This window comes from Oceaniradius stylonematis (assembly GCF_003149475.2).
In the GTDB taxonomy this organism is placed as follows: domain Bacteria; phylum Pseudomonadota; class Alphaproteobacteria; order Rhizobiales; family Rhizobiaceae; genus Roseitalea; species Roseitalea stylonematis.
In genome coordinates, this window is sequence record NZ_QFWV02000008.1 from 113,676 (window position 1) to 170,430 (window position 56,755).

Annotated in this window: 55 protein-coding genes, 2 pseudogenes and 1 riboswitch (2 of these 58 only partly in view); of the genes and pseudogenes, 25 read left to right on the forward strand and 32 right to left on the reverse strand. The window is 65.6% G+C overall.

Features of this window, described 5'->3' with window-relative positions:
• Together DEM25_RS13745 and cobA are read right to left on the reverse strand one after the other, a co-directional pair.
• Positions 1 to 1,086, reverse strand: the 5' portion of a protein-coding gene (locus tag DEM25_RS13745; RefSeq protein ID WP_109766301.1) for a cobyrinic acid a,c-diamide synthase CobB. The gene continues 204 nt to the left of window position 1, outside the view; only the first 1,086 of its 1,290 coding nucleotides appear in the window; it begins with the start codon at positions 1,084 to 1,086; its stop codon lies off the left edge, out of view.
• The gene (cobA, locus tag DEM25_RS13750) at positions 1,083 to 1,946 is read right to left on the reverse strand and encodes a uroporphyrinogen-III C-methyltransferase (protein WP_109766466.1); all 864 of its coding nucleotides are present in this window, start codon (positions 1,944 to 1,946) and stop codon (positions 1,083 to 1,085) included. Before cobA ends, DEM25_RS13745 begins: the two co-directional genes overlap by 4 nt.
• Before the next feature lie 58 nt (positions 1,947 to 2,004).
• On the opposite strand from cobA, the gene DEM25_RS13755 reads away from it, so the two are divergent.
• From DEM25_RS13755 to DEM25_RS13785, 7 genes are all read left to right on the forward strand, one after another.
• Positions 2,005 to 3,135, forward strand: a complete 1,131-nt coding sequence (locus tag DEM25_RS13755) for a cobalt-precorrin-5B (C(1))-methyltransferase (RefSeq protein WP_375565637.1) — start codon at positions 2,005 to 2,007, stop codon at positions 3,133 to 3,135.
• Positions 3,132 to 3,809: a cobalt-precorrin-6A reductase gene (locus DEM25_RS13760; protein ID WP_109766303.1), complete on the forward strand. Its 678-nt coding sequence runs from the start codon at positions 3,132 to 3,134 to the stop codon at positions 3,807 to 3,809. The genes DEM25_RS13755 and DEM25_RS13760 overlap by 4 nt, the downstream gene beginning before the upstream one ends.
• A 118-nt stretch (positions 3,810 to 3,927) precedes the next feature.
• The gene (locus DEM25_RS13765) at positions 3,928 to 4,287 is read left to right on the forward strand and encodes an ArsR/SmtB family transcription factor (RefSeq protein ID WP_245412918.1); all 360 of its coding nucleotides are present in this window, start codon (positions 3,928 to 3,930) and stop codon (positions 4,285 to 4,287) included.
• On the forward strand, positions 4,271 to 4,774 hold the full coding sequence (locus DEM25_RS13770; RefSeq protein WP_158585272.1) for an SRPBCC family protein: 504 nt from the start codon (positions 4,271 to 4,273) through the stop codon (positions 4,772 to 4,774). The genes DEM25_RS13765 and DEM25_RS13770 overlap by 17 nt, the downstream gene beginning before the upstream one ends.
• Complete coding sequence (locus tag DEM25_RS13775; RefSeq protein WP_109766305.1) at positions 4,771 to 5,250, forward strand: SRPBCC domain-containing protein; 480 nt, start codon at positions 4,771 to 4,773, stop codon at positions 5,248 to 5,250. The genes DEM25_RS13770 and DEM25_RS13775 overlap by 4 nt, the downstream gene beginning before the upstream one ends.
• A complete protein-coding gene (locus DEM25_RS13780; protein ID WP_109766306.1) occupies positions 5,240 to 5,782 on the forward strand; it encodes an SRPBCC family protein in 543 nt (180 codons plus the stop codon). Before DEM25_RS13775 ends, DEM25_RS13780 begins: the two co-directional genes overlap by 11 nt.
• Positions 5,783 to 5,808: 26 nt before the next feature.
• Entirely contained in the window at positions 5,809 to 6,306 is a 498-nt protein-coding gene (locus DEM25_RS13785; RefSeq protein ID WP_109766468.1) for a VOC family protein, read from the forward strand.
• 5 nt (positions 6,307 to 6,311) lie between these two features.
• On the opposite strand, the gene cobM is transcribed toward DEM25_RS13785, so the two are convergent.
• From cobM to DEM25_RS13870, 17 genes and pseudogenes are all read right to left on the reverse strand, one after another.
• Complete coding sequence (gene cobM, locus DEM25_RS13790; RefSeq protein ID WP_109766307.1) at positions 6,312 to 7,088, reverse strand: precorrin-4 C(11)-methyltransferase; 777 nt, start codon at positions 7,086 to 7,088, stop codon at positions 6,312 to 6,314.
• On the reverse strand, positions 7,085 to 8,920 hold the full coding sequence (gene cobJ, locus DEM25_RS13795) for a precorrin-3B C(17)-methyltransferase (RefSeq protein WP_109766308.1): 1,836 nt from the start codon (positions 8,918 to 8,920) through the stop codon (positions 7,085 to 7,087). Before cobJ ends, cobM begins: the two co-directional genes overlap by 4 nt.
• Positions 8,917 to 9,648, reverse strand: coding sequence for a precorrin-2 C(20)-methyltransferase (gene cobI / locus DEM25_RS13800; RefSeq protein ID WP_109766469.1), 732 nt, complete (start codon positions 9,646 to 9,648; stop codon positions 8,917 to 8,919). Before cobI ends, cobJ begins: the two co-directional genes overlap by 4 nt.
• Positions 9,645 to 10,862 carry a precorrin-6y C5,15-methyltransferase (decarboxylating) subunit CbiE gene (cbiE, locus tag DEM25_RS13805; protein WP_109766309.1) on the reverse strand — a complete coding sequence of 406 codons (1,218 nt, stop codon included), beginning with the start codon at positions 10,860 to 10,862 and terminating at the stop codon, positions 9,645 to 9,647. The genes cobI and cbiE overlap by 4 nt, the downstream gene beginning before the upstream one ends.
• On the reverse strand, positions 10,859 to 11,491 hold the full coding sequence (locus DEM25_RS13810; RefSeq protein WP_109766310.1) for a precorrin-8X methylmutase: 633 nt from the start codon (positions 11,489 to 11,491) through the stop codon (positions 10,859 to 10,861). Before DEM25_RS13810 ends, cbiE begins: the two co-directional genes overlap by 4 nt.
• Entirely contained in the window at positions 11,488 to 12,630 is a 1,143-nt protein-coding gene (locus tag DEM25_RS13815) for a sirohydrochlorin chelatase (RefSeq protein WP_109766311.1), read from the reverse strand. Before DEM25_RS13815 ends, DEM25_RS13810 begins: the two co-directional genes overlap by 4 nt.
• Positions 12,630 to 12,824: a DUF6732 family protein gene (locus tag DEM25_RS13820; RefSeq protein WP_109766312.1), complete on the reverse strand. Its 195-nt coding sequence runs from the start codon at positions 12,822 to 12,824 to the stop codon at positions 12,630 to 12,632. Before DEM25_RS13820 ends, DEM25_RS13815 begins: the two co-directional genes overlap by 1 nt.
• A gap of 227 nt (positions 12,825 to 13,051) precedes the next feature.
• Complete coding sequence (locus DEM25_RS13825; protein ID WP_109766313.1) at positions 13,052 to 13,480, reverse strand: TerB family tellurite resistance protein; 429 nt, start codon at positions 13,478 to 13,480, stop codon at positions 13,052 to 13,054.
• A gap of 62 nt (positions 13,481 to 13,542) precedes the next feature.
• On the reverse strand, positions 13,543 to 14,787 hold the full coding sequence (locus DEM25_RS13830) for an NAD(P)/FAD-dependent oxidoreductase (RefSeq protein WP_245412919.1): 1,245 nt from the start codon (positions 14,785 to 14,787) through the stop codon (positions 13,543 to 13,545).
• 30 nt (positions 14,788 to 14,817) lie between these two features.
• Positions 14,818 to 15,024 carry a hypothetical protein gene (locus tag DEM25_RS13835; protein ID WP_147393328.1) on the reverse strand — a complete coding sequence of 69 codons (207 nt, stop codon included), beginning with the start codon at positions 15,022 to 15,024 and terminating at the stop codon, positions 14,818 to 14,820.
• 11 nt (positions 15,025 to 15,035) lie between these two features.
• Complete coding sequence (locus tag DEM25_RS13840) at positions 15,036 to 15,548, reverse strand: hypothetical protein (RefSeq protein ID WP_109766315.1); 513 nt, start codon at positions 15,546 to 15,548, stop codon at positions 15,036 to 15,038.
• Positions 15,549 to 15,550: 2 nt separating this feature from the next.
• The gene (gene cobO, locus DEM25_RS13845; RefSeq protein ID WP_109766316.1) at positions 15,551 to 16,177 is read right to left on the reverse strand and encodes a cob(I)yrinic acid a,c-diamide adenosyltransferase; all 627 of its coding nucleotides are present in this window, start codon (positions 16,175 to 16,177) and stop codon (positions 15,551 to 15,553) included.
• A 2-nt stretch (positions 16,178 to 16,179) separates the two neighbouring features.
• Positions 16,180 to 16,572 (reverse strand): GFA family protein, encoded by a 393-nt coding sequence (locus tag DEM25_RS13850; protein WP_109766317.1) that lies wholly within the window; start codon positions 16,570 to 16,572, stop codon positions 16,180 to 16,182.
• Positions 16,569 to 20,615 carry a cobaltochelatase subunit CobN gene (gene cobN, locus DEM25_RS13855; protein ID WP_109766318.1) on the reverse strand — a complete coding sequence of 1,349 codons (4,047 nt, stop codon included), beginning with the start codon at positions 20,613 to 20,615 and terminating at the stop codon, positions 16,569 to 16,571. Before cobN ends, DEM25_RS13850 begins: the two co-directional genes overlap by 4 nt.
• 167 nt (positions 20,616 to 20,782) lie before the next feature.
• Positions 20,783 to 21,862: a cobalamin biosynthesis protein CobW gene (cobW, locus tag DEM25_RS13860; protein ID WP_109766319.1), complete on the reverse strand. Its 1,080-nt coding sequence runs from the start codon at positions 21,860 to 21,862 to the stop codon at positions 20,783 to 20,785.
• 3 nt (positions 21,863 to 21,865) lie between these two features.
• On the reverse strand, positions 21,866 to 22,399 hold the full coding sequence (gene cobU, locus DEM25_RS13865; protein WP_109766320.1) for a bifunctional adenosylcobinamide kinase/adenosylcobinamide-phosphate guanylyltransferase: 534 nt from the start codon (positions 22,397 to 22,399) through the stop codon (positions 21,866 to 21,868).
• A 123-nt stretch (positions 22,400 to 22,522) separates the two neighbouring features.
• A riboswitch (cobalamin riboswitch) is annotated at positions 22,523 to 22,761 on the reverse strand.
• Positions 22,762 to 22,782: 21 nt separating this feature from the next.
• A pseudogene (locus tag DEM25_RS13870) lies at positions 22,783 to 24,196 on the reverse strand (cobyric acid synthase).
• 450 nt (positions 24,197 to 24,646) lie between these two features.
• On the opposite strand from DEM25_RS13870, the gene DEM25_RS13875 reads away from it, so the two are divergent.
• Positions 24,647 to 25,228: a DUF922 domain-containing protein gene (locus DEM25_RS13875; RefSeq protein ID WP_109766322.1), complete on the forward strand. Its 582-nt coding sequence runs from the start codon at positions 24,647 to 24,649 to the stop codon at positions 25,226 to 25,228.
• Here DEM25_RS13875 and DEM25_RS13880 read toward each other — a convergent pair whose 3' ends face one another.
• The 5 genes from DEM25_RS13880 to DEM25_RS13900 all read right to left on the reverse strand — a co-directional run bounded on the left by DEM25_RS13880 (position 25,229) and on the right by DEM25_RS13900 (position 29,367).
• Positions 25,229 to 25,672, reverse strand: coding sequence for a hypothetical protein (locus tag DEM25_RS13880; protein WP_109766323.1), 444 nt, complete (start codon positions 25,670 to 25,672; stop codon positions 25,229 to 25,231).
• 78 nt (positions 25,673 to 25,750) lie between these two features.
• Entirely contained in the window at positions 25,751 to 27,124 is a 1,374-nt protein-coding gene (locus tag DEM25_RS13885; protein ID WP_109766324.1) for an aspartate aminotransferase family protein, read from the reverse strand.
• A gap of 49 nt (positions 27,125 to 27,173) precedes the next feature.
• Positions 27,174 to 27,263 carry a capsid protein gene (locus tag DEM25_RS13890; protein WP_109766325.1) on the reverse strand — a complete coding sequence of 30 codons (90 nt, stop codon included), beginning with the start codon at positions 27,261 to 27,263 and terminating at the stop codon, positions 27,174 to 27,176.
• 74 nt (positions 27,264 to 27,337) lie between these two features.
• On the reverse strand, positions 27,338 to 28,441 hold the full coding sequence (locus tag DEM25_RS13895) for an alpha/beta hydrolase (protein ID WP_158585273.1): 1,104 nt from the start codon (positions 28,439 to 28,441) through the stop codon (positions 27,338 to 27,340).
• 563 nt (positions 28,442 to 29,004) lie between these two features.
• Positions 29,005 to 29,367, reverse strand: a complete 363-nt coding sequence (locus DEM25_RS13900) for an MAPEG family protein (RefSeq protein ID WP_109766327.1) — start codon at positions 29,365 to 29,367, stop codon at positions 29,005 to 29,007.
• A 106-nt stretch (positions 29,368 to 29,473) separates the two neighbouring features.
• Here DEM25_RS13900 and DEM25_RS13905 point away from each other — a divergent pair, with 106 nt between their 5' ends.
• Positions 29,474 to 30,274 (forward strand): helix-turn-helix transcriptional regulator, encoded by an 801-nt coding sequence (locus DEM25_RS13905; protein ID WP_109766328.1) that lies wholly within the window; start codon positions 29,474 to 29,476, stop codon positions 30,272 to 30,274.
• A 189-nt stretch (positions 30,275 to 30,463) separates the two neighbouring features.
• Here the strand turns inward: DEM25_RS13905 and DEM25_RS13910 are convergent, their stop codons facing one another.
• On the reverse strand, positions 30,464 to 32,038 hold the full coding sequence (locus tag DEM25_RS13910) for a trimethylamine methyltransferase family protein (protein WP_109766471.1): 1,575 nt from the start codon (positions 32,036 to 32,038) through the stop codon (positions 30,464 to 30,466).
• A gap of 342 nt (positions 32,039 to 32,380) precedes the next feature.
• Between DEM25_RS13910 and DEM25_RS13915 the strand changes: the two genes are divergently transcribed.
• The gene (locus tag DEM25_RS13915; protein WP_109766329.1) at positions 32,381 to 33,082 is read left to right on the forward strand and encodes a corrinoid protein; all 702 of its coding nucleotides are present in this window, start codon (positions 32,381 to 32,383) and stop codon (positions 33,080 to 33,082) included.
• Positions 33,083 to 33,103: 21 nt separating this feature from the next.
• On the forward strand, positions 33,104 to 33,565 hold the full coding sequence (gene alaE, locus DEM25_RS13920; RefSeq protein ID WP_109766330.1) for an L-alanine exporter AlaE: 462 nt from the start codon (positions 33,104 to 33,106) through the stop codon (positions 33,563 to 33,565).
• Between the two features lie 2 nt (positions 33,566 to 33,567).
• Here the strand turns inward: alaE and DEM25_RS13925 are convergent, their stop codons facing one another.
• The gene (locus DEM25_RS13925; protein ID WP_245412920.1) at positions 33,568 to 34,707 is read right to left on the reverse strand and encodes a glycosyltransferase; all 1,140 of its coding nucleotides are present in this window, start codon (positions 34,705 to 34,707) and stop codon (positions 33,568 to 33,570) included.
• 103 nt (positions 34,708 to 34,810) lie between these two features.
• On the opposite strand from DEM25_RS13925, the gene DEM25_RS13930 reads away from it, so the two are divergent.
• From DEM25_RS13930 to DEM25_RS13960, 7 genes and pseudogenes are all read left to right on the forward strand, one after another.
• Complete coding sequence (locus DEM25_RS13930) at positions 34,811 to 35,449, forward strand: DUF1638 domain-containing protein (protein WP_109766331.1); 639 nt, start codon at positions 34,811 to 34,813, stop codon at positions 35,447 to 35,449.
• 77 nt (positions 35,450 to 35,526) lie between these two features.
• Positions 35,527 to 36,183 (forward strand): exopolysaccharide biosynthesis protein, encoded by a 657-nt coding sequence (locus DEM25_RS13935; protein ID WP_109766472.1) that lies wholly within the window; start codon positions 35,527 to 35,529, stop codon positions 36,181 to 36,183.
• The gene (locus tag DEM25_RS13940; RefSeq protein ID WP_109766332.1) at positions 36,184 to 36,948 is read left to right on the forward strand and encodes a formyl transferase; all 765 of its coding nucleotides are present in this window, start codon (positions 36,184 to 36,186) and stop codon (positions 36,946 to 36,948) included.
• A 96-nt stretch (positions 36,949 to 37,044) separates the two neighbouring features.
• The gene (locus DEM25_RS13945) at positions 37,045 to 37,356 is read left to right on the forward strand and encodes a virulence factor (protein ID WP_109766333.1); all 312 of its coding nucleotides are present in this window, start codon (positions 37,045 to 37,047) and stop codon (positions 37,354 to 37,356) included.
• A gap of 21 nt (positions 37,357 to 37,377) precedes the next feature.
• Positions 37,378 to 38,256 carry a methylenetetrahydrofolate reductase gene (locus tag DEM25_RS13950; protein WP_109766334.1) on the forward strand — a complete coding sequence of 293 codons (879 nt, stop codon included), beginning with the start codon at positions 37,378 to 37,380 and terminating at the stop codon, positions 38,254 to 38,256.
• A 30-nt stretch (positions 38,257 to 38,286) separates the two neighbouring features.
• On the forward strand, positions 38,287 to 39,378 hold the full coding sequence (locus DEM25_RS13955; RefSeq protein WP_109766335.1) for a methyltetrahydrofolate cobalamin methyltransferase: 1,092 nt from the start codon (positions 38,287 to 38,289) through the stop codon (positions 39,376 to 39,378).
• Between the two features lie 171 nt (positions 39,379 to 39,549).
• Positions 39,550 to 41,491, forward strand: a pseudogene (locus DEM25_RS13960) (ASKHA domain-containing protein).
• Between the two features lie 6 nt (positions 41,492 to 41,497).
• Here the strand turns inward: DEM25_RS13960 and DEM25_RS13965 are convergent.
• On the reverse strand, positions 41,498 to 42,619 hold the full coding sequence (locus DEM25_RS13965) for a carboxylate-amine ligase (RefSeq protein ID WP_109766336.1): 1,122 nt from the start codon (positions 42,617 to 42,619) through the stop codon (positions 41,498 to 41,500).
• A gap of 165 nt (positions 42,620 to 42,784) precedes the next feature.
• Between DEM25_RS13965 and DEM25_RS13970 the strand changes: the two genes are divergently transcribed.
• The 5 genes from DEM25_RS13970 (at position 42,785) to DEM25_RS13985 (ending at position 47,164) form a co-directional block, all read left to right on the forward strand.
• Positions 42,785 to 43,972, forward strand: coding sequence for an MFS transporter (locus DEM25_RS13970; protein WP_109766337.1), 1,188 nt, complete (start codon positions 42,785 to 42,787; stop codon positions 43,970 to 43,972).
• Positions 43,973 to 44,249: 277 nt separating this feature from the next.
• Positions 44,250 to 44,411, forward strand: a complete 162-nt coding sequence (locus tag DEM25_RS17820; RefSeq protein WP_158585274.1) for a hypothetical protein — start codon at positions 44,250 to 44,252, stop codon at positions 44,409 to 44,411.
• Between the two features lie 74 nt (positions 44,412 to 44,485).
• On the forward strand, positions 44,486 to 45,202 hold the full coding sequence (locus tag DEM25_RS13975) for a haloacid dehalogenase type II (protein WP_109766338.1): 717 nt from the start codon (positions 44,486 to 44,488) through the stop codon (positions 45,200 to 45,202).
• A gap of 96 nt (positions 45,203 to 45,298) precedes the next feature.
• Positions 45,299 to 46,309: a GlxA family transcriptional regulator gene (locus DEM25_RS13980; RefSeq protein ID WP_109766339.1), complete on the forward strand. Its 1,011-nt coding sequence runs from the start codon at positions 45,299 to 45,301 to the stop codon at positions 46,307 to 46,309.
• Between the two features lie 27 nt (positions 46,310 to 46,336).
• Positions 46,337 to 47,164 (forward strand): ABC transporter substrate-binding protein, encoded by an 828-nt coding sequence (locus tag DEM25_RS13985; protein WP_109766340.1) that lies wholly within the window; start codon positions 46,337 to 46,339, stop codon positions 47,162 to 47,164.
• A gap of 15 nt (positions 47,165 to 47,179) precedes the next feature.
• Here DEM25_RS13985 and DEM25_RS13990 read toward each other — a convergent pair whose 3' ends face one another.
• Together DEM25_RS13990 and DEM25_RS13995 are read right to left on the reverse strand one after the other, a co-directional pair.
• Positions 47,180 to 47,845 carry an ABC transporter permease gene (locus DEM25_RS13990; protein ID WP_109766341.1) on the reverse strand — a complete coding sequence of 222 codons (666 nt, stop codon included), beginning with the start codon at positions 47,843 to 47,845 and terminating at the stop codon, positions 47,180 to 47,182.
• 59 nt (positions 47,846 to 47,904) lie between these two features.
• Positions 47,905 to 48,726: a DUF1194 domain-containing protein gene (locus DEM25_RS13995; protein ID WP_109766342.1), complete on the reverse strand. Its 822-nt coding sequence runs from the start codon at positions 48,724 to 48,726 to the stop codon at positions 47,905 to 47,907.
• A gap of 218 nt (positions 48,727 to 48,944) precedes the next feature.
• On the opposite strand from DEM25_RS13995, the gene DEM25_RS14000 reads away from it, so the two are divergent.
• Complete coding sequence (locus DEM25_RS14000; RefSeq protein ID WP_109766343.1) at positions 48,945 to 51,506, forward strand: GcvT family protein; 2,562 nt, start codon at positions 48,945 to 48,947, stop codon at positions 51,504 to 51,506.
• Between the two features lie 129 nt (positions 51,507 to 51,635).
• Entirely contained in the window at positions 51,636 to 53,348 is a 1,713-nt protein-coding gene (locus tag DEM25_RS14005; RefSeq protein ID WP_147393329.1) for a hypothetical protein, read from the forward strand.
• On the opposite strand, the gene DEM25_RS14010 is transcribed toward DEM25_RS14005, so the two are convergent.
• The 3 genes from DEM25_RS14010 to DEM25_RS14020 form a co-directional block, all read right to left on the reverse strand.
• A complete protein-coding gene (locus DEM25_RS14010) occupies positions 53,314 to 54,516 on the reverse strand; it encodes a hypothetical protein (protein ID WP_109766345.1) in 1,203 nt (400 codons plus the stop codon). The two genes, DEM25_RS14005 and DEM25_RS14010, sit on opposite strands and share 35 nt — an antisense overlap.
• A 102-nt stretch (positions 54,517 to 54,618) precedes the next feature.
• A complete protein-coding gene (locus tag DEM25_RS14015; protein ID WP_109766474.1) occupies positions 54,619 to 56,055 on the reverse strand; it encodes an aspartate aminotransferase family protein in 1,437 nt (478 codons plus the stop codon).
• 59 nt (positions 56,056 to 56,114) lie between these two features.
• Positions 56,115 to 56,755, reverse strand: partial view of an NAD-dependent epimerase/dehydratase family protein gene (locus DEM25_RS14020; RefSeq protein WP_109766346.1) — the 3' portion only. The gene runs 373 nt beyond the window's last position; the window shows 641 of its 1,014 coding nt (coding positions 374-1,014); the start codon falls outside the window, past its right edge; the stop codon is at positions 56,115 to 56,117.

The window sequence follows — 56,755 nt, forward strand, 5'->3', positions numbered from 1 at the left end:
GTAGCCCAGATGGCGCGTGCGGGTGGCAAAGCTGGTCTCGACCGGCAACAGACCAAGCATGGCATGGCGGACGCCATCGGCACCGGTCAGCCCTTCGCCGAGAACCATGTATCCGCCGCACTCGCCATAGATCGCAGCGTTCCGGTCACGCGCGGCCTTCATGCCCGTCTTGAACCGCGTTGCGCCGGCGATCGTCTCCGGATGCAGTTCGGGATAACCGCCCGGCAAAAACACCGCGTCCGCATCGGATGCCGGCGCTTCGTCGGCCAGCGGGGAGAAGAAGGAAAGCTCTGCCCCCTGCCCGCGCCATCCCTCGAGCAAATGCGGATAGCAAAAGGCAAAGGCGATATCGCGGGCAATCGCCATGCGTTGACCAAGAGGCGGCAGGCGCGGAACGGACGCCTTGCCTGAAGCCCGTGGAAGGCCCATTGCGGCCAGCGCCTCCAGATCGCAGCCGCGTGCCATCACGGTGCCGGCATGGGCGATGAAGGCTTCGAGCGCCGCATGCTCGCCGGCCTGCACGAGACCGAGATGGCGCTCGGGAAGAGCGAGCGCCGTGTCGCCGGGCACCACGCCGAGCACGGGGACACCGAGCGGGTCGAGCGCGGCGCGCAGCATGGCCTCGTGCCGGGCGCTGCCGACCCGGTTGAGGATGACACCAGCAAAATCAACATCCTTGCGATGGCTGCGGTAGCCGGACACCAGCGCTGCAATTGATTGGGCCATGCGCGAGGCATCGACGACGAAGACGATCGAAAGGCCCAGAAGGGCGGCAAGATCGGCCGCGCTTCCGGTTCCATCTGCCGCGCCGTCGAACAGACCCATCATCGCCTCGGTGACCAGAAGCCTGTCAGCGCCGTGGTCCGGCGCCAGCGCCCGCAACAGGTCCGGCCGCATCGCCCATGGGTCGAGATTGATGCAAGCCTCGCCGCTCGCCGCCGCATGGAAGGCCGGATCGATATAGTCCGGTCCGGCCTTGGCTGGCGCCAGCGCATGGCCCGCATCGCGCAGCGCCCGCAAAAGCCCGAGCGTGACCACCGTCTTGCCGCTGCCCGAATGGGGCGCGGCGACGAGAAATCCGTTCATCCGGTTTCGTCCCGGCGGCGCGCGCCCAGCGGATCGGGATCGAGCACCCGGCCCGACGACAAGGCGCCCAGCCAGTCGAGCCCGGAACGAAGGCGCACCACTTCGCCGACAACGACGATCGCCGGCGGCTGGAGCCCGGATTCGGCGACATCGGCTTCGGCGCGCCCAAGCGTCGTCTCCAGGACCTGCTGCCGGTCGGTCGCCGCGTTACAGACAAAGGCGACCGGTTCATTGGGCGCACGGCCCTCGGCGATCAGCCGCCCGGCGATCGCGCCGATATGCTTCATTGCCATGTACATGACGATCACCGGAGCCCCCTTGGCGACATGGTGCCAATCGATCGCATCGGGCATGACGCCGCCCGAATCATGGCCCGTGAGGAAGGTGACGGCATGGTTGGTGTCGCGATGGGTCGCCGGAATGCCGGCATAGGCGAGGCCACCGATGCCCGCCGTTACGCCCGGCACGATGCGGAACGGCACGTTATGGGCGGCCAGCGTCAGCGCCTCTTCCCCGCCCCGCCCGAAAACGAACGGGTCGCCGCCCTTCAGCCGCAGTACACGCTTGCCCGAGCGGGCCAGTTCGACGAGGCGAAGCGAGATGTCGCGCTGTTTGGCGGACGGCTTGCCGCCGCGTTTTCCCGCATATTCGAGCGTTGCGCCCGGCCGTGCCAGTTCGAGGCATCGCGGATCGACCAGCGCGTCATGGACGATCACATCGGCATTCCCCAGCGCGTGCGCCGCATGCAGCGTCAAAAGACCCGGATCGCCGGGCCCCGCGCCCACGAGCCAGACATGGCCGGGCACGAAGTCCGGTGCCGTCTCGGGCCAAATGCTCTTGGGTGCGATGGGTTCGGTCATCGGCGGCACGTCATCTTCAAGTCATCTTCATGTCGCGTCACCCCTCACCTATAAGGCAGTGATGAGCGCCACGCCACCATCTCAGGCCGAGCCCGACGCCGGAGCGCGCAAGCCCGGCGGCCCGCTGAGGCGCGGATGGACGACGGGCGCCTGCGCCACCGCCGCCGCCAAGGCCGCGCTGACCGCGCTGCTGACGGACGCGTTCCCCGATCCGGTGACGATCACCCTGCCCAAGGGCGAAACGCCCGCCTTTGCGCTCGCGCATGAAAAGCGCGGCGACGGCTTCGCCGAAGCCGGTATCGTCAAGGACGCGGGCGATGATCCGGACGTGACCCATGGCGCCATGGTGATCGCGCGGGTCGGATGGGGCGAGCCGGAAAGCGGCATAACCTTTCATGCCGGCGACGGTGTGGGCACCGTGACAAAGCCGGGCCTGCCCATCGGGCCGGGGCAAGCGGCGATAAACCCCGTGCCGCGCCGGATGATGGCCGAAATCATTGGCGAGGTGTGCGCCGAACATGGCATTGCGCCCGACATTGCCGTGACGATCTGTGTGCCCGATGGCGCCGCGATTGCCGAACGGACGTGGAACCCGCGCCTTGGCATCGTTGGCGGCATATCGATCCTCGGCACGACGGGAATCGTCCACCCCTTTTCCTGCGCGGCATGGATTCACTCCATCCATCGCGGAATCGACGTGGCGCGCGCGGCCGGGCTCGACCACGTGCTCGGCTCGACCGGCTCCACCTCGGAGGCTGCCGCTCAGGCGCTCTACAATCTGCCTCAGATCGCGCTTCTCGACATGGGCGATTTCGCCGGCGGACTGATCAAATATCTGCGGGCACACCCGGTGCCGAAACTGACGATAGCCGGCGGCTTCGCCAAGATCACCAAACTCGCCCAGGGCGCACTCGACCTGCATTCCGCGCGCAGCCAGGTGGACATGGCTTTCCTAGCCGATCTTGCCGGAAACGGCTTGAATCAGGACATGAAGGCGCGGATTCTATCCGCCAACACCGCAGCGCAAGTGGTTGAAATCATGAGCGATACGAAAATCGATATCGCGGCGGACGTGGCCGGTCTGGCCTTGGCAACGGTCATGGACACGCTGCGCGGCGCGCCCGTCCAGGCCGAGATCGTCATCGTCGACCGCACGGGTGCGATCATCGCCCGCACGGGGTTTTCGTGACCGAAACTGTCCTCATTCTGGGCGGCACCAGAGAGGCGGCGACGCTGGCCAGACGACTCGTCGACGCCCATCCGGACTGGCGGGTCGTCACCTCACTGGCCGGCCGGACGGCCGAGCCCGCGCCGGTCGCCGGAGAGATACGCACCGGCGGATTTGGCGGCATCGCCGGCCTCGCCGACTTCCTGCGGCGCGAACGGATCACGCGGATGATCGACGCGACCCATCCCTATGCGCGGCAGATCTCGGCGAACGCGGCCGAAGCCGCAGCGCTTGCCGGCGTGAAGCTGGATGTCCACACGCGTCCGCCATGGGACCGGCAGCCCGGTGACGACTGGCGGGAGGTCGCTTCGGAAGCCGACGCAGCCGCAGCGATTCCGCCCGGCGCGCGCGTCTTTCTGGCACTCGGCAGCCAGCATCTCGCGCCGTTCGAGGCGCGGCGCGATGTCCACTTCATCGTGCGCATGATCGACCCGCCCGCATCGCCGCTGCCGCTTGCCAGCCACACGATCGTCACCGGCAAGCCGGGCCCGGCCGCCGAGGAGGAGCGTGTGCTCCGGGACCATGCCATCACCTGCATCGTCTGCCGCAATTCGGGCGGCGACGGCGCCTATGGCAAGATCGAAGCCGCACGCACGATCGGCATTCCCGTCATCATGATTGCCCGCCCGGCCTGATCAGGCAGGCGATCACCGCGCCGTGGGCAAGGCTGAAGCGCTCATGCCAAGGGCGGCGCTTGCATCTATTTAGCATTTATGTTAATTAACTGATATGCTAAATAATTCAGACCCCCAAATGCTCGATGCAACCTTCGCCGCCCTGGCCGATCCGACACGGCGCGCGGTCCTTGCGCAACTGGCCGACAAGGGCGAAGCGACCGTCACCGAACTTGCCGAACCGTTCGACATGTCGCTGCCCGGTTTTTCGCGCCACCTGAAGGTCCTGGAGAAGGCCGGCCTGATCGAGCGTTCCCGACAGGCCCAGTTCCGCCCCTGCACCATCAATCCCGAGCCGCTGAAGGAAGCGTCCGACTGGCTCGCCGATTACCGCAAGCTATGGGAGGCGCGCTTCGACCGGCTCGATGCGCTGCTTGCCGAACTGCAGTCCGACCCGACCCAGACCGCAAAGGAGGATCATGGTGACCCATCCAAATGAATCCGCCAGCGCGCCGGATGACGACAGCTCCGCGACCGCCTTCACCATCGACCGCGTCTTCGACGCGCCGGTGGACCTGGTCTGGCGATGCTTCACGGAAAAGGCGCATGTCGACGTCTGGATGCTGCCCGAACGCTTCGCTCTGATCGAGCAGGACGCCGATGTCTCGGTGGGCGGAAAATGGTGGTCGAAAATGCGCGATCAGTCCGACGGCGCCGAATGGCATGTGGGCGGCACCTATCGCGAGGTGGTGCAAAACCAACGCCTCGTTTTCACCCATCGCTGGACCAAAACGCCGTCGGGCGGCGGCGGCAGCGAACATCTGATCGCCATCGACTTCGAGGCGCGCCATGGCAAGACGCATATGCGCTTTGTCATGTCCGGCCTGCCCGACACGGGCAGCCGCGACGGCCACCGCGAAGGTTGGGCCCAGACGCTTGGCCACCTCGAACAACATCTCGCAACGCTGGCGGAGGCAGCCCGATGACCGTCGCCCACGAAAAGATCGAGATCGAGCGCATATTCGAGGCGCCGGTTGCGCTGGTCTGGCGCGCCTGGTCGGACCCCGCGCTACGCGAGCGATGGCAAAACCCGTCGTCAAGCTGGACCATGGTGTTCGAGAACTATGACCAGCGCTCCGGCGGCACGGAGGTCTGCCATTGCGGACCGGGCGATGAGATGACGGTGCACTTCACATCGCATTATCCCGAAGTGGTGCCCGAAAAGCGCATCGTCTTCACCACCGTCACCGCCGACAATGAAAACGTCGCCTCGGTCGCCGCGACCAGCGTCGAGTTCGAGGAAACGGGCGGCAAGACGCAGATGCGCTTTGTCGAATCGATCGCCTTCATCGACGGGCGCGAAAACCTCGCCGACCGGACCATGGGTCCCAAGGCCTCCATCGACAAGCTCGCCGAGGTGATCGAGGCCGAAACCGCAAAGGAGCCGCGCCATGCCGGTTGAAACGATCCTCGAAACGCCCGGCAGCGACATTGTTCTGATCCGCGAGTTCGACGCGCCGCCCGAGCTGCTGTGGCGCGTTTGGATGGAGGCGGACCTGCTCGCGCGCTGGTTCGGGCCGGAGGGTTTCACCAATCACGACTGCGTCGTGGAGCCCAAGGTCGGCGGCCGCTGGCAGGCGATCATGCGCGGGCCGAAGGGGACCGAATTCGATCAGGACTATCCGATCAAATCGACGATCGTCGCGCTCGATCCGCCACACCGGCTGGTCGCCGCCGGCGGCAGCGAGGAGTATCCGGACGACTGGATGGAGCAGTACAACAGCTTCATGGCGGCCGACGAGCGGGAAACAAGCGTCGACATCGTCATGGAAGTGACGCTTGAGCCGCTCCCCGGCGGACGCACCCGCCAGACCATGCGCCAGACGTTCAAATCGCCCGAAGCGCGCGACGCGGCATTGAAAATGGGCGCCGAACAGGGCTGGTCCGGCAGCTTCACCAAGCTGGATGGTCTGCTCGAAACCCAGCCCCGGTGACACATGCCCCAGAAGCGAGACCGATGATGAGCGTAATTCCCGCCAACCGGATTTGCCTGATGTTCGACGGCGAGGCGCAGGAAGCGGCGCGCTTTTATGCCGAGACCTTTCCCGACAGTTGGGTGGGCGCCGTCCAGCGCGCGCCGAGCGACAACCCCTCTGGCAGCGAAGGCGATGTCCTGGTGGTCGAATTCACGGTGCTCGGCATCCCGTGCATCGGCGTCAATGGCGGCGCTTACTTCAGGCACGGCGAAGCCTTCTCCTTCCAGATCGCCACAACCGACCAGAAGGAAACCGATCGCTACTGGAACGCCATTGTCGGCAATGGCGGTGCGGAGAGCCAATGCGGCTGGTGCACGGACAAATGGGGCGTCTGCTGGCAGATCACCCCGCGCACGCTGACCGAGGCGATGGCCAATGGCGGCGCCGAGGCCAAGCGCGCCTTCGACGCCATGCTGACGATGAAGAAGATCGATGTGGCCGCCATCGACGCCGCCCGGCGCGGCGACCGGTCGCCAAGCTAGAGCCCTCAGCCCGCCTTGGCCTTCTTGCCCCTGTTGCGCAGCACATGGGCGAAATCGGCATTGTAGAGATCGCTGTCGCGGAACTCTGTCTTGCCGAACACCGGGCCGACCAGCACCAGCGCCGTCCGCGTGATCTTTGCCGCGCGCACCTGCGCCTTCATCCCGGCCAGCGTGGTGCGGATATAGAGTTCGTCCGGCCAGGTCGCGCGATAGGCGATCACCACGGGACAGTCCGCGCCGTAGTGCGGCTCCAGCGCCCGGCGGATGTAATCGAGATTGCGGATCGACAGATGGATGGCGAGCGTCGCGCCCGACTGGCCGAGGACGTCAAGCTGCTCGCCCTCGGGCATGGACGACGCTTTCATGCCAGTGCGCGTCGCGATCACGGTCTGGGCGATTTCGGGCAGGGTCAACTCGGTCTTCAGCGCAGCCGCGGCAGCCGCGAACGCAGGCACGCCGGGCACCACTTCATAAGGGATCGACAGCGCCTCCAGCCGCCGCATCTGTTCGGCCGTCGCGCCATAGATGGACGGATCGCCCGAATGCACGCGCGCCACGTCCTTCCCCTCTGCATGGGCCGCTTCGATCTCGGCGACGATCTGGTCGAGATGCATAGGCGCCGTGTCGAGGACACGCGCGCCCTCCGGGGCGGCCGCAACGATCTCGGGCGGCACCAGCGATCCGGCATATAGGCAGACCGGGCAGCGTTCGATCAGCCTCAGCCCGCGTACGGTGATCAGATCGGGCGCGCCCGGCCCCGCGCCGATGAAATGGACGGTCATTGGCCGATGTCTCCTGCAATCTGCGTGCCGCGCTTGCCCGCATAGCCGCGCGGCGTATAGGCCCAACGGCGCCCGTCGCCCGTGCCGACCGTGCGCGTATCGGACGAGCCGACGATCACCACGGTCAGCATGTCCACATCGTCCACCTGCAATTCGGCGAGCGGCACCATGCGCACGGCTTCGCCGGGGCGCCCCAGATTGGTCGCCAGGATGACCGGCGTATCCGCCGGCCGATGACGCAGCAGTTCGTCGCGCGCCCAGGCAAGCTGGGTGCGCCGCTTCTTCGAGACGGGATTGTAGAAGGCGACGACGAAATCGCCCTCGCCCGCCGCGCGCACCCGGCGCTGAATGTCCTCCCACGGCGTCAGAAGGTCCGACAGCGAGATGGTGCAGAAATCATGGCCGAGCGGCGCGCCGGCGCGCGCCGCCGCACCCTGAAGAGCCGAGATGCCGGGCGCGACATCAATTCCGATGCGCGTCGCGCCGTCGCTCAGTCCGCCCCGGTCGAGCAGTTCGAAGACCAGTGTCGCCATCGCATAGATGCCTGCATCGCCGGAGCAGACCAGCGCCACGTCGCGGCCCTGCCCGGCCAGTTCCATCGCGTGGCGGACGCGATCCTCCTCGCGGCCAAGATCGAAATCGTGCCGCGCCTTGCCATCCGCCAGCGTGCCGAGCAGGTCCAGATAGAGCGAATAGCCCACCAGATCGGTCGCACGGCGCACCATGGCGGTGACCTCGGGCGACCGCCAGCCATCGCTGCCCGGCCCGATGCCGACGACGGCCAAATGGCCCCTCGCCCGTCCTGGCATGCGATTGTCGGTGAACACGTCCGGCGACCTGCCGACCGCACATGTCGCCCGTGCGCTCTTGCGCTTTTCGACCACAAGCGCGCCGTCAGGCCCCACGGCAGCGAGCGCGGCGCCCTCGGCCACGCCGTGGCAGCCCACCTCGGCAAAGACGATGTCCGAGGGATTGGCCAGTCTCGGCGTCTCCGCGTCGAGCGTGGCCGCGTCGAAGAACCGCGCCGGAATGCCGAAATGGCCGGCCACCGCGTGCACCGCCGCCTCGTCCGCCTTCACATCGAGCGAGACGATCACGCCCACCGAGGCTTCTGCAAAGCCGGCCCCGGCAAGTGTAGCGCGCGCCAGCGACAGGGCTTCGTCGGGATCGCAGCCGCGCTCGCAGCCGATTCCCAGCGCCAGATGCCTTGGATGATAGACAAGGCGGTCCGCGGCGCCCGGATCCGCCTTGTCGGTAACGGCGATGCGCCGGTCGGCATCGGACGCGAAGGGCAGACCAGAGCCGGTCAGCCAGTCCGCCGCGCCGTCCAGCGCCACGCTGTGACCCGCCACCAGATCGGCCATGAACCCGGCTGCATGCGCCGGGTTGGCCAGCACATAACCCTCGGGCGGCGCATCGAGCGCGACGCCGAACCGGACATCGCCCGCCGTCGTGATCGCGGCCTTGATGCCGAGCGCATCGGCCGCCTTGCGCGCCAGATCGTTGGCGCCGCGATGCCCGCCCAGAAGCGGCACGACCGCACTGCCATCGTCGGCAATGGCGATCACCGGCGGCTCCGCCTTCTTGTCCGCAAGCACCGGTGCCAGCAGCCGCACCAGCGCCCCGGCGGCCATCACCGCGACAAGCGGCCGGCTATCGCGATAAAGCGCGCGCAGATGATCGCCCGCATCGTCGAAAAGCAGATCGGCCCTGTCGGCGCGCACGCGCTTGCGCGCGCCATGCACCGCGCCGCCGACAGATTCGGCAACCCTGCGCGCGACCGGCAACCCCGCTTCGCTCAGGACCACAATGACGGGTTCTGACGCGCTCAAGAGCCTGTCTCCAGCACCGGCGACGGCCAGGCCTCGTCGCCCTTGTAGACGAGGATCATCGAGAAATAGGGCGCCGCATCGCCCGGCATGTCGTCGAGCCGGGCCAGCTTCTGGGTCTCGAGCGTCAGCCGCTCGGCATAGCAGCTTTGCGCGGTCAGCCCGCAGCGGTCGAGCAGCGCCCTCATGCGGCCGAGATGCCGTCCGACCTTGATTATCGCGGCGGCATCGCACGCGGCAAGCTGCGCTTCGATCCGGCCATCGTCGAGCGGCGCCGGGATCACGCTGAACACCTCATTGCGTGCCGCCAGCGGCCGGGCGATAGCCGCCCCGCCCGCCATCACCGAGGACACACCCGGTACGATCTCAAACGGATAGCGGTCCGACAGGCGCTGGAACAGATACATGAACGAGCCGAAAAAGAACGGGTCTCCCTCGCACAGGACCGCCACGTCGCGGCCGGCATCGAGGTGGGCGGCGATCTCGACAGCCGCGGCGTCATAGACCTCGGCCGCCGGAAAACGCTCGGTGCGCATCGGCACGCGGATCGGGATCTCGACATGATCGGCACGGATGCAGCCGGCGACGATGGATCGGGCGAAGCTGTCGCCATCGCCCGGCGCCGGCCAGGCGATCACCGGAACCCCGGTCAAAAGCCGCCAGGCGCGTAGCGTGATCAGGTCTGGCGCGCCGGGGCCGACGCCGACGCCGTAGAGCGTGCCCGTCGTCATGGCTTCTTGACCCACGACCATTGCGTGACCGGCATGGCCGGCTTCCAGCCCTCGAACGGGCCGACCGGCGACGCGGTCTCCACCGATATGCGCTGCAATTCGCCCGAAAACTGGCCATAGGCCGCCTGCAAAACCGCTTCGCTCTCCAGCGTCACCGCATGGGCGACGAGCCGGCCCAGCGGCTTGAGCGCGACCATGCAGGCGCCGATCGTCTGCCGCGACACGCCGCCGCCGACGAACACCGCATCGGGCGGGTCCAGCGCTTCAAGCGCAGCCGGCGCCTCGCCGTCGACCAGTTCGAGCTTGGGCGTGCCGAGCGTCAGCGCGTTTTGTGCCGCCATCGCACGCCGCTCGGCCTTGGGTTCGATGCCGATCGCACGCGCTTCGGGCGCCGCGCGCATCCATTCGATGCCGATCGAGCCGCACCCCGCGCCCACATCCCACAAAAGCGCGCCCCGATGCGGCGCCAGCTTGGCCAGCGCCAGTGCCCGCGCGGTGCGCTTGGTCATCTTGCCGTCATGGGCAAAGGCATCGTCCGGCAGGCCCGTGCGCGGATGGATCACCGCATCCGGCCCGGCAATGCATTCGATGGCAAGCGTATGAAAATCCGGCACGCCCTTCGGCGGATGCTCGGCGGAACCATGCATGATTGCCTCGTCCGGACCGCCCATCGCGGCGAGCGCCGTCATGGTCGAGGCGCCATAGCCGCGCTCGGCCAGAAGCGCCGCGATGGTACCGGGCGATGTCGCATCCTTGGTCAGGACCAGCAGCCGCGATCCCGGCGCGAAGAACGGCACGATCTGTTCCGCCGCCCTTCCGTGCACGGTCAGCGTCTCGACATCGGGGATCGACCAGACCATGCGGCAGGCGGCAAGCTGGAACGCCGACAATTGCGGGTGAAAGACGATCTCGGACGCATCGATCGCCTTCAGAAGCCGCGCACCGACCGAGTACCAGAGCGGATCGCCGGTCACGAGCACGGCGACCCGCTTGCCCTTCTGCCCGCGGATCGTCTCGATCATCGCGTCGAACGGCGACGGCCAGGAAATCCGCTGGGCCAGATTGTTGAAGATCAGATCATGATGCCGGTCGCCGCCGATGATCACCTCGGCATCCTCGACCAGGCGCCGCGCCGCCGGCGACAGCCCGTCCATGCCATCCTCGCCGATGCCGATCACCTGCAGCCACGCGCGTCCGGACGTTTGATCGCTCATGTCGCAAGCCCGCCGGCCAGCCCGTTGACCGCGGCTTGCGCCATCGCCGTGCCGCCGCGCTTGCCGCAAAGCGTCAGATAGGCCATGCCGCGCGGGTCGCGCACCAGTTCATCCTTGCTTTCGGCGGCGCCGACGAACCCGACCGGAAACGCGATCACCGCGGCTGGCCGGCCCACGGCACCCCGGTCGATCAGTTCCATGAGCCGGAACAGGGTCGTCGGCGCATTGCCGATCGCCATGACCTGGCCTTCCAGCCGGTCACCCCACAGATCGACCTGTGCGCCGGCGCGGGTCATCTTGTGCTGCCTTGCATGGGCTGCAACGTCCGGCGCCGATATCCGGCAATGCAACGCGCAGCCATCGGGCAGAAGGTGCCGCATGACGCCATGGCGCAGCGTTTCCACATCGCAATAGATGTCCGCACCCGCATCCAGCGCCGCGCGCGTCCGCTCGACCATGTCGTCGCTGAAGCGCAGATCGTCGAGCACGTCGGGCATGCCGCAGGCATGAACGATGCGCGTGGCGACGGGACGGATGTCCTCGGGCAGCGCCGCAAGCGCATCGATCCGCGAAATCTCCGCGAACGAGCGCTCATAGATGGCCTCGGGCGCCCGGACATAGTCGATCATCGGCCCGCCTTCGCCTGATCCATGCTCTTGGGGCCAAGCGGATGATCCGCCTGCGGATAGGGATGGTGATGATGGTCATGGTGATGATCGTGGCCGTGATCGTGGTCATGACCGTGCGCGTGGCTGTGGGAATGATCGCGGCTGTGCACCGGCGTCCAGGGCAGGCCATGCTCCTTGCAGAACGCCTCGTCGCGGCACCGCGCATCGCAATCGCCATTGCACGGACAGTTTTCCGGCGCGCCGCCGACCCCTTCGACGTGATGATGGTGGCTTTCCTGCGCCAGCCCCACTTCCGCCTCGAACCCCAGAACCTGTTCGCGATATTTGCACATCTGGCAGTTCATGTTGTTGGTGCCTTCGACGATCTCGCGTACCCGCTCGACCATCGTGTCGATCACCAACCCATGATCGTTCAGATAGCCCGCCTTGATGAACTCGATCTCCGGATGAGCGGCGGCCACCGCATCGGTATGGCTGTAGATGCGCTTGACCAGAACGCCGGTGAACAGGAAATAGGGAAAGACGACAATGCGCCGGTAGCCGAGCTTGGCCGCATGGTCGAGCGCCGGCTGGACGAGCGGGAACGTCACGCCCGAATAGGCTGTCTCTCCCCAGCCGAACCCCATGCCTTCCCAGAGCATGCGCATCACCTTGGCGACGTTGGAGTTGGCGTCGGGGTCCGACGCGCCACGGCCGACAACGACCAGCATCGTGTCGTGCAGCGGATCGCCCTTTTGCCAGCCATGGGCGGCAAGCGCTTCTTCGATCCGCGCGCCGGCGGCCCGGATCATGCGCAGATCGATGCCCAGTTCGCGGCCGTAATCGACAACGATGTCGCGGTTCTGCGCCTGATAGGTGTTCAGAACCGACGGGATGTCGTTCTTGGCGTGACCGGCGGCGAACAGCATGCCCGGCACGGCGAGCACATGGTTGACGCCGCGCGCCTTGAGCGCGTCGAGCCCCTGATGGATCACCGGGTTGGCGAATTCCAGATAACCGTAATCGACCGGCGTGTCGGGAAAGCGCTCGCGCATCCGCTCGGCAAGCCGGGCGAACTGGCCGACCGCATTCTGGTTGCGGCTGCCATGGCCGCAGATCATGATGCCGTAGCGCTTGCCCGCGGGGGCACCTTCGAACATCAGCGGTTGCGCCGCAAGACGGCGCGATAGCCGAGAACCAGCGCGCCGGCGACGACCAGCAGCGCGGCGGCGGCCGCGCCCCAGCCGAGCCAGTGCGTATGGCCGGCCACTTCCTCGACGTGGCCCGGATGGCCGAATGCGGCGGTGGCGGCAAGCGAAAATGCGGCGGCGAGGGGCAGGCGGATGCGGGTCATGGATCGGTCTCCTGTCGGTTCGAGCGTTCGTCACCAACAGGTCCGACCCGGCACCGAGCGACGGGCGATCCACGCGGCAGTCCCGCCCTGGCGCTCCCGGATTGGGTCGGCGCGGACGGACACCGTTCGGCCACGCACGCGTGGCACTGCCGGCAACGGCGCGACGTTAGGGTCAAGCACCGTGCCGGTCAATCGGCGCGGCGGCACAGATCACGCCAAATGCGCCATCACTCGGCGGTGGGCGTGCCCTTGAGATCGAAGTCGAGCATGTCGGCGGTGCGTTCCAGAAGCCGCATTTCCTTCTGGTCGATCGCATGGTCCGCTTCGGCGATGGCGATCATGTGGTCGAGCAGCGCCTTGCGGCGCTCCAGCGGCAGATCGAGAAACACCGCCGAGGATTGGATGTCGCTGGTCTCGTAGGCATAATCGTGAAGATACTGGTAGACACCGTCCATCGCCTCCGGATCGAGCCCGAACGCCTCGCTGCAGATGCGTTTGAACGTATCAAGCTCCTCGCCGGTGACGGTGCCATCGGCGAGGATCATGCGGAACAAGAGCAGCAGTTCGGCCGTCAGCGCCGGGTCGCTCGCCACCAGCCGCACATTGCGCTCGCGGTCCAGCATGGACCGGATCGTGTCGATTATTCCCCCTGCCATCGCCCCCTCCAACTCGGCACATCGCATAGTTTACCGGGATTCGCCGCAAGGCCCAACGCCGTTCACGAAAAACGCCCTGCCCGATAGGGCACGGGATCGAAGTCCGGCGATTGGCCGGTCATCATTGCGGCCACCAGACGGCCCGCAACGGGACCGAGCGTGAAGCCCTGATGGCCATGGCCGAAATTCAGCCAAAGGCCCGGCAGTCCCGGCGCCTCGCCCATCACCGGCAGCATGTCGGGAAAGACCGGCCGCGCTCCCATCCAGGCTTCGTCGTCGACCGCTTCGTCCAGATCGAACAGCGCGCGGGCGTGGGGCATCGCCCGGTCCAGTTGCACCGGCGTCGGCGGCGCATCGTGCCGGGCGAACTCGGCGCCCGAGGTCACGCGCACACCGCGCGCCATCGGCGCCATGACGAATCCATGTTCGTCGTCGACAATGGTGCGCGTCAGATAGCCGTTTCCGGCCGGCGCGTAATGGCGGTGATAGCCGCGCTTGATGCCCATCGGCAGATTGAGACCGAGCGGCTCGAGCAACGCTTTCGACCAGGGCCCGGCGGCAAGAACGGCGGCCCCGGCCGCAACCGGGCCATGGTCGGTTTCGACACGCCACCCGTCCCCGTCGCGCCCCAGTCCGGCCACGTTGCGCTCGACGGTTTCGCCGCCGAGCCGTTCGAACAGGCGGGCATAGGCGCCGGTCAGGGCGCCCGGGTCCGAACAGGTCCACGGGTCTTCATAATGGACGGCGCCGGCCAGCCGGTCGGTCTTCAGATGCGGCTCGAGCGCAGCAAGCGCCGCTGCGTCGGGCGTCGAGACGGACAGGCCCAACCCTTCAAGCTCGGCCAGTTCGCCGGCAACCGCGCGCAGCGCCGCGTCCGATCGGAACACGCGCAGCCAGCCCTTTTTCGCGATGAGCTCTTCCGCACCGGCCTCGGCCGCAAGATCGGCATGGGCGTCGAGGCAACCGCCGAAGAGCGGAATGTTGGCTTCATAGGTGCGCCGCGCCGATCCGGGATTCGAAGCCCGGAAGTAGCGCCACAGGAACGGCGCGACCGCCGGCAGCGACGACAGGTGATAATGCGCTTCGGTGCGCCGGTTCAGCGCGTAGGCGATCAGTTTCGAAAGGCTGCGCGGGAACAGGTAGGGGTGAACGCCCTCGCGCTGAATCACGCCGGCATTGCCGAAGCTCGTCTCCCGGCCCGGCGCCCGGCGGTCGATCAGCACCACATCGGCGCCTCGCCGAGCCAGGGCAATCGCCGTCGAGACGCCGACCATGCCTGCGCCGATGACGGCGACGTCGGCCTTCACGACACGACTACCGGGTGATGATTGTGCAAATCAGTTGGCGCCCGCAGATGTTCGGCCCGCCTCGTCCGGACCCTGCTCCAAAACACGCAATATGTCGTCACGCGTCGACGCATCGTCCACCGGCATGCCGAGAAGCTTCATGCCCCGCAACAATTGCTGGCGCGACAATTGCTGCGCCAATCCCGGCGTCAAAAGGACATGTCTGATCGACTTGCGCGAACTTGTCTTCTCAGCCACAGCGTTTTCCATCATTCACCCTGCTGTTCTTCGGGCGGCCCGTTGAAACCAAGGTCCGTACTAAAATAGGTGTCGTAGATCGCATTGACAAGTTCGGGATACCCGCCCGGCAATTGCTCAAGACGCAACTCATCGATGATAAGGTCGAGATAGCGGACGCCTGCCGTCACCGACGCGCTGTTGGGTTGCCCGTCCGGCCCGCTTGCAAGGATAAGGTCGAGTGCCTCCTTGTAGCGCTGCAAATACCACCGGCGCAATTCGTTCAAGCGTCGTTCCTCGGCGATGGCCCGCGAACGATCGGCAATCGTGGCGCGCCATATGGCAAGCGCGAATCCGCCGACCGCGGTCGCGATCAGGGCAAATGTCCGCACATGATCGAGCGTCACGTCCGGAAGCGCCGTCAGGCCCGCAAGCACGCCGATACAAATGGCAATGACGAGCATGATCATTGCGATCACGAACTCGACCCAATATCGGTCTGCCGAGCCCGAAGGCCGGGCCATGCGTCCGGCGGGATCGACCAAGCCTACCACTCCACCCCGATCTGCGCTTTGACGCCGGAGCGGAACGGATGCTTGACCAGTTCCATTTCGGTGACGAGGTCGGCGAGATCGATCAGCTCGTCCTTGGCGTTGCGCCCGGTCAGAACGACATGGGTCATGGGCGGCTTTTCCTCCCGCAGGAACTCGACCACCTCCTCAACCGGCACATAGTCATAGCGCATGGCGATGTTGATCTCGTCGAGCAGCACCATCTTGTTGTCCGGATCGCGGATCAGCTCCTTCGCCTTCTTCCAGGCCGCGCGCGCCATCTCGATGTCGCGCTTCTTGTCCTGGGTTTCCCAGGTGAACCCCTCGCCCATCGTGTAAAATTCGCACAGATCGCCGAAATGGCGACCGATCAGGTCGCGCTCGCCGGTCTCCATGCCGCCCTTTATGAACTGGACCACCGCGCATTTACGGCCATGGGCGATGTGCCGGAAGATCATGCCGAAGGCCGCCGTCGACTTGCCCTTGCCCTTGCCGGTATGGACGATGACCAGCCCCTTCTCGTCGGTCTTGGTGGCCATGATCTTGTCGCGCGCCGCCTTCTTCTTGGCCATCTTGGCATTATGGCGGACAGCATCGTCCTCGTGATCGTCAACCTGGTTCATGGTCACTCATCCTCGTGCTTGGGCAAGTCGTCGACCACATTCAGCCATGCAACGCGTTCGTTCCAGAAATCGTGCCGCCCGGCCACGAAATCGGAATGGTCGTCGAGGCTGGTGGAGTACAGATGGACTTCCCCGGGCTTGCCGTCCCATTCATAGGCAACAGGCGAGCCGCAGGTCCGGCAGAACCGGCGCATGACGTTGGGCGACGAGCGATAGGCGCCCGGCTCGTCGCCGGTGAAAGAAAACCCGTCCCTTGGAACGGCGAAAAAGCTGGTGACCGGCGACGACGTCGCGCGCCGGCAGCTCTCGCAATGACAATGCCCCGTCCAGATGATCTCGCCGGCAAAGGCGTAGCGCACCGCGCCGCAAAGGCAGCGTCCCGTCTTGCTTGTCATGGCGTCACGGTTCCTCCGGCGAGAGCCTCAAGATCAAACTGCGCCGAATTGGACTTCGGTGTCCACAGGCCCCGTGCAATCGCTTCGGCGAGGCGGTTGGCCATCTCGGCCAGCGCATCGGGGTTCTTGTCCGCAATGAAGCTGCGCACCTCGTCGTCGACCAGATAGGCCTGGTAGACGGCGTCGAAATGATGGTCGCGAACCGCGCCAGTTGTGGCCGCAAAGGCGAACATGTAATCGACCGTCGCCGCCATCTCGAACGCGCCCTTGTAGCCGTGGCGCATCACGCCGGCGATCCATTTGGGATTGACGACGCGGGCGCGCACCACCCGGCCGATCTCGTCTTCAAGGGTACGGATGACCGGGCGCTCGGGCCGGGAATGGTCGTTGTGATAGACCGCCGGGCGACTGCCCGTCAGTGTCTCGACAGCCGCTGTCATGCCGCCCTCGAACTGGTAGTAATCGTCTGAATCCAGCAGATCGTGCTCGCGATTGTCCTGATTCTGGACGACAGCCTCGAGCGACGACAGGCGCGTTTCGAAAAGGCCGCGCTCGCGCGCTCCTTCCGCCCCGGCGCCATAGGCATAAGAGCCCCAGACCAGATAGGCTTCTGCCAGGTCGGCCTTGTCGTTCCAGCCCTTTTCGTCGATCAGCGCCTGCAGCCCCGCGCCGTAGGCGCCGGGCCTGGAGCCGAACACGCGAAAGCCCGCGCGGCGGTCCGCTTCCGCGTCGGTGATGCCCTCCGCAACCAGTTTTGCGCGTTCTGCCCGCATCCGCGCTCCGATCGGATTATCGGCTTCGTCTTCGCCGAGCGCGCCCACAGCGCGCACGGCCTTGTCGAAAAGCGCGATCTGGTCGGGAAAGGCATCGCGGAAGAAACCGGAAATGCGCAGCGTGACATCGACGCGCGGCCGGCCGAGCGTTGCCAGCGGGATGATCTCGTAGCCGGTCACGCGCCGCGACGCACCGTCCCAGACCGGCTTGGCGCCGATCAGCGCCAACGCCTGGGCGATGTCGTCGCCGCCCGTGCGCATGTTCGAGGTGCCCCATGCGGTGAGCCCCAGCGACGTGGGCCACTCGCCATGGTCCTGCACGTGGCGCGTAACCAGAAGGTCGGCGGACTTGCGGCCCAGTTCCCACGCGGTTTCCGTGGGGACGGCGCGGCTGTCGACGGAAAAGAAGTTGCGGCCTGTCGGCAAGACGTCCGGCCGCCCGCGCGTCGGCGCGCCGGACGGGCCGGGCGCGACGAAACGTCCGTCGAGCGCGGTCAGCATGCCCTCGATCTCGGCCGGCCCGCAGGCGGTGACCGAAGGTTGCAGCGCAAAACGTACATGGTCGAGGGCACCGCGCGTCCGTGCCCAATCGGCGGGGCAGTCGATCTCGCCTCCGACCAGCTTCGCGGCGAGCAGCTCGATCCGCTCCACCGTGTCGCCATTGGTCCGCCATGCATCGTCGGACAGCGTTCGCATGACGTCGGGCCTCGGACCGGTCCAAGGCTCGCCCATGGCGCAATCGAGCGGGTCGAAGGTCGCCGCTTCCACCTCCCCCTTGAGGGGAGGTCGGCGAGCCGCAGGCGAGCCGGGTGGGGGTTTGCCACCGATTTTACGCCCACCCGGATCAGCGTCGCTGCGCTCGCTTCTCCGACCTCCCCTCAAGGGGGAGGTTTGGGGCGAACGCACCAGATCCGCATCGGCCGCGATCGCCCGATGAAGGCTGTCCTGATCGGCCGATGGGACCCTTGCCAGCGCCACGGTCAGATCGGTCAGAAGCCGGCCTTCCGGCGCTTTGCCGAAGACATGCAGCCCGTCGCGAATCTGCATCTCTTTCAGATCGCACAGATAGGCGTCGAGCTTTTCGAGCGCCGCATCGTCGGTCTCATCCGCCCCGATGCCCGCGTCATGGTCGAGCCCGATGTCACGCACGAGATCGAGAATGCGCGTCTTCAACAGCCGCAGCCGGCGCGGATCGTTGCCCGCCGCCTCGTAATATTCGTCGACCAGCGCTTCGAGGTCCTTGAGCGGACCGTAGCTCTCGGCACGTGTCAAAGGCGGGGTCAGATGATCGATGATCACCGCCGATGTCCGGCGCTTGGCCTGGCTCCCCTCGCCCGGATCGTTGACGATGAACGGATAGATGTGCGGCACGGGGCCGAGTGCCGCTTCCGGAAAACAGGTCTGCGACAGTGCCAGCGCCTTGCCCGGCAGCCATTCCAGATTGCCATGCTTGCCCATATGGGCGATGGCATGGACACCGGCCTGCCGGCGCAGGAAGGCGTAAAATGCCAGATAACCGTGCGGCGGCACGAGATCGGGCGAGTGGTAGTTTTCCTTGGGATCGATATTGTAGCCGCGCGCCGGCTGGATGCCGACAAACGCATTGCCCAAGCGGGTCAGGGGCAGCGCGAATTCTCCGTCCACAAAGAACGGATCGTCCTCCGGCGCGCCCCAGCGCTCAGTGACTTGAATCTGATTCTCAACCGGAAGCGTTTCGAAGAAGGTCTTGTATTCGCTCAAGGAAATCGTGTCGCCGACCTCCCGGCCTTCCGTTGCCGCATTGGTCGGCCCGGCCTTGAGATGGTCGATCAGCGCATCGCCATCGGCGGGAAAATCGCCGACATCGTAACCCGCCCCTTTCATCGCCCTGAGCACTTCCACCGTGCCCGCCGGCGTATCGAGGCCGACACCGTTGGCAAGCCGGCCGTCCCGGTTGGGATAGTTGGCGAGCACCAGCGCGACGCGCCGTTCGGCCGGCTGCGTGCGCCTGAGCCGCGCCCAGTTGGCGGCAAGATCGGCGACGAAACCGACCCTGTCGGCGACCGGCCTGTGCCGGACGACGTTGCATTGCGTCGCCTCGTCGAACGTCTCGGCGGCCTTGAACGCCACTGCCCGCGACAGGACGCGGCCATCGACTTCGGGCAGCGCGACATTCATGGCCAGATCCCGTGCGCCAAGCCCCTGGCTGGACTCGGTCCAAGTCTCTGCGGAACCGCCCGCCAGCACCGCCTGCAGCACGGGAGCGCCGGTCGCTTCGAGAACGGTCGGCACCCGCTGCGCGCCCGGCGTCGAGACTGCAAAACCGGTCATGTTGACGACGATGTCCGGCGGGTCTGTCTCGAACAGCCGCGCGACCGTTGCCGCCGACACCTCGTCCTTGAGGCTGGACACGAAGATCGGCGTCACCGCCATGCCGCGTGCCGCAAGCGCCTCGGCCATCGCTTCGACCGGCGCCGTCTGGCCGGACTGGACCAGCGCCCGGTAGAAGATGATGGCGGCGCGGCCCTGCACGCTTTTTTGGGGAGGATCGACGCGCGGCGTCGGGTCGGACATCGCTTCGAAGCCACCCCCCTCTGTCCCTTCGGGACATCTCCCCCACATGGGGGGAGAACGAGGACCTGCCTCGACTTCAGTGTTTTGCCCGACGATGCGTGAGCCGACCGACGATGAAGCGAACCCACTCTCCCCCCTTGTGGGGGAGATGTTGGCGAAGTCAACAGAGGGGGGTATGTCCAACACCCCTGCCTTCAATAGCGGCACAGCCTCGGTGGCGACCGCGCGCCCCGCGACCAGATCGTGGCAGGCATCGAGAAACCCGCGCGCATTGGCCGGGCCGCCTTCGCGCAGCAGCGCCCAGAGCCGTGTCCGGTCCTGGGCACCCACCGTGCAATAGGGATCGAGCTGCGGGTCGGGGCGGTCGTCGCCAGGCAACAGCGCCAGCGCGAAGCCGTGCCGGTCCGCCGCCGCACGCAGCGCTTCGACCGCATAGCCCCAATAGGATTGCCCGCCCAGAAGCCGCGCAACGACCAATCTGGCATGCCGGCCGGTGCGCTCGATCCACGTGTCGACGCTCATTGCATGGCGAAGCTGCATCAGATTGACGAGGCGCAGCGACGATGCGCCGCCGCGCGCGGCATGAGCCGCCGCAAGGCTCGCAAGCTCCGTGTCCGCCGCCGACAGGACGCAGATGTCGCCGGGCGTCTGGCCGAGATCGACCGCTTCGTCCTCGCCCTCGCCGACCGAACCCTTCTGTGCCAGCAGCAGATGCATTCAGCCATGCACCCCCGATAGCATCCACACCCCCCTTTGTCGGCCATGCCGACATCTCCCCCACAAGGGGGGAGAGTGGATGCCAAACCGAGCCGCTTGCGCCTGCTCTCCCCCCTCGTGGGGGAGATGTCCCGGAGGGACAGAGGGCGGTGTGCCAAAAACCCTGGTCACTCGGCCGCCGCCACGGTTGGCAGCGTCGCCGCCGCAATCGCCGCTTCGATCGCGGATCGCTCCATGCCGTGCAGGCCGATGACGACCAGCCGCGTTGACGGCGTTTCGTCCGGCGCCCAGGGCCGGTCGAAATAGGTGTCGATGCGCCCGCCGACCGCTTGGATGACCAGCCGCATCGGTTTGCCCGGCACGGCGCAAAAGCCCTTGAGGCGCAAAATGTCATGATCGGCGATCACGCTTTTCAGCCCGCCGACGAACCCCTCCGGATTGCCCACCGCGCCGGTCTCGACGACGAAACTGTCGAAATCGTCGTGATCATGATCGTGCGCGTGACCGTCCGCATGGTGCATCTCATGATGCGATTTGCGCATGCCGATATGATCCTCGGCCGCCGCCCCAAGGCCGAGCAGCACCGCGACCGGCAGATCGCCGTGGCTCGCATGGATCACCTTGAGCGGCCGGTCGACCTGTCCGGCCACGTTTGAGCGCACCGCCTCGAGACGCGCTTCATCCACGAGGTCCGCCTTGTTGAGCACCACCATGTCGGCGGCGCGGATCTGGTCTTCGAACAGTTCCTCAAGCGGGCTTTCATGATCGAGGCTGTCATCGGCGGCGCGCTGCGCATCGAGCGCGTCATGGTCGCTCGCAAAGCGCCCTTCGGCGACGGCGGCCGCATCGATCACGGTCACCACGCCGTCGACGGTCACCTGCGTCTTGATGTCCGGCCAGTTGAAGGCCGCCACCAGCGGCTGCGGCAGCGCCAGCCCGGACGTCTCGATGACGATATGGTCGGGCCTCTGCTCGCGTTCGAGCAGCGCGGTCATGGTCGGCACGAAATCGTCGGCCACCGTGCAGCAGATGCAGCCATTGGTGAGTTCGACAATGTCGTCCTCGGTGCAGGTTTCGATGCCGCAGCCTTTCAGCACGTCGCCATCGACGCCCAGATCGCCGAACTCGTTGATGATCAGCGCGATCCGCTTGCCGCCGGCATTCTGCAGCATGTTGCGGATCATCGTCGTCTTGCCGGCGCCCAGAAATCCGGTGATCACCGTGGCCGGTATCTTCGCGTTGAGCATGTCTCACCCCTTGAGTGTCAGCGGCAGCCCGGCTGCCAGAAAATGGACCGTGTCGGCATGGGCGGCGATCTCCTGGTTCAGCCGCCCGGCATGATCGCGGAAGTCGCGCGCCATCTTGTTGTCCGGCACGATGCCCAGGCCCACCTCGTTGGCAACCAGCACGACCGGACCCGCGCACGCGCCAAGCGCGTCGAGCAGTGCAAACGACCGCGCGCGGATGTCGGCTTCGGCGAGCATCAGGTTCGTGACCCAGAGCGTCAGGCAATCGACCAGCACCGCCTGACCTGCAATCGCCTCCCGCAACAGCACGGATTCGAGCGCGTCATGCTCTTCGACAAGCCGCCATTCGGCGCCGCGCAGCGCCCGGTGATGGACGATCCGCTCGCGCATTTCCTCATCGAAAATCTGGGCCGTGGCGACATAGACGGGGTCAAGGCCCGAGCCGGCGACGAGGCGCTCGGCAAACCCCGACTTGCCCGAGCGCGCGCCGCCGAGCACCAGTGTCACACCGTCCCTGAGAGCCGGTTCGCCGGTCAAATGTCAGCCTCGCCCGTTGCGGGACCGGCGTTCGGGTGAACAGTGCCGTCGCGGTGGGCCGCAGGAGGATCGCATTGATCCGCATGGGGTCGCGCAGCGCCTGTCCGGGAACGCCCGCCCCGTGAGGTTTCGTTGCGATCGGCAGGTCTCCTGGCTCATGGCGACCGGGCAGTGCCCGGATCGGAGCGCCCCGCCTTCCCGGATTTCTCCAGTGGCCGCCGCACGAAGCGGCGATGGACGTCCGCGCATTCTACAGTCGCGGGGTCGGCTGCGATGAGGGCGCCCTGTTTGGGTCCGCCCGCCGCATTCCCTTTTCATCCGCCGCACATATGCTTGGCGGAACCGGTCATCGGCACGACGTTAGGCGGCGCGGCAAATCAAAGTCAACGCAAATCGGAACGGCATCGCACCGGCCGTGCCGCCTCCAGCAACGCATCGGCGGCAACCACCGTTTCCAGTTCGTCGGCGATCGCATCCACGGCGGCCTCGATCCGCGCGCGATGGTCGACCGCCTCGGCTCCAATTCCGAAACCGGCCAGAAAGGCGCGCCGGAACCCGCCCGCGTCGAACAGGCCGTGCAGATAGGTGCCCATCACCCGGCCGTCGGCGGAGATCGCGCCATCGGGACGGCCGTCGATGATCGCGACCGGACGCGCGCAATCGGGACCGATGGTTTCGCCCAGATGGATTTCATAACCCGTCAGCGGCACATCGTGCACGACGGACCGGGCCGACGCGTTGTGGACGGTCTTGGCCGGATGCATCACCGTCTCGATGTCCAGAAGACCCAGACCCTCGGCCTCGCCCGGCGCGCCTTCGATGCCCTTCGGGTCGCGCACCACACGGCCCAGCATCTGATAGCCACCGCAGAGCCCCACCACATGGCCGCCACGCCGCGCATGGTCGACGATCTGCCGGCGCCAGCCATTCCGGTCGAGCGCCTTGAGATCGGAGACGGTGGACTTGCTTCCCGGAATGACGATCAGATGCGCATCGCCGGGAATCGGATCGCCCGGCGGCACCATGACGACATTGACGCCCTCTTCGGCGGCCAGCGGATCGAGATCGTCGAAATTGGCGATCCGCCCAAGCAGCGGCACGGCCACCTTCAGCATGCCGGAACGGTTCGCGCCGCCGAACATTTCGACACCGACCGAATCCTCGGCCGGCAGACGCCTTGCATCGGCTAGCCATGGCACGACGCCGAAAGAGGGCCAGNTAGCCGACGACCATCGCCCGGTCCTCGGGCGAAAGGATCGCGTGGGTCCCGGCCAGCGATGCGATCACCCCGCCCCGGTCGATGTCGCCGATCAGGACGACCGGAACGCCGGCGCGCGTCGCAAAGCCCATATTGGCGATGTCGCCGGCGCGCAGATTGATTTCGGCGGGCGAACCGGCGCCCTCGACCAGAACCAGATCGGCCTCGGCGGCGATGGTCCGGAAACTGTGCAGCACCGCATCGAGCAATTGCGGCTTCTTGCGCTTGTAGTCGGCGCCGCGCGCCGTGCCGGCCACCTTGCCATGCACGACGATCTGGCTGCCCGTGTCGCTCTGCGGCTTGAGCAGCACCGGGTTCATGTGCACCGAGGGTGGCACGCCGCAGGCCAGCGCCTGCAGCCATTGCGCGCGGCCGATCTCGCCGCCATCGTCGGCGACCGCCGCATTGTTGGACATGTTCTGCGGCTTGAACGGACGAACGGCCAGGCCGCGCCGGGCATAAAGGCGGCAGAGCCCGGCGACCAGCACCGACTTGCCGACATCCGAGCCTGTTCCCTGAAACATCAGCGCGCGCGTCATCGGCCTTGGTTAGACCGGTTGGGGCGGCGTTGAAAAGCGGTTTCGCCGATCGCGCGGCAAGAGGCTTTGGCGCAATGAAAAACCGCGTCGATCGTCATGATCGTCCGCGGCTTTGCATCACACCACACACATCCCCGAAACGCCGGGGAAAACAGGAGCTCCGGTACGCAGTACCTGATCCGGAGGCCGTGAGGCCGTGTTGTCGCCTCGGGACACAGCTTTAGGGGAACAACGTTACCAGCAGGTTGATGAGACCTTAGCAAAAGCTGAACATCGGTCTTTTCGGCGCCGTTCCGGCAAGAAAATTGCCCGCTCCGACCCGTGGAATTTTGGGGGGACTGCTCTTTTTTGCAGATGGGCGGCGCATGGCCTGCGGCAATTTCCGTGTTCAGATCGGCCGCCGAACGGTCTATAGTGCGCCATGGTCAATAAACCGAAACGGTCCGGCTAATGCGGCTGCAGCGAATGCTCCTGACCGGCTTTGTGGCGCTGGCGCTTACGGCCTGCACCAGCACCGCCTCCAACGTGACCACCGAATATTATCTGGTTTCGGGCACGACGAGCGAGGCCCTTGACCGCGACATCCGCCGCAAGGGACCGATGCAGGGCCATGCGCTGGCCGTCGCGGCGATCCGTTTCGTGCCGGTGTCCGTCCAGCAGGAACAGACCGATGCCGGCTGCACCTTCACGGAGGCCCTGTTCCGGATCGATGCCAACATCACGCTTCCGCGCTGGAAGGAGCGGGCGACGAGCCGCGATCGCGAACTGCGCGCGGCCTGGGATTCGCTGGCCCGCTATGCCAGGGCCCATGAGGATATGCATGTTCAGATCGCCGAACGCTATGCCCGGGAGCTGGGCAAGGCGATCGAGGCGCTGCCGCCGCGCGAGAGCTGCGAGGCGCTCGACAAATCCGCCGAGCGCGTCGTCAAGCGCATGGCGCGCCGGCACCAGGCCGAACAGCTCGCCTTCGACCGTGCCGAACATGAACGGCTCGAACAGCTTCTTCGGAAGGCCAGCAACGGCGACAGCTGATCAGCGCTGCGGCGCGGTGCGCTTGCGGCCATCGGCGCGCAGGCGACGATAATTGGCCCGGACACGCCGCGCATGCGGTTCGATGCTCGCATCGGCCAGATCGGTCAGCGAGCGCGACAGCCGATCCGGATCGGGCATGGCACCGGAGAAGGCGTCGATCCAGAAAAGTGCAGCCGAGCGGGCCATTTCCGCCTGCGCGGCCCCATAGCTCTCGACGACAGCCGCCGCCTTCTCGAACACGGCCCGATGCCCTTCGGGCCGCCCGCGGCGGGCGGAGAATTGCGGCGTCGACAGTTCCCACAAGACCATGGGCAGACGCATCGCCATGACCATCGGCGACAGCATCAAAAGCTCGGCGCCGGGGGGCAGCCGGTCGTAAAAGGCCTTCGAGGCCACCATGTGCCGGATCGGCCGCGTGCCGCGCCCCTTGCGTGCCTGTGTCATCTGATGCCTTTCATTGTGCGCTGCACCATAGCATAGTGCAGCGCACAACAACAGCGAAAATCCGGAACGCGACCGGGCTCAGCGCAGGTCCTTTGCAGCCTTGTCGAGCGCGGCGCGAATCCGGTCGACGGCCGTGTCGATCGTCTCCCGCGTCCAGATCAGCGGCGGCGACAGAATCATCGTGTCCATCACCGCGCGCATCATCAGACCGCCCTCGATCGCGTGATCGCGGACAACGGACGCGGCATGCCCCTCGGGCTCGAAGCGGGCGCGCGTGTCGCGGTCCTTGACGATCTCGATGCCAGCCAGGAGGCCGAACGTGCGCACCTCGCCGACCAGCGGATGATCGCCGATCCCGGCCGTCAGCGCTTCGCCCAGATAGGGGCCGGTGTCCTCGCGCACCCGGTCGATCAGCCCCTCGCGCTCGATGATCTCGAGGTTGGCCAGCGCCACCGCGCAGGCCACCGGATGACCCGAATAGGTGTAGCCGTGATAGAACTCGCCGCCCTTGTCGACCAGCGTCTTGGCAATCCGGTCGCCGACCAGCAGTGCCGACAGGGGCTGATAGCCCGATGTCAGGCCCTTGGCCGTTGTGATCGTGTCCGGCGCGATGTCCATCGACTGGGCCGCGAACCATTCTCCCGTGCGGCCATAGCCCGTGATCACCTCGTCCAGCATCAGGAGCACGTCGTACCTGTCGCAGATGCGCTGGATTTCCGGCCAGTAGCTGGCCGGCGGGATCTTCACGCCGCCCGCGCCCTGGATTGGCTCGCCGATGAAGGCGGCGACATTGTCCGGACCGGCCTCGACGATCGCGTCCTCGACGGCCTTGGCCGCGCGCAGTCCGAAATCGTGATCGCTCTCGCCCGGTTCGGCCAGTTCGAACGCGTAGGGGCACATGACATGGCGGATGTTCGGCACCGCGCCATAAAGCTGCTCGTGCATCGCCGCCATGCCGCCGAGCGATGTCGCCGCGATGGTCGAGCCGTGATAGGCCCAGTCGCGCGAGATGACGATATTCTTCTCCGGCCGGCCTTCCAGCGCCCAGTAATGGCGCACCAGCCTGAGCGCGGTATCGTTGGCCTCCGATCCGGACGAACCGAAAAAGACCTGGTTGATGTGGTCGGGCGCGATCCGCGCCAGCCGGTCGGCGAGCAGCGCCGGCGTCGGCGTCGTGCAGCGGAAGAAGGAATTGTAGTAGGGCAACTCCTCCAGCTGCGCGGTGGCCGCGTCCACCAGCTCCTTTCGGCCATAGCCGGCATTGACGCACCAAAGGCCCGCCATCGCGTCGAGGATCTCGTTGCCCAGCGCGTCATAGACATAAGGACCGTCGGCGCGGGTGATGATGCGGCTGCCCGCCGCGCGCAGGTCGGCATGGTCGGTGAAGGGGTGCAGATGGTGCGCGGCATCCATCGCCTGCATCTGCTCGCGGGAAAAGTTCTGATAGCTCATGGAAATGCTCCTGTCGGATGTGATCGTGGCCCGTTGCGGGCCGGCGGGATCAGCGTCCGGCAGGCGGCGAATAGCCGATGCGCGCGCACAGCATCAGCAGGTCGAAATGCAGCGAATGGCTGGTTTCCAGAACGGTCATGACGCCATGCTACCGGCCAGAAGGGGTGGTGATCAACCCGTATCGTCCATGCCGGGCGGCCGGGTCCATACCCCTTACGGTCGGGCCGGCGCCTGCGGCAGGCGCAGCACATTGGCGACCGACGCGCCAAGTGTGTTCCAGTCGTCGGCCGCCGCCTCCAGCGCGCGGGCGTCGGACCGGCCGAGCGATGTGCGTACCCGCTCCGCATCGCGGATCATCGCGATCACCAGCGGCGAGGAGGCAAAGCGCGTATGTTCGCCGCGCAGGTCGCGGCCGCCCACCGTGGTCAGATCGATCACCGCGATGCCCAGCCGGTTGAGCTCGTCCACATCCGATCCGCTGCCGACCCGGGGCGCTCCGCCGCGCAGGCGCGACGACGCCCGCAGCGCCGGATCGCGGCGCGACACGAAGATCAGCCATGCCGGCGGTTTGGGCGCGATGGCGTGGTATTGCCGCTTGAACAGATCGACATCGATGTCGGGCGAGGCAAGGACGACGACGCCGATGCGGCCCAGCGTTTCGGTGTCGCCCGTCAGGCTGAGCTGCCGCAGCGCCTCCATGACCAGAACGCCGCCCATCGAATGGCCCATCACCGCGACCTCTGTCGCCGCGCTGCGGGCGACGATGCGCAGCGTCTCGACCAGATCGTCGCGGGCGATCTGCGCGCTTTCTCGGTCGAACAGATAGGCCGGCGGCATGCCCGCCGACGCCCATGAGAAATTGACCGACGTGCCGGGCACCTCGAAATCGTGCGCGATCTGCGCCTGCAGGAACACGCCCTCGGCGAAATCGGTGTTGTAGCCGTGCACGAAGACGAAAACGCCGCGTTCGCCAGCCGGAAGCGCCGAAAGCCGCTCGTTCAGCCGCTCTTCGAACGCCGTGCGGTCGAGACCCGTCTCGACACCGGCCGCGACGAAATCGCGGCGGGGATCCACATTGCGGCGCGGATAGTTCAGATCGCCCGGCTCCCGGTCCGGCGGGATCGAGACCCGCACATCGGCAAACGACAGCGCGGCCGAGCGCGAGGTCGCATAGCCGAGCGCGCCCTCCGCCGACGGCGCCCGGGTGGTGGCGACCAGCAGCGGTTCGATCACCGCGCCTTCGGGCACGGCCGAAACCGGGGCGAACGATGTCGGGCCGGTCGCGCAGCCCGCGACGGCCAGGGCAGTGACGGCCAAAATGACATTGCGGCAAAGCACGCTGCGACCCCGCTCCGATACCGCGGGCGACCATAGTGCCCTGCCCCGCGCCTGCAAGTTACAAATGGGTCACACGCCCGGACACCAGCAGGCGCGCGTCGTCCTCGCCGTGCCCTCGCAGGGCCGGTGCATGAAAGGCTGGAACAACGGGCGATCCGGAAAGCTTGCAGGCGATTTGAAAGTGGCGTTTGGAGCCTTTCCGCAGCATCATAGATGCTGCGGGGCCAAACGCGCTTGAGGGTTCATCACCCAGCCCCGCACCTCTGCGGCACCAGCCACGCCACCGTCCCTCTCCCGAACAGCCGGGCGCATATCCGGGCTCCACGAAAGGGATCGCAGGAAGGATGAGGGCGGGCGGAGGATGGGGGATAAGTCTTTTTGGGGTGAACGTCGGCTTTGAGCCCAGTGTGAAGGATGCTGCGAACTACATGAACGACTGATATCGGGGTGGGCGGGGTTGTTCTCAACGTCTGAATTCGACTTACAATCGTTGCAGACGAGATACGCGCAAGATGGATTGAATCTTGCGCGCAGCCGTCGGATCAGCCTGTAATCGCCATCGCCATAACCAGTAGGCCACCCAAGCTTGCAATCCAGGCAAAGGTGCGCAGATACGGGACGCCGGTCAGATAAAGCGGGACGTAAATGATCCGTGCGCAAACGAAGATAATCGCGCCGAGCGCAGCACCGTCGGCAGCCTGCAACAGGAGAGCCAATGGAATGAACAGAATCATGGCCTCGGTTACATTGGCCAATGCGCGGTCGGCGCGGCCACAGACGAGGGATGCCTCCGGCATTTCGTCACGCGATTTCATCGCTTCCGGACTCCCTTTGAAGCGAAATGCGACTGGCAGCAGGGTTTGGACGAAGTAGAGGCCCAAGGCCATCAGAATCCAAAAGGTCATGTGTCATGCTCCACGTTGATATGTCGCGAACCTGCGCGTCGGTTGATCCCATATCAATTCCCTGCCACGGAATGGTCTGAACGGCCGGTTGTTGGTAGGCAGGTGTATGAAGAGCGGATCTGCCTCACCCCATTTCGGTGATCTCTTGCGTTCCTGGCGCGCCGATCGGCAACTCTCGCAGGCCGAACTGGCGTTATCGGTCGAGACGCCATCGCGTCACATCAGCTTCCTGGAAACAGGCAGGTCCAAGCCGTCGCGTGATATGGTATTTCGCCTTTCGGTAGCGCTGCAAATCCCATTGCGTGATCGAAACCTGTTGCTGCGCGCTGCCGGTTTGGCGGATGCCTACGCCGTGGGCGACATTGCAAGCGATGACATGTCCCCGATTCATGGAGCCGTCATCCGCCTGATGACGGCGCATGACCCCAATCCATCGTTTGCGATCGATCGGTCCTGGGACATCGTAGAGATGAACGCGTCAGCGCGGTTTTTGGTCAGCCAACTGATTGGTGGAACTGCAGCAAGCCTGAACATTCTGGATCTTGCCTTCAGCCCTGACGGACTACGGCCTCATGTTCAAAACTGGGAAGACTTCGCGCGACAAACGGTGCAGCGCATTCACCGCGAGGCTCTTGGACCGACCGATTTGAGAAATGCCTTGGACAGGATCAAGAGGCATCCAGCTCTGCCCGACAGGTGGTGGAACTTTGACGTAAGATACGCGCCCAATCCTGTCTTTCCGGTCCGCCTCAACATCGGTGGTGCGAAACTCGAACTGTTCTCGGTCATTGCCTCAATAGCGATGCCGACAAATGCGCTGGCACAGGAACTGCGCGTGGAGACTTTCTTCCCAGTCGATGAAGATTCCGAGGCTTTTTTGAAGCGGCTCGTTGACGGTAGTCAATAGGCTCCAAGGCAATGCGTCAGTGCGACGTGGTTGAATGGGCAAAGCAGACGCTTGAGCTTTCGATGGCAAGGGCGGTTTCGTCGGCATAACAGACGTCCCTCACCCCTCGCCCATCCGCCAGACCTCGTCATGGATGAGGTTGCCGACCCGTCTGCGCCCGCCTGTCTCCCTGGCTGAAGCGGGTTCGCTTCAGCCGAAGGCGTCGGGCATCGACTCTTTCTTCTGCGCGATGAAGGCCAGAAGCGCCTCGTCGATCGCCGGATCCAGATCGGGAGGCTGGTAGGAGGCCAGCCAGTCCCGGCACAGCGCGTTGGCGCGTTCCTCGACGCGCTTGCCGCCCTCGGCCAGCCATTGCTCGAACGAATTGTTGTCGGCGACGGTCGAGCGGTAAAAGGCCGTCTGGAAATTGGCCTGGGTGTGGGCGCATCCCAGATAATGGCTGCCTGGCCCCACCTCGGCGATCGCATCCATCGCCTGGCCGTTGTCGCTCAGGTCGATCCCCTGACTCATTGCCTGCATCACGCCGAGCTGATCGACGTCGATCATGAACTTCTCATAGGACGAGACGAGCCCGCCTTCGAGCCAGCCGGCCGAATGCAGCGCGAAGTTCGTGCCGGCCAGAAGCGTCATGTTGATCGTGTTGGCGCTCTCATGGGCGGCCTGCGCGTCCGGCAGCTTCGCCCCGCACAGCGAACCGCCGGTGCGGAACGGCAGGCCGGCGCGCCGCGCCAGCTGCGCCGCGCCGTAGGAGACGAGCGAGGGTTCGGGCGTGCCAAAGGTCGGCGCTCCCGATTGCATGGAGATCGAGGCCGCGAACGTGCCGAACAGCACCGGGGCGCCCGGCCGGCACAATTGGGTGAACGCAGCGCCCGCGAGCACCTCGGCCAAAACCTGCGTCAGCGTGCCCGCCACCGTGACCGGGCTCATCGCGCCGGCCAGGATGAAGGGCGAGACGATGCAGGCCTGGTTCGCCCGTGCATAGACCTTGGCGGCGCCCAGCATGGTGCCGTCGAACACCAAGGGCGAATTGGCGTTGATCAGATTGATCAGCACGCAATTGTCGTCGACGAAATCGTCGCCGAAGACCAGCTTGGCCATCGCCACCGAATCCTCGGCGCGCTCGGGCGCTGTCACCGACCCCATGAACGGTTTGTCCGAATAGCGGATATGGCTGTAGACCATGTCCAGATGGCGCTTGTTGACCGCGATGTCGACCGGTTCGCACACCGTGCCGCCCGAATGGTGGATCGACGGCGCCAGATAGGCCAGCTTCACGAAATTGCGGAAATCCTCGATCGTCGCATAGCGCCGCTCGCCTTCAAGATCGCGCACGAAGGGCGGACCGTAGACCGGCGCGAAGACGGTGGCGTCGCCGCCGATCTGCACCGACCGCGCCGGGTTGCGCGCATGCTGGGTGAAGACCGGCGGCGCCGTCTTCAGAAGCTCGCGGCACAGGCCCTTGGGGAAGTGCACGCGCTCGCCCTTGACGTCGGCGCCGGCCTGTTTCCACAGCGCCAGCGCCTCTTCGTCCTCGCGGAACTCGATGCCGGTTTCTTCGAGCACCCGGTCGGCATTGGCCTCGATCAGCGCCAGCCCCTCCTCGCCCAGCACTTCATAGACCGGAATCTTGCGGGTGATGTAGGTCAGTTGCGGGCCAGCGCCGCCGCCCGTGCGCGAAGCACGCCGCGCCGCCGCACCGCCCGATGCGCGGCGTCCGCGCCGCTCGCCGGCCGGCGCCGCCGTCTCCCCTGCGGGCTCTGCCATCTGATCCTGATCCATCTGCCCTTCCCGTCCAATGCAGCGCAGCCGTCATGCCGGCGGCCAAATCGTATGTCCGAACAGTGCCATGTCACGATACCATGTGCGTCCTCGGCTGGTTCGGCGGCGACACGCAACCGCTGTCGTACGGCTCTTGCAAACGAAACAAATAACGATATAAAGATGTTGTTATGTGTTCTATGTCGTAGGTCGGGCCGTTCGCCGCGGCCGCGATGCCGGAGGCGTTTGTCGTATTCGTTTCACCACGAGTCGCAGTCGCCTCATTTGACAATCGGCAAAAACGCGTAGCATGTCGCGAAACTGCCGGCCGGTTGGGAGACCGCACACATGTCAGACGAAGACGAGATCATCCTGTCGGAACTGTCGGACGACGAGCTTGTCCAGCAGATGCATGACGACCTTTATGACGGTCTGAAGGACGAGATCACCGAGGGCACGCAGATCCTGCTCGATCGCGGCTGGGCGCCCTATGACGTGCTCACCAAGGCTCTGGTCGAGGGTATGCGCATCGTCGGCGAGGATTTCCGCGACGGCATCCTGTTCGTGCCCGAGGTGCTGCTGTCGGCCAATGCGATGAAGGCCGGCATGGCGATCCTGCGCCCGCTGCTTGTCGAGACCGGCGCGCCCAAGCTGGGCAAGATGGTGATCGGCACCGTCAAGGGCGACATTCACGACATCGGCAAGAACCTGGTCGGCATGATGATGGAAGGCGCCGGCTTCGACGTGATCGATCTGGGCATCAACAATCCGGTCGAGAACTATCTCGAGGCGATCGAGAAGGAACAGCCCGACATTGTCGGCATGAGCGCCCTTCTGACGACGACCATGCCCTACATGAAGGTCGTCATCGACACGATGAAGGAAAAGGGCATCCGCGACGATTACGTGGTGCTGGTCGGCGGCGCGCCGCTCAACGAGGAGTTCGGCCGGGCGATCGGCGCCGACGCCTATTGCCGGGACGCCGCGGTTGCCGTCGAGACGGCCAAGATGTTCATGAAGCGCCGCCACAACCAGATGGAAAACGCCTGACCTTCGCCGGGCTTTGGCGCAGTGCTCGAGCGGCTCCGGACCATCGTTTCCCGTGATTTTCTCGCCGATACGACGGCACTCGTGGTGTTCTTCACCATTGCGGGCATCATCAACGAGCGGTTCGTCGCCGGAATGGCCTGGGATGAGGTTGCCCGTTCGCGCGCGATCGGCGCGCCGCTGATGGTGCTGACGGCGCGGCCCTACGGCATCTGGCGGGACTGGGTCATGGCACGCGCCGAAACGTCCGGCCGCATCAGCCGCTTCGCCCACGACGTCGTCGCCCTGCTGCTGTTCCAGGTGCCGATCTACGTTGCGATCATCTATGCGGGCGGCGCGACCGGTGATGCGCTCTGGCGCGGCGCCCTGGGGGCCGCCGTCTACATGCTGGTGCTTGGACGGCCCTATGGCCTGTGGCTGGACGTGGTGCGGCGATGGTTCGGTCTGAAGGGACCTGGCCAGAAGCCCATGTCGTTGGGCGGCTGAACTCAGCCGTCGCGCCAGGTCACCAGCTTGGTGACGGCGAAGTTGAACAGCGCGCTCATCACCGCGCCCGACAGGCCCGCCAGCCAGACCGGCGCACCGAACTCGAATATGCGTTCGGCGACGGCCAGATTGCCCAGCGCGCCGATCGAGCAGATGGCATAGAAGGTCGCCAGCCCGCGCCAGAACCGCAGTCCGGCGAGCTTGCGGTGGGCGAAGGTGACCTCGTTGTTGAACGCGAAGTTCGTCGTCATCGCGATATAGGTGGCGATCGTCTGCGACAGGGTGAAGTTCATCCCGGATGCCGACAGGCCGTAAAGCGATGCCATGTGGACCACAAGACCCGACGTGCCGACCAGCGCGAACAGCAGGAACTGCGCCGGCACAAGCCCGCCCGTATAGCGCGAAACGAGAAGGCCCAGAAACTGCACCGTCACCAGAAAGCCAAGCTTGCTCTCGCCGGCCACCCGTTCGCGGAACTCGAACGGCACCTCGCGTATGTCCAGCTCTGCGCCGCGGCGGCTGACAATGTCGAACAGGATCTTGAACCCCTCGCGCGACACCGTGCCCGCGACCGTGTCGGCGACGTCGCGCCGCAGCATGAAGAACCCGCTCATCGGGTCGGTCGTGTAGCTGCCGGTGATCATGTTGGCGAGCGACGTGGCAAGCTCGCTGCCCTTGGCCCGCGATTTCTTGTGGAAGCCGCCGCCGGCCCGGGTTCCGTCGACATAGCGCGAGCCGATCACCAGATCCGCCCCGTCGGCGATCTGGGCAAGCATGACCGGCAGCCGCGTCTCGTCATGCTGCATGTCCGCATCCATGACGGCAACGACCGGCGCGTTGGCCGCCATCATCCCTTCAAGGCAAGCGCCCGAAAGGCCGCGCCGTCCGACCCGGCGGATGCAGCGCACATGGGGATGCGATTTGGCAACCGCGCGGGTGACCGCCGCGGTCCCGTCCGGACTGTCGTCGTCGACGACGATGACCTCATGCGCGATCCCGCCCATCGCATCGGCGATCTTGCCGACGATGACGGGAATGTTCTCGGCTTCATTGTAGGTGGGCAGCACGACCGTCAGTTCCGGCGCCGCTGTCGGCAGGCGCGGATCGCTGTCCAGGTTCGGAGAAATCGTCTGGTGCTTCAAGCGCTGATTCTCGTTTTGCCGTGCCCGCCGGTCCTACACCGGATGACGCAAAGGCGGCAATCGGCTAGGAGATTACAGTTTCGCAATCCTATCGCGCGCCGTGATGCCAAACAGTAAACGACAACCCGCCGCCCAACCCGTCCGCGTCATCGGCTGCGGCATGATCGCGCGCGAAATCCTCGACGTGTGCCGCGCCAACGGGCTCGATCACGTCTCGCTGACCTGTCTGCCGGCCGACTTCCATCACCATCCCGAGCGCATCGCTCCTGCCGTCGATACGGCGATCCAAAGGGCGCGCAATGAGGGCTTCGAGCAGATCTTCGTCGGCTATGCCGATTGCGGCACCGGCGGCGACCTCGACCGTGTCTGCGAAAGACACGGCGTCGAGCGGATCGCCGGTCCGCATTGCTTTTCCTTCTATATCGGCAACGCCGCCTTCGCCGACGCCGATGAAGACGATTACCTGACCACCTTCTTCATGACCGACTTTCTTGCCCGCCATTTCGACACGTTCCTGATACGCCCGCTCGGTCTCGACCGGCATCCCGAATTGCGCGACATGTATTTTGCCCATTACACCCGGCTGCTCTATATCGCCCAGACGGACGACGCCGACCTGACCGAAAAGGCACGGCACGCCGCGGACCGCCTTGGCCTTGCCTTCGAGCGCCGCCTGACCGGCTATGGTGACCTCGCCCCGGCCCTGGTTGCCGCGGCATCGCCGACAGACAAAAGTCTGTAAAGAAAATCGTGTCATGATGGGGCACGAAACGGGATTGACGCCCATGGTGCCAACAACCAGCCATGACCCAACGGCCGATGTTTGATCAGACCCCCATCGCCGGCGCGGCGGTCGATACGCCGGTCCTGCCGCCATACCGGCCGCGGCCGCTGTCCGTCGTGCTGCGCGAACTGGCCGCGCGCGAACAGGGCGACGTGACGGTGCGCTGCATCCGCAACGCCCTCGCCGACCGTTCGTTCGCCACCTTCCTGGTGTTCACATGCGTGATCAACATGCTGCCCTTCCCGCCCGGCTCCACGGTCGTTCTGGGCGTGCCGATCGTCCTGGTGGCCCTTCAGATGGTCGCCGCCCGCGATACGGTCTGGCTGCCGGAGTTCTTTTTGAAGCGTTCGATGAGCCATGAGAGCTTCGGCCGGATGACCCGCCGCGTCATTCCGCTTCTCGAAAAGCTCGAAACCTGGATTCGTCCACGCCGCTGGCCCTTCTCCAGCCACCGCGCCGCCGAACGGATCGTCGGCCTTTATGCGCTGATCCTGGGCGTGGCGGTGATCATCCCGGTGCCCTTCGGCAACTGGCTGCCGGCCTTTGCCTGCGCCATTTGCGGGCTGGCGCTGTCCGAGCGCGACGGCAGATGGCTGTGGATCGGCATCATTATCGGTGCCATATCCATCCTTGTCATTTTCACGGTCGTTTTCACGGCAGGCGCTTTTGCCCTGCACTGGATGGGCGGCTAGATGCCAGCTTCCATCGCCGTCCTGACCGCCGGCGGCCAGGCGCCGGCGATGATCGTCAACGCGCTCCGCGCGCACTATCGCGACCTCATCGTTTTCAGGGAACCGCCCGAATCGCGCGGCGCGTTCCTCAAGCGCCGCGCCCGCAAACTGGGCTGGCTCCAGATCGCGGGACAATTTCCGGTCATGGTCGGCTCGCGCCTCTCAAAGAAGATACTCGACGCCCGCTTCGCCGAACTCGAAACCCGGTACGGCGTGTCGATGACGCTGCCGGATGCGCTGGACGTGCGCCCTGTTCCGTCCGGCAACGATCCCGCCTTCATTCAGGCTCTTGAAGCGGCCGCACCCGACCTCTTGTTTCTGGTCGGCGCCCGGATGCTCAAGCGGTCGACGCTCGACGCCATCGCCTGTCCGGTCGTCAACTTCCATGCCGGCATTACGCCGCACTATCGCGGTCTGAACGGCGGCTACTGGGCGCTGGCCGAGGGCCGGCCGGATCTCTACGGCGGCACCATTCACCGCGTCGATGCGGGCGTCGATACCGGAGCGGTCATCGCCCAGAAGGTTTGCGAGCCCGGGCCTTCGGACACCATATTCACGCACCAGCATGTCATCACAGCGCAATGCGCCGAACTTTGCGCGGCGGCTGTCGACGAAGCGCTGGCGGGCCGCGTGATGGATCCGCAGCCGGCAGGCCCGTCGCGGCAATACTACCATCCGACCCTTTGGGGCTGGATCGGCACGGGTCTGCGACGCGGCGTGTGGTAGGTGCGACAGCCTGTCGCTTTTGGATTTGAGCGCGTCGCCCGCAAGGAAGCCGCGCACCGTGATCTCCAACATTGTCATCGCTGAAAGGACTTCGAATTGGCTGACCGGATCATCGTCTACTGGCGCGACATTCCTGCCCAGGTGATTGTGAAGAAACGGCGCGACGCCGCGAAGCGCGAACTGCCGCTGCGTTTTACCGAGGCGATCGACATGTGCGCCATGCGCGTCGGCGCAAGGGATAGCGATGCCTATCTCGCCGAGTGGCGCAAGGGCGATCCCGAAAAGGTCAGCGACGATCTGGAGGCCGAGGCCGACAAGGCGGCCAGGACTCTTGAAGACGACTATACGCCCGAACGTCTGAAGGCCCTGATCAAGGCCGAGGGGTTCGAGACCGACAACGCCGCATAGCGGCACAACGGAACCGGTGCCATGAACCAGCCGCGCATACCCGCCTCGATCGAGGTCGCTCCCAAACAGGCCATCGAATCGGCCGACCTGCCCGGCCTGTTTCCGCCCGGCACGCGCGTCTACATCACCGATGTCGGCTCCGACCCCTCTCCCACGCTCGTCCGCGCGGCACGGCGCGTGCGCGAGCTTGGATACGAGCCGGTGCCGCATTTCGCATCGCGCCGGCTGACCACCCGCACCGCGCTCGATGAGCGCGTCAGGGCGACCGTCGCCGAAGCGGGCGTCACCGACATTCTGGTGATCGGCGGCGGCCTGGAAAGACCTGCAGGCGCCTTCACCTCGACGATGGAAGTGCTGGAGACCGGCATTTTCGACGCCAACGGCATCACCGATATCGGCATAGCCGGCCATCCCGAAGGATCGCCCGATTTCAACGAACAGGTGGCGCTGGAAGCGCTGCGCCTGAAGAAGAATTTCGGCGAGCGCACCGGCGCGCGGATGCGCATCGTCACCCAGTTCGGCTTCGATGGCGAGAGATTTGCGCGCTGGGCCAACGGCTTGCGTGACAATGGCATCGACATGCCGGTGCATCTGGGCGTCGCCGGGCCGGCCAAGGTAACAACGCTGATCAAGTTCGCCGCCATGTGCGGCGTCGGCAATTCGCTGAGCTTCTTCAAGCGCAACACGCGCTCGATCGCCACGCTGGCCACCTCCCATTCGCCCGAAAGCGTCGTCGGCCCGATCGAACGGGCCTGGCACGACAATCCCACCGGCGCCATCCGCCAGATCCACGTTTTTCCGTTCGGCGGCATCAAAAAAGCCGCAGAGTGGCTTGATCAGCGCGGCTCATGGGATATAAAGACATCTTTATATCCTCATGTTCAATCGAACGGCCACTGACAAACGTCACGCGTTGGGACTCACATCATCATGACACGCACCGTTGTCGCCTCCGCGACCAAGGAAACCATCATCGGCTTCGACCAGCCCTTTTGCGTGATCGGCGAGCGGATCAATCCGACCGGCCGCAAGGTGCTCAATGAGGAGCTGGAGCGCGACGACTTTTCGCGCGTGGAAGCCGATGCGATTGCGCAGGTGGCAGCGGGTGCAACCGTGCTCGACATCAATTCCGGCGCGGTCTTCTCCGGCAAGATGGCCGAGGACCCGCGCTACGCCGACAACAATTTCGTCGAACCGATGCTGATGCCCAAGCTCATCGAGGTCGTCCAGAACGTCACCGACTGCCCCTTGTGCATCGATTCCTCGGTGCCCGGCGCGCTGGAAAACGGTCTGAAGGCCGCCAAGGGCCGCCCGCTTCTCAATTCGGTCACCGGCGAGGAAGAGCGGCTGGAACTCGTCCTGCCGCTGGTCAAGAAATACGATGTGCCGGTCGTTGCGATCTCCAACGACGACACCGGCATTTCCGAGGATCCGGACGTGCGCTTCGCCGTTGCCAAGAAAATCGTCGAGCGCGCCGCCGATTACGGCATTCCTGCCCACGACATCGTCGTCGACCCGCTCGTCATGCCGATCGGCGCCATGGCGACCGCCGGCCATCAGGTGTTCACGCTGGTGCGCCGCCTGCGCGAGGAACTGGGCGTCAACACCACCTGCGGCGCGTCCAACATCTCGTTCGGTCTTCCCAACCGGCACGGCATCAACAACGCGTTCCTGCCCATGGCGTTCGCCGCCGGCATGACCAGCGCGATCATGAACCCCGTCGCGCTGCCGGTCGGCCCGACGAAAATCGCCGAAAAGCGGGCCGAAGTCGAAGCCGCCGGCATCGTTCTGCCGCCGGACATGGACGACGAGACCTTTGTCCGGCTGTTCGGCCTCGGCTCGACCAAGCCCCGCCCGGGCAAGGAGATGGAGGCCATCCGCGCCGCCAACTTCCTGCTCAATCACGATGATGGCGGCGGCGACTGGATCAAGTTCAACAAGCCCGCCTCCGCCTCGGCGGCCAACACCAATGCCCGCGCCGGCGGCCGTCGTGGTGGCCGCGCCGCACGTGCGCGGGGGTGAACCCGGTTCTTCCCTCCCCCTTGAGGGGGGAGGGATGTGAGCACATCGGGGTTAGGAAAAACTCGGAAGCCAGCACCCTCATCCTGAGGTGCGAGCGCAGCGAGCCTCGAAGGGCGAGGGTGCGATACAGGGAACTAACACGTGACCACCCAAGACCCCCTCGTCCTGTTCATGCCCTCCGGCCGCCGCGGGCGCTTTCCCAAGGGAACGCCGGTGCTCGACGCCGCGCGTGACCTCGGCGTCTATGTGGAATCGGTCTGTGGCGGGCGTGGCATTTGCGGGCGCTGCCAGGTGGAAGTGGCCGAAGGGCGGTTCGCCAAGCACGGCATCACATCGTCAAGCGATCACATCTCCGCCTTCGGCGCCAAGGAACAGCGCTATGCCGAAAAGCGCGACCTGAAGGACGGCCGGCGCCTGTCCTGCTCGGCGACCGTTCAGGGCGATCTTGTCATCGACGTGCCCGCCGATGCGCAGGTCAACACGCAGATCGTCCGCAAGGCTGCCGACACCAAGGTCTTCCCGCGCAATCCCGCGCTCCAGCTCTGTTATGTCGAGGTCGAAGAACCCGACATGCACAAGCCGCTGGGCGATCTCGACCGGCTGTTCGCCGCGCTGCGCGACCAATGGGGCTTTGACGCCCTCAACGCCGACCCGCATTTGCTACCGCAGGTGCAATCGATCCTGCGCAAGGGCCAGTGGCAGGTCACCGCCGCCGTCCACCAGCCCGAAACGGACGGCCCGGCTACCCTCGTGGCCGTCTATCCCGGGTTGAAGAACGAAGCCTACGGCATTGCCTGCGACATCGGCTCGACGACCATCGCACTGCATCTGGTCTCGCTGCTCTCGGGGCTGACGATTGCCTCATCGGGAACGTCAAACCCGCAGATCCGCTTCGGCGAGGACCTGATGAGCCGCGTCTCCTACGTGATGATGAACCCGGACGGCCGTGAAGCGATGACCAAGGCCGTGCGCGACGCGGTCAACGAACTGGTCGCCGAAACGGTCGAGACATCGGGAATCGACCGGGCCGACATTCTCGATGCGGTGTTCGTCGGCAATCCGATCATGCATCATCTGTTCCTCGGCATCGATCCGACCGAACTGGGCGGTGCGCCCTTCGCGCTGGCCGTTTCCGATGCGGTCGCGATGCCGGCCCGCGCCAACGGGCTCGATCTGGGCGAAGGCGCCCGGCTCTACATGCTGCCCTGCATCGCCGGCCATGTCGGCGCCGACGCTGCCGCGGCCACCCTCTCGGAAGGTCCGCATCGCTCCGACGACATCATGCTGCTGGTCGATGTCGGCACCAATGCCGAGATCGTGCTCGGCAACAAGGACCACACGGTCGCCGCCTCCTCCCCCACCGGCCCTGCGTTCGAGGGCGCGGAGATCTCGTCCGGCCAGCGCGCCGCGCCCGGCGCCATCGAGCGCGTCCGCATCGATCCGGTGACCTTCGAGCCGCGCTTCCGCGTCATCGGCGTCGATGTCTGGTCCGACGAGCCCGGCTTTGCCGACGCCGCCGAAACCTCCGGCGTCACCGGCATTTGCGGCTCGGGCATCATCGAGGTCGTCGCCGAGATGTTCCTTGCGGGCATCATCTCCGAGGATGGCGTCATCGACGGCACGCTGGCGCCCAAATCGCCGCGCATCATCGCCGACGGCCGCACCTTCTCCTACGTGCTGCACGAGGGCGCGCAGACGATCACCGTGACCCAGAACGACATTCGCGCCATCCAGCTCGCCAAGGCGGCGCTTTATGCCGGCATCAAGCTTCTGATGGACAGGATGGGGCTGACCACCATCGACCGGATCCGCTTTGCCGGCGCGTTCGGCACTTTCATCGACCCGAAATATGCGATGGTGCTCGGCCTGATCCCCGATTGCGATCTCGAAAACGTCAAGGCGGTCGGCAACGCGGCGGGCACCGGCGCGCGCANCGCTGGAGGCGAAGTTCCAGGACCATTTCGTCGCCGCCATGGCCCTGCCCAACAAGCAAGATGCGTTTCCGCGCCTGTCCCAGGCCGTCAAGCTGCCGGCGAAAAAGCCGCAGGCGGCCAATGACGAGCCGGGCGGCAACACGCCGCGCCGCCGCGGCGGCCGACGCCGGCGGGGGTGATGGCCTTCACAAGTCCGCGTGGAATTCCTCGATCAGATGCGTGACGACGGCGCGGGTGATCGCGTCGGGATCGTCGGACCGGGCCTGTTCACGCGCGGCACGCTGGCGCGAGGCGCTGGTGCCGGTCAGCATGATGTCGCGCAACACGTCCATCTGCCGCATCGTGCCGAGCACGGCCAGGTCCGGCGTGACCAGGTCGATCAGCTCGTCGAGCAATTGTGCGCAGGGCACAACCTCGCCCTTGCCATAGTCGATCAGCCCTTCGGTGATGCCGTAACGCTGCGCCCGCCAGCGGTTTTCGCTGATCAGGAACCGGTCATAGACCCGCCAGCGCATGTTCTGCTGGCGCAGCCGCCAAAGCATGCGCGTGATCGCCTGCACGAGCGCTGCGATCGCGATCGTGTGGTCAAGCCTTGGCGACATGTCGCAAATGCGCGTTTCCAACGTGGGAAAACGGCATGAGGGCCGCAGATCCCACCAGACCTTCGATGTGTCCTCGATCAGGCCCGCCTTGATCAGAACGCCGGTGGTGCGCTCATATTCGCCGAAACTGCCGAAATGCGGCGGCAGGCCGGTGCGCGGCAGATTGTCGAAGACCCCGAGCCGGTAGGAGGCAAGGCCCGTATCCTGCCCCTGCCAGAAGGGCGACGAGGTCGACAGCGCAAGAAGGTGCGGCAGGAAATAGCAAAGCTGCGCCATCAGATCGACGCGCAGCGCATCGTCGTCGATGCCCACATGCACATGCATGCCGCAGATCAGCAGCCGGCGGGCCATCGCCGCCATCTCGACGCGCAGATCGTTGTAGCGCTCCTTGTCCGTGTGGTGCTGCTTGTTCCACTCCGCAGAGGGATGGCAGGAGACCGCAATCGGCACCCGATTGAACTCGGCCGCCCGCCGCGCCACCGTGCTGCGCAGGCGGCGCAGGTCGTCGCGCGCCTCGCCGGCGGTCCCGCAGACACGCGTGCCCACTTCCACCTGGCACTGAAGATATTCCGGGCTGACCTGCTTTTGCAGGTCCTTCTGGAGCACGTCCATCAGCGCATCGGGCGCTTCGGCCAGTGTCAGCGTATCCGCATCGACCAGCAGATACTCTTCCTCGATCCCGATGGTGAAGCTCGGCGTGTTCAACAGCTATGACGTCCCTCTCCGCGCCCCGCACCATAACCAAGCCTTGGCCCGATGCAAAAGCCGATAAATGCGGCAGACCTTTACCGCCACGGCCAACGCGCCATGGATCAAATGGTTCAGAAAAATTCGTTTCGCCGATTGGGTTTCAGCGGCTAGGGCAGGCCGATGCGCCGACTGTTCTCATCGCCCCTGTTTCTGGTTCTCGCGCTCTGGCTGGCCGGCCTTGGCTGCGCGGCCCAGTTCGCCAAGATGGCCGTGATCCTGCCCGCGCTTCAGGACCATTATGGCGAGACCGGCGTGGCCTCGGGCTTTCTGGTCTCGCTGATCGCGCTGATGGGAATCGTGCTGGGGCTCGTCGCCGGTGTCCTTGCCATCCGCATCGGGCTGCGGCGGCTGCTCCTGACCGGGATCGTGCTCGGCGCTGTCGTTTCCTTCATCCAGGCCACTATGCCGCCCTTTTCATGGATGCTGGCGATCCGGTTCGTGGAGGGCCTGTCGCACCTCGCCATCGTCGTCGCCACGCCGACATTGATCGCGCAGATCACGCCGGCCCGGCATCAGGGCGCGGCACTGACGTTGTGGGGCACGTTCTTCGGTGTCGCATTCGCAGCCGCCGCGCTCATCGCGCCCGCCCTTGTGAGCGCCGGCGGTCCGGGTGCGGTCTTTTTGGCGCACGGCGTCTATATGGCCGTCTTCGCCGTGCTGCTGGCCCTCGTGCTGCCGCGCCCTGCCCCGCTCGCCGTGGCCGCGCCGCCGCTCGGCCCGCGCCAACTCATTGCCCGTCACATCGACATCTACACATCGCCGACGATCGGCGCGCCGGCGATCGGCTGGGTGTTCTACACACTGACCTTTGTGGCCCTGCTCGCCGTTCTGCCGCCATTCATCGATGCTGAGCAGCGCGTCCTTGCGACGGCGCTGATGCCGCTTGCCAGCATCGTCTCCTCGATGACGCTGGGCGTCTTCCTGCTGCGTTTCGTGCCGGCCACCACCGTGGTTCAGATCGGCTTCGTGGCGGCGGCGGTCTTCGGCGCGCTTTTCGCTGTTGCCGGGCCGGCGGCATGGCTGGCGGTGGCGCTGTTTGCCTGCCTGGGCCTCGTGCAGGGCGCCAGCTTCGCCGCTGTGCCGCAACTCAACGCCGGCACGGCCGACCGGGCGCTGGCCAATGGCGGGCTGGCCCAGACCGGCAATCTGGGCAACACGACCGGAACGCCGCTTCTGATCGCCATCATCGCCGTCACCGGATTTGCCGGCGTGCCCTGGTTCCTGCTTGGCTGCTATCTGATCGCCATCGGCGCCAATGCCGCATTGGCACGGCGCCGGCGCCAGGCAGGTTCAGGGGCTGTTTCTTAACGCCCTGTTTACCCTTGCCGAACGGCGGCGTTCGGGTGGCGCAAAATTCATATCCGACTTCGCATTTGTCATCGCAATTCCGTCACACAAGGCCCATATGCGGGCCATGAGCCGCCCCAACGGGGACGTCGATATCGGGTCGGACCCAACCGCCCGACAAGCGTCCTGATAATAGCCGGCGGGTTCCTGCCAAACGACGGGTCCAAACCGTCGTCGGAACCGTCCGGTCGCGCCAAGGCTGCTCCGTGTGAAATGGCAAACCGCATGGAGTGATGAAATGTCCATTTTTGCGAAATTCTTCCGCGTCGGCACCCTGACCGCCTACGCTCCCACCAACGGCGCAAACCTGACCACCGCGTTCGAACGCAATCGCCTGGGCCGCACCATGCCCGGCGAGACCGCTGCGCGCGCCGGCTCGCGCTACGGCCTGTTCGTCTGACGGGACCATGATCGCCGCTCACAGCCGGTCGCGTCGGGCTTGACGCGGCCGGCTTCCGCATGCCTTGACACATCATGATCAGGGCTGCGCTTTTCGATGTCTACGGCACCTGTGTGGACTGGCATACCGGCATGCGAACCGCTGCCGAACGCATGCTCGCCGAAAAGGGCCTCGATACCGGCGCGGGACGCGCCATCGCCGAAGGCTGGCGGCGGCGCTATCAGCCATCGATGGACCGCGTCCGCTCCGGGCGCGACCCCTACCGCCCGCTCGACGCGATCCAGATCGAAACACTCGACGACGTGCTGGACGAGATGAACCTGTCGCATCATGTCGATGCCGGCGACCGCGCCGCCCTCAACGCGGCATGGGATGCCCTGCCCGCATGGCCGGACACAGCGGAAAGCCTGCGAAGACTGGCAAGCGTGATGCCGGTTGCCGCCTGCTCGAACGGATCACGGGCGATGATGGCGCGCCTTGCCGATCATGCCGGCCTGACATGGACGACGATTGCGGGCGCCGAACTGGCGCGGACCTTCAAGCCCGAACCGGCCGTCTATCTCAAATCCTGCGCGGCGCTGGGGACAAGCCCGGCCGAAACGGTGATGGTGGCCTGCCATGACGACGATCTGGACGCGGCCGCCGCGTGCGGGCTCGCCACCGCCTTTGTGCCGCGTCCGGCCGAGTGGGGCGCTGACGCCTCGCCCGAGCCGGTCGATACCGGCCGATTCACCTTCCACGCCGATACGCTCTGCGCGCTGGTGGACCGCATCGCGCGCGCTTCGGCGTGAAAAAACGTTGCGCGGCGCGCCGGTGGCTGATTGTGTGTCGGCCAGATGACATTGTCCACGTACGCCCTGCGCGTGCGGCCTGATGGGAGCCGGGTCATGGACGAAAGCAAGCCGGGCACACGGGCGCCGACGCGCACCATCGTGTTCTTCCTCGTGCCGGAATTCACGATGATCGCCTTCACGTCGGCCGTCGAGGCATTGCGCTCGGCCAACCGCATGCTGGGCTATGACGCCTATGTGTGGCGACTGGCGAGCGAGACAGGCGAACCGGTCACCGCTTCGAACGGCGTCCAGGTGTCCGTGCACGCCGCCATCGAGGACGAGCGGCGCATGATCTCCAAACCCGACCGGGCGTCGCTGTTCCTGGTTTGCGGCGGCGTCAATGTGGAAAGCCACACCACCAAGGCGGCGACGGGCATCGTGCGCGAGATGCATGCGCGAGGCATCGGCGTCGGCGGCCTTTGCACCGGCGCCCACGTGATCGCGTCCGCCGGGCTGCTCAGCGGGCGCCGCTGCGCCATTCACTGGGAGAACCTTCCGGGTTTTTCGGAAAAATTCCCCAAGGCCGAGGTCTATGCCGACCTGTTCGAGGTCGACGGCAACATCTACACCTGCGCCGGAGGCACCGCCGCTCTGGACATGATGCTGTCGCTGATCGCCGAGGATTTCGACGACGATCTGGTCAACCGCGTCTGCGAACAGATGCTGACCGACCGCGTGCGCGCGGCAACCGATCGCCAGCGCCTGCCGCTGCGCGCCCGGCTCGGCGTGCAGAACGCGCGCGTCCTGTCCATCATCGAACTGATGGAAGCCAATCTCTCCGAGCCGCTGTCGCTTCTGGAGATCGCCGACCATGTCGGCCTGTCGCGCCGGCAGATCGAACGGCTTTTCCGGCAGGAGATGGGCCGTTCGCCCGCGCGCTATTATCTGGAAATACGGCTCGATCGCGCCCGCCATCTCCTGGTCCAGTCGACAATGCCCGTCGTCGAGGTGGCGATTGCCTGCGGTTTCGTCTCCGCGTCGCATTTCTCAAAGTGCTATCGCGAACTTTATGCCAAGTCGCCGCAACAGGAACGGGCCGAGCGCAAGCAACTGCTCGTCGCCTGATCCACGGTCCCGACCCCCGGAGCGATGATGTCCGCATATCTGCGTTTCGCCGCCGTCCTTCTTCTGGCGCTGTTCGCCATCGCCCCCGCCAACGCGGCGGAGAAGCGTTTCCTTCTGGCCACCACCACTTCGACCGAGAATTCCGGCCTTCTGGATGCGATCATCCCGCAATTTGCAGCCGAAACGGGCATTGCCATCGATGTCGTCGCGGTCGGCACCGGGCAGGCGCTTGAGATGGGCCGGCGCGGCGATGCCGCCGCCATCCTGGTTCACGACCGGATCGGCGAGGACACGTTCGTCGCCGCCGGTCACGGCTCCGACCGCCGCGACGTCATGTACAATGATTTCGTCATCATCGGCCCTCGGGACGACCCCGCCGATCTGGCCGGAGCGTCGGACACGGCGCAGGCCATGACGAGGATTGCCGACAGCGGCGCGGTGTTCGTCTCCCGCGGCGACGACAGCGGCACCCACCGCAAGGAACTGCGCCTGTGGGCCGAGGCGGCGCTCGATCCGGCCACGTTCGGCGCCTGGTATCGCGAGGCGGGTGCCGGCATGGGCCAGACCATCCTGACGACCACGCAGATGGGCGGCTACACCATGACCGACCGGGCGACCTGGGTGAAGTTCGGCCGCAAGGACGGTCATGTGATCGTCTTCGAGGAAGACCCGCCCCTGTTCAATCCCTATGCCTCGATCGTCGTTACCAACGAAGCGGTTCCCGCCGACGAAACCAGATGGGCCACCCGATGGCACGAATGGCTGACCAGCGAGACCGGCCGCGATGCGATCCGGGCCTACACCGTCGATGGCCAGCAGCTCTTCTTCATCGCCGGCGACGAAGAGGCGGGCTGACCGCTTCGCCCGGGTTCATGCGGTATTGGTCCGCTGCCCGCGCTCGCGTGTCACCCACCATGTCAGGACCGTGACAAGAAACGAAATCGCAACCAAAATCACGCCCAGCGCCACGGCGACGTTGAAATTGCCCTGCCGGGTTTCGAGCGTGATCGCCGTCGTCATCACGCGGGTCGATCCGCGAATGTTGCCGCCGACGATCATCACCGCGCCCACTTCCGAGATCGCCCGGCCGAACGCCACCAGAAAGGCGGTGACCAGCCCGGCCCGCGCCATGCGCATCAGTTCGGTCACCTGACGCCAGCGCGCCCTGATGTCGAGGCGGATCTGGTCGCCATGCTCGGCCCATTGGCCGGCGCATGCCCGGTGCGAGAACACCGTGATCACCGGCAGCGTGATGATGACCTGGGCGATGACGATGGCCGTCGGGGTGAACAGGATGTCGAGCCAGCCCAGCGGGCCCGATCGCGACAGCAGGATGTAGACGATCAGGCCGACCACCACCGTCGGGACCGCCAGAAGCGCCGAGAAGATGGCCAGCCAGATGCGCCGTGCCCGCCCGCGCAGCGTGCATATCCAGCCGCCCAGCGGCGCGCCGATCGCCATGCCGATCAGCGACGCGGTCAGGCTGACCTGAACCGACAAGACGACAATGCCGAAGATTTCGCGCCCGTCTCCCATACCGGCACGCTTAACGGGAATCGTCGGCGGTGCAAATGCACTTGGCAGGCTCAGAGGCCCTACCGCAGTTCCCTGATCCCGCGCAGCCGTTCGCCGATCGTGCAGTCGACCGGGCCGTCATTGACCAGATGGACCGGCATTGCCCGGACGACGGCCTTGTCGTCGGGCGGCGTCTTGCCCGCCAGTTCGAGCACGATCTTGCGGCGCACCGCCTCGGCAAATTCGTCCCAGTCCCGGACCGGCAGCAGGAACGCGCCCGGCCCGCCGATCACGCAGTCGCGGTAGTAGACGTCGAGACCCGAAATGTTGAAACCCAGCCCGCCCATCCAGGGCTCGGCCATGATCGGCAGGCCGTTGATGACGATGCCGCGATCGACCGCCTCGTCGCGCGCCAGATCGACCCGTCCGCCCTGATTGTTCGGGCCGTCGCCGGAAATATCGATGACACGGCGCAGGCCTTCGAACGCATTCTCCTCGATGGCGGCGATGCCGTAGAGGATCGCGCCGGTAATCGACGTGTTGCGCATGTTGGCGATCGGCGCCTGTTCGAGACGGTCGGCGAACGCGTTGGCGCCCTGCGCATCGCTGATCACCGTCCAGGGCACGATGACGCGTTGAAGGTCGACGCGCGCCCATTCCACATAGGTAACCGCCACTTCCCCGATCAGCCCGCCGGCGATCGCATCGTGGACCGCCTTGGTCCGGAACGCTTCGGCATAGCCGCGCCGCTGAAGCGCCAGTTCGTGATCGCGCATCGAACCGGAGACATCGACGGCGAGCACCAGCTCGACATCGACCTGACGATCCTGCGCCCAAACCTGACCGGCCGCCGGAACCAGCAGCATCGCCAGAGCGACGAATCGCGACAGGAACGCTTTCATGGACCCATGATACGTCATCGCCATCATTGAAGAAGCCAATCGCGGTAACGATATGGCGAGGCGCTTTCGCCGCCACGGGGCTTGACGGCTTTTTGGCCGCGCGCCCGACATCTCTCCGTCGCAGGCAGGACAGGGCGTTGACGCGGCATTTCCGATAAGGCTGGAATGAAGCGGTCCGGCCATGAGCCCGGATGCAAACGATGCGCGGAGACCGAGCCATGGCAGCCTTTCCCGAACAGGCCAAAATCGTCATCATCGGTATTGGCGGCATTGTCGGCGCCTCGGTCGCCCACCATCTGATCGAACGCGGCTGGGACGGCATCGTCGGCATCGACAAATCGGCCGTGCCCACCGATATCGGCTCGACGTCGCACGCCTCGGACTTCTGCTATGCGACCAGCCACGACCAGCTCTCCTGCTGGACGACGGCCTATTCGATCGATTTCTACGAGAAGATGGGCCGCTACGCGCGCGTCGGCGGGCTCGAAGTGGCGCGGGTCGGCGACGACGAACGCATGGCCGAGCTCAAGCGCAAGGTCGCCTCGGGCAAGGCGTTCGGCACCCGCGCGACGATGATCTCGGCCGCCGAGGCCAAGGCGAAATTCCCGCTTCTCGAAGAGGAGATGATCCAGGGCGCGCTTTGGGACCCCGATGCGGGTCTCGTCACGCCACGCAGCCAGGTCGTTACCGGCGAACTCGTCGAGAACGCCGAAAAGAGCGGCAAGCTGACGACGTTCGCCAACCTGCCGGCCACCGATCTGGTTATCGAGGACGGCCGCATTGCCGGCGTCGTCACGCGCCGCGGCACGATCAGGGCAAACCATGTGATCGTCTGCGCCGGTCTCTGGGGCCGGCTGATCGCCGAAATGGCGGGCGAGGACCTGCCGGTGATGCCCATCGACCACCCGCTCCTGTGGTTCGGGCCTTACGACGAGTTCGCCGGCACCGGCAAGGAGATCGGCTGGCCGCTGCTGCGCGACCAGGGCAATTCGGCCTATATGCGCGACACGGGCGATCCCAAGTCGACCGAGGGCGGGATGATCGAATGGGGATATTACGAGGAAACCGAGCCGCGCCTGGTCCATCCGCGCGACATCCTTGAGAAGGAACAGGCGCGCCTGTCCCCCTCCCAGCGCGATCTGGAGATGGAGCAGGTCATCGAGCCGCTCGAAAAGGCGATGGAGCTGACCCCGATCCTCGCCAAGCTCGGCTATGAGGAAAAGCGCTCCTTCAACGGGCTTTTGCAGGTGACGACCGATGGCGGCGCGTCGCTGGGCGAAAGCCAGAAGGTGCGCGGCCTATGGTACGCCGTCGCCATTTGGGTCAAGGACGGCCCCGGTGTCGGCAAGCTGATCGCCGACTGGATGACCGACGGCCGCACACCGATCGACATCCACGCCGCAGATTATGCCCGCTTCTATCCGCACCAGACCGAAGAAGGCTTCATCCGCGACCGCTGCACCGAAACCGCGATGAAGGTCTACAATCCGGCCGTCCACCCGCGCGAACCCTTCTCCAAGGGCCGCAACATCCGGCGCTCGCCTTTTTACGAGCGCGAAGTGGAACTGGGCGGCCATTTCATGGAACTGGGCGGCTGGGAGCGCGCCCATGGCTATGCGGCCAACGAGCATCTGCTCGACAAATGGGGCGACAGGGTTCCGGTCCGCCAAGACGAATGGGACAACCGCCACTTCTGGCGCGTCTCCAATGCCGAGCATCTCGAGATGAGCGACAATGTCGGCATGGTGAACCTGTCGCATTTCGCCATCTACGATGTCGAAGGACCCGGCCATGTGGACCTGATGGAATGGCTGTGCGTCGCCAAGATCGGCGGCGAGAACATGGTCGGCAAGGGCATCTACACCCATTTCCTCGAAGACGATGGCGGCGTGCGCGCGGACCTGACCGTCATCCGCATGCAAGACCGCTGCCGTGTCATCGACGGCGCCGATGCCGGCCCGCGCGATTTCAACTTCATGAAACGTGTCGCCGCCGACATGGGGTTCGATGTCGCCATCACCGATGTGACCGAGGACTTCACCACCATCGGCCTTTGGGGGCCGAACGCGCGCGCCACGCTGCAGAAGCTGGTCGCCGACCCGGACACGCTGGAGCACGAGAACTTCCCGTTCGCCACGCTCAGGCAGATCGAGATCGCCGGCAAGGCGGTGACGGCCTTCCGCATCTCTTATGTCGGCGAGCAGGGCTGGGAACTGCACATGCGCTACGAGGACGGGCTGGCCGTCTGGGACGCGATCCGCGACCTGGGCGTCATGGCGTTCGGCGTCGAGACCTATGCAAACTCGCGGCGCATGGAAAAGAGCCTGCGCCTTCAGAACGCCGACCTTCTGACCGAATACAATCTGCTCGAAGCCGATCTTGCCCGCCCGAAGGTCAAACAGGCCGATTTCCGCGGCAAGGCCGCCTATCTCGAGCAGCGCGCCCGCAACCACCAGCCGGCGACGCTGTGCACGCTGGTCATGACCGACAATGTGGATTCGCACGGCGTCGCCCGCTATCCGGTCGGCATCTGCCCGGTGATGGATGAGGCCACCGGCGAAGTACTCATCGACGAGCTGGGGCGGCGATCCTTCACGACCTCGATCGCCTATGGCCCCTCGATCGGCAAGAACATCGCGCTGGCCTACCTGCCGCACGACCGCGCCAAGAAGGGCAACGGGCTGATGATCGAATATTTCGGCGAGCGGTTTCCCGTCGAGGTTGCCGGCATCGGCTATGCGCCGCTCTACGACCCCGAGAACCTCAAACCGCGCTCGTGACGCAACGGAACGGCCGTAACCTTAACGACAATTGAACGGCCGGCATTAACCTGCCGGGCAGGCCGGCACGCTATGATGGGCCGACGACGCGCGCGTGCGTCAAGTGCCGTCTTGCAAGAGTGCCTGCCCATGAGTGTCACCACGCTCGATCAATCCGCTGCAATGCCCCGTCTCGGGCTGGCCGGTCTTGTCTGGCTGGTCATGGGCGCTCTCGTCGCGCTGATCGCCGCCGGTCTGCTGCTGCCGCTGCGCGCGCCGCTCGGCTCGATGTACTGGGACAGTTTCCTCTATCTCGATGCCGCCAATCGCCTTGGCCAGGGCCAAATGCCCAATGTCGATTTCTTCACGCCCGTCGGCCCGCTCGAATATTATCTGAGCACCTGGACGATGGCGCTGTTTGCCGACGCGCAACCCATGTACGCCGCCAACTGGTCGATCGCGATCGTCACCATTCCGCTGATGGCGCTCATCCTTTGGGACGTGGCGCGCCGCAACCCGCTCATCGCGCTGGCGCTGGCGGTGCCCTTCGCGCTGTTCACGCTGCTGCCGTTCAACACCACCGAATATTACAATTATCCCGGCTCGGACGGTTTCGGCATCTACAACCGCCATGCCAGCCAACTTCTCTACGTTCTGGCGGCGGCGCTGATGTTTGTGCGCAACCGCTCGCTTCTTGTCGCCCTGGTCGCAGCGCTGATGCTGGTGCTGTTCCTGGTCAAGATCACCGGTTTCGTGGCGGCGGGGCTGCTGTGTCTGGCCGCCCTGGCGGCCGGCCGAATCCGGCTTTTCGGCGCTATCGCCAGCGCCGTCATCTTCGCCGCCGCGCTGGGCGGTCTCGAACTGGCGACGGGCATGATCTCGGCCTATCTGGCCGACATCGTCGCGCTTTTGGACATCAATGATTCCAGCCTTGCCTCGCGGCTGATCCAGGGCGCATCGCGCACCGGCGGCACGGTCATCTTCGCCGGGCTTCTGGGCGCGCTTCTGATCGTCGTACTTCCCGCCCGTACTGCTGCAGGTCAGCCGCTCTGGCGCGCGGTCTGCGACCATCCGTCCATCTGGCTCGGCGCCGCCCTTGCCGGCGGCATCTTCTTTGAAAGCCAGAACACCGGCAGCCAGGAGCACATCGCTCTGTGGCCGGTCGCCATCCTCGCGCTTGCGCGCATGTTCGCGGCGGACGGCAGCAACGGCGCCAAGGCGGCCGCCGCGCTTGTGGCCGCCTGTACGGTCCTGCCGCCGGCGGTCCAGACCATCCAGCACGCGACCAGGGCCAATCTGGCGATGATCCGGCAGGTGCCGCTGGAACATGAAAACCTCGGCGCGATGGGGCAGGTAACGGTCCGGCCGCGCAAGCTGGAGCGCTACGAGCGCATGCGCGCCCACTACATCGAATACCCGGAGGCGACTCGCGCGATCGCCATGCGCCGCGAACTGCCCGCTTTCGTGCTGTACTCCGAACACGATTTCCAGATCGGCCTGATGAAGGACGCCGACGAACTGGTCGGCGAACTCAAGCGTCTCGAAGCCGCCGGCCTGCGATACGAGACGATCATGACGCTCGACTTCGCCAACCCGTTCCCGTGGCTTCTCGGCAAGTCCGGCCCGCGCCACATCGCCATCGGCGCCGATCCCTATCGCGCCGTGCCCAAGCCGGACGCGGACGTCTACGACGCGGTCGCCGACGCCGACATCGTGCTGGAACCGCAATGCCCCTATCGGGACAATGGCCGCCAGCTCTACGGTATCTATGCGCCGGCGCTGACCGGCCACGTCAAGGTCCGGCTGACCGATTGCTATGCGGCCTATGTCAGGCCGCAGATCGCGGCCCGGCTTGGCGGCTGATGTCGCGGGGGCCGGGCAGGAAACGCAGATCGCGCAGCGCGCAGATCAGCACCAGGCCGAACACGATCAGATAGGGCAGATGGAACCGCGTTTCGTGCAGCGGGAACACCACCATCTTGGCGCCCATCGCCAGAAGCGTCGCGACGAGAACCGTCGTCTCGCGCCGCGAGAAGCCGAAGCCGCGCAGCGTCATCTGCCACCATGCAAAGCAACCCAGCAGCAGAACGGCCAGCCAGGTTTCCTCGACCAGTGAGCGGACGATGACGCGCACCACCGCATAGGCATAGACGGCCAGCGAAAAGTCCGGATCGAACCCTTCCAGAGTCGGCACGAACTCGACATGGGTGAACCAGAAATGGACCCACCAGCCCGGATGGCCGCCGGCCTGCGTCATCGGAACATAGACGATCGCGGCGGCGGCAAACGCGACGAACGCGCCCCAGGAAAAGGTTCGCGTGAAGACCGAAACGAACCACAGAACGCCGATATAGGCCGCATGGTCGGGACGCGCCAGAAAAGCGGTGAAAAGGAGAATCGCCACCAGCGCTTCGCGCCTGGCCATGAAGGCCAGCATGGCCGCAACGAACAGCATGGTCGACAGCGCATCGGGCGTTCCCGAGCGGGCGCGCTCGCCGAAGGCGCAGACCAGAAGCAGGGCAATCGCCAGCGGCGCCAGATGAAGCGCCCGCTCCCGCGCCAGCCACCATGCCACCAGCCCGACCGTCAGTGCCGCCGGGACGACCGACAGAAGCCGCACGGCAATGTACGGATCGACGAAATCCGAAAGCCAGCCCAGCAGCTCCACATAGAGGAACTTCACCCGGTAAAAGCCGAGCATGGTGAAGAAGGCTTCCGGGTCGGCATATTGGCGCACGCGATAGTCGCGGTCCTGGGTCAGGACAATGAAGTCACCCGCCGGCGCGTTCTGTCGCATCGTCTCATAGGCATGCCGATGCAGCGCTTCGACCGAAATGCCGGGCGCTTCATGCGCGGCGGCCAGATAGGCGAACATGTCCCAATTGTAGATGGGAAAAACCCAGCCGGCGGCGGCGATCGTGGCGGCCAGCGCCAGCAGCAGCACAAGACCCAACGTGCCGGCAAACGGCGCTAGCCGCCGGGCCAGCCATTCGCCGGTCGCCAGAATGCGGATGTTGATGTCCTCGATCACGACGCTTGTTCCGTTGCGTCATCTGATCAAACACGATGCCCCTTGCGCCGGGCTGGCGGCGCAAAGGGCAGGCGTTCGGGGTCCTTTGCCGACAGGGCTGTGTCAGCTCACCTGGCTTTTGACGAAATCGCGCACGATGGCGACGATTCCGCGTCCGAGCAGCGCGTCGAACCCGGCGATGAACCGGTCGACGTGGCTGCGCTCGCAGATGAGCGGCGGCTCCAGCCGGATGACGTTGCGGTTGTATTCGGTGAAGGCGACCAGAATGTCGTGATCGCGCAGCAAAAGCGCACCGATAAAGCCCGAAAGCGAGCCCTTCAGCTTGTCGTCCAGCATCGCCACGGCCGGCCTCAGCACCGCAGGCAGCGTCTGCGAAAAATCGTGGAATTCCAGGCCCACCATCAAGCCCTGGCCGCGCACATCCTTGATGATCTGCGGATATTTGGCCTGCAGCCGTTCGAGTTCGGAGATCAGATAGGCGCCCGTGTCGGCCGCATTGTCGATCAGGCCTTCCTCATAGAGGACGTTGATCGTCTCGAGCGCGGTGACCGACGCTTCGCCGATGCCGCCGAAGGTGGCCTGGGCGTGGATCATCGCCGTCTTCGGCGTGCCGTAGGCCTTCATGTAGATGTCGCGCCGGGCGATCATCGCCGCCATGGCGCACTTGCCGCCGCCCAGCGATTTGGCAAGCGCCGTGACGTCGGGAACGACGCCGTGATGCTCGAACGCGTAGAACCGGCCGGTGCGGCCAAGCCCGCATTGCACTTCGTCGGCCACCCAGATGACGTCATGTTCGTCGCACAGATCGCGCAGCTTGTGCCAAAAGGCGCTGTCGGCGCCGATGATGCCGCCGCCGCCCTGCACCGTCTCAAGGCAGATCACACCGATCTCCGGATGCGCCTTGAACGCGGCTTCGACCGCTTCGATGTCGCCGAACGGAACTTTCACACCATTGTCGAGCAGTTTGAACTCGCCCCGGTAGAGCGGCCCGTCGGTGATCGACAGGACACCCTTGGTCTTGCCGTGGAACGAATTCTCCGCATAGACGACGAGCGGACGCTCAGGGCCGGCGGCGCGCTCGGCAACCTTCAGCGCCGCTTCCATCGCCTCGGAACCGGACGATCCCAGAAACACCATGTCGAGGTCTTCGGGCGAGCAGGCCGCGATGTTGTGCGCCAGCGCCGCCGCATATTGCGACATGAACGCCATGGCGATCTCGTGGCGCTTTTCCTCCTGGAACACCTTGCGGGTTTCGAGGATGCGCGGATGATTATGGCCGAGCGCGAGAGAGCCAAAACCTCCGAAGAAGTCGAGGATCTTCCGACCGTTCTGGTCGGTGTAATACATCCCCTCGGCGCTCTCGATCTTGATCTTGTGAAAACCCAGCAGCTTCATGAAGTGAAGCTGGCCGGGGTTCAGATGCGCCTTGAACAGTTCGGTCATCGCCGGAACGCCCATCGCCTTGGCGTCGGCCACCGACATCAGGTCCGGCTTGTCCAATTGTGCGTGTGCGGCGCCTTCCGGCATCGGCGTCTGCATGGCGGGCGCCTCGACGACCGGTTTTTTCTTGGTCAGGAAATCAAGCATTTTCGGTGTCCTCACTCTGCCGCCACGACGGTCGAATTGCCGACCGCAAGGCCGCTGTCCCTGGCCTTGCGGTATTCCGCATAGGCCGCCTGCAACATGTCCTCGTCGCGATATTTCGGCGCCCAGCCAAAATCGCGCTTGGCCGCCTCCGTGTCGCGCACGCAATATTCGTCGGCGATCAGATATTGCTCGGGGTCCATGAGCGGCATGTTCAGCTGGTCGAGCGCGGCAAGCGTCCATTTGACGGCAAAGCCGGGCGTCGGCAGCAGGATGGATTTCGAACCGGCCGAGCGGATCAGGTCGCCCAAGAGCTTCCTGACCGGCGGCGGATTGTCCGACCCCAGATTGTAGGCCTTGTTGGGCACGCCATGTTCCCAGGCAAGGCGCGCCACCTCGGCGCAGTCATAGACCGAGATGAACTGGTAGGGGTTCTTGCCCGCGCCGATCATCGGCACCGGCAGGTTCATGTCGATCAGCTTGAACAGCTTGCCCAGAATGCCGAGGCGCCCGGGCCCGATGATCAGGCGCGGCCGCACGATGGTGATCTTCAGGCCGCGCATGCGCCAATCGTCGGCGATCGCTTCGGTCTCGGCTTTCGAACCGCCATAATGGCCGAGCGGCGATATCGGATGGCTCTCGTCCTGCGGCGTCT

Coding starts and splice junctions, on each gene's coding strand:
- cobO (WP_109766316.1), bottom strand. CDS start 16,177: ATGAACCAGGTTGACGATCACGAGGACGATGCTGTCCGCCATAATGCC.
- DEM25_RS13885 (WP_109766324.1), bottom strand. CDS start 27,124: ATGAGCTATCAGAACTTTTCCCGCGAGCAGATGCAGGCGATGGATGCC.
- DEM25_RS13995 (WP_109766342.1), bottom strand. CDS start 48,726: ATGAAAGCGTTCCTGTCGCGATTCGTCGCTCTGGCGATGCTGCTGGTT.
- DEM25_RS17820 (WP_158585274.1), top strand. CDS start 44,250: ATGTCCATTTTTGCGAAATTCTTCCGCGTCGGCACCCTGACCGCCTAC.
- DEM25_RS13910 (WP_109766471.1), bottom strand. CDS start 32,038: ATGGCAGAGCCCGCAGGGGAGACGGCGGCGCCGGCCGGCGAGCGGCGC.
- DEM25_RS13975 (WP_109766338.1), top strand. CDS start 44,486: ATGATCAGGGCTGCGCTTTTCGATGTCTACGGCACCTGTGTGGACTGG.
- DEM25_RS13900 (WP_109766327.1), bottom strand. CDS start 29,367: ATGACCTTTTGGATTCTGATGGCCTTGGGCCTCTACTTCGTCCAAACC.
- DEM25_RS13780 (WP_109766306.1), top strand. CDS start 5,240: ATGCCGGTTGAAACGATCCTCGAAACGCCCGGCAGCGACATTGTTCTG.
- DEM25_RS13915 (WP_109766329.1), top strand. CDS start 32,381: ATGTCAGACGAAGACGAGATCATCCTGTCGGAACTGTCGGACGACGAG.
- DEM25_RS14005 (WP_147393329.1), top strand. CDS start 51,636: ATGAGTGTCACCACGCTCGATCAATCCGCTGCAATGCCCCGTCTCGGG.
- DEM25_RS14000 (WP_109766343.1), top strand. CDS start 48,945: ATGGCAGCCTTTCCCGAACAGGCCAAAATCGTCATCATCGGTATTGGC.
- cobI (WP_109766469.1), bottom strand. CDS start 9,648: ATGACGACGGGCACGCTCTACGGCGTCGGCGTCGGCCCCGGCGCGCCA.
- DEM25_RS13980 (WP_109766339.1), top strand. CDS start 45,299: ATGGACGAAAGCAAGCCGGGCACACGGGCGCCGACGCGCACCATCGTG.
- DEM25_RS13825 (WP_109766313.1), bottom strand. CDS start 13,480: ATGGCAGGGGGAATAATCGACACGATCCGGTCCATGCTGGACCGCGAG.
- DEM25_RS13955 (WP_109766335.1), top strand. CDS start 38,287: ATGACACGCACCGTTGTCGCCTCCGCGACCAAGGAAACCATCATCGGC.
- DEM25_RS13930 (WP_109766331.1), top strand. CDS start 34,811: ATGCCAAACAGTAAACGACAACCCGCCGCCCAACCCGTCCGCGTCATC.
- DEM25_RS13985 (WP_109766340.1), top strand. CDS start 46,337: ATGTCCGCATATCTGCGTTTCGCCGCCGTCCTTCTTCTGGCGCTGTTC.
- DEM25_RS13905 (WP_109766328.1), top strand. CDS start 29,474: ATGAAGAGCGGATCTGCCTCACCCCATTTCGGTGATCTCTTGCGTTCC.
- DEM25_RS13810 (WP_109766310.1), bottom strand. CDS start 11,491: ATGATCGACTATGTCCGGGCGCCCGAGGCCATCTATGAGCGCTCGTTC.
- DEM25_RS14015 (WP_109766474.1), bottom strand. CDS start 56,055: ATGCAGACGCCGATGCCGGAAGGCGCCGCACACGCACAATTGGACAAG.
- DEM25_RS13875 (WP_109766322.1), top strand. CDS start 24,647: ATGCGGCTGCAGCGAATGCTCCTGACCGGCTTTGTGGCGCTGGCGCTT.
- cobA (WP_109766466.1), bottom strand. CDS start 1,946: ATGACCGAACCCATCGCACCCAAGAGCATTTGGCCCGAGACGGCACCG.
- cbiE (WP_109766309.1), bottom strand. CDS start 10,862: ATGAGCGATCAAACGTCCGGACGCGCGTGGCTGCAGGTGATCGGCATC.
- cobN (WP_109766318.1), bottom strand. CDS start 20,615: ATGCATCTGCTGCTGGCACAGAAGGGTTCGGTCGGCGAGGGCGAGGAC.
- DEM25_RS13765 (WP_245412918.1), top strand. CDS start 3,928: ATGCTCGATGCAACCTTCGCCGCCCTGGCCGATCCGACACGGCGCGCG.
- DEM25_RS13775 (WP_109766305.1), top strand. CDS start 4,771: ATGACCGTCGCCCACGAAAAGATCGAGATCGAGCGCATATTCGAGGCG.
- DEM25_RS13785 (WP_109766468.1), top strand. CDS start 5,809: ATGAGCGTAATTCCCGCCAACCGGATTTGCCTGATGTTCGACGGCGAG.
- DEM25_RS13940 (WP_109766332.1), top strand. CDS start 36,184: ATGCCAGCTTCCATCGCCGTCCTGACCGCCGGCGGCCAGGCGCCGGCG.
- cobM (WP_109766307.1), bottom strand. CDS start 7,088: ATGACCGTCCATTTCATCGGCGCGGGGCCGGGCGCGCCCGATCTGATC.
- DEM25_RS13970 (WP_109766337.1), top strand. CDS start 42,785: ATGCGCCGACTGTTCTCATCGCCCCTGTTTCTGGTTCTCGCGCTCTGG.
- DEM25_RS13990 (WP_109766341.1), bottom strand. CDS start 47,845: ATGGGAGACGGGCGCGAAATCTTCGGCATTGTCGTCTTGTCGGTTCAG.
- DEM25_RS13890 (WP_109766325.1), bottom strand. CDS start 27,263: ATGACCGTTCTGGAAACCAGCCATTCGCTGCATTTCGACCTGCTGATG.
- DEM25_RS13950 (WP_109766334.1), top strand. CDS start 37,378: ATGAACCAGCCGCGCATACCCGCCTCGATCGAGGTCGCTCCCAAACAG.
- DEM25_RS13935 (WP_109766472.1), top strand. CDS start 35,527: ATGTTTGATCAGACCCCCATCGCCGGCGCGGCGGTCGATACGCCGGTC.
- DEM25_RS13820 (WP_109766312.1), bottom strand. CDS start 12,824: ATGACCCGCATCCGCCTGCCCCTCGCCGCCGCATTTTCGCTTGCCGCC.
- DEM25_RS13815 (WP_109766311.1), bottom strand. CDS start 12,630: ATGTTCGAAGGTGCCCCCGCGGGCAAGCGCTACGGCATCATGATCTGC.
- DEM25_RS13850 (WP_109766317.1), bottom strand. CDS start 16,572: ATGACAAGCAAGACGGGACGCTGCCTTTGCGGCGCGGTGCGCTACGCC.
- DEM25_RS13880 (WP_109766323.1), bottom strand. CDS start 25,672: ATGACACAGGCACGCAAGGGGCGCGGCACGCGGCCGATCCGGCACATG.
- cobW (WP_109766319.1), bottom strand. CDS start 21,862: ATGCTCAACGCGAAGATACCGGCCACGGTGATCACCGGATTTCTGGGC.